This window comes from Escherichia sp. WS1152, assembly GCF_046487665.1.
GTDB lineage: Bacteria > Pseudomonadota > Gammaproteobacteria > Enterobacterales > Enterobacteriaceae > Escherichia > Escherichia coli.
The window spans coordinates 57,672-115,342 of record NZ_JBJQJA010000002.1 but is presented as its reverse complement, the minus strand read 5'-3'; the positions used below and the strand labels follow the sequence as shown (position 1 = coordinate 115,342).

Annotated in this window: 52 protein-coding genes and 1 pseudogene (2 of these 53 cut by a window edge); 16 read left to right on the top strand and 37 right to left on the bottom strand. The window is 51.5% G+C overall.

What is annotated here, in order from left to right:
- Positions 1-92: the 5' end (the start) of an AI-2E family transporter gene (locus ACJHW7_RS04465; RefSeq protein ID WP_000892044.1), read on the bottom strand. It extends 970 nt beyond the left edge of the window; the window shows 92 of its 1,062 coding nt (coding positions 1-92); it begins with the start codon at positions 90-92; its stop codon lies beyond the left edge, outside the window.
- A gap of 212 nt (positions 93-304) precedes the next feature.
- On the opposite strand from ACJHW7_RS04465, the gene bepA reads away from it, so the two are divergent.
- Both bepA and arsC read left to right on the top strand, forming a co-directional pair.
- Positions 305-1,768 (top strand): beta-barrel assembly-enhancing protease, encoded by a 1,464-nt coding sequence (gene bepA, locus ACJHW7_RS04460; protein ID WP_000489667.1) that lies wholly within the window; start codon positions 305-307, stop codon positions 1,766-1,768.
- A 20-nt stretch (positions 1,769-1,788) separates the two neighbouring features.
- Positions 1,789-2,148, top strand: coding sequence for an arsenate reductase (glutaredoxin) (arsC, locus tag ACJHW7_RS04455; protein WP_000166449.1), 360 nt, complete (start codon positions 1,789-1,791; stop codon positions 2,146-2,148).
- 137 nt (positions 2,149-2,285) lie between these two features.
- Here the strand turns inward: arsC and ACJHW7_RS04450 are convergent, their stop codons facing one another.
- The 3 genes from ACJHW7_RS04450 to upp all read right to left on the bottom strand — a co-directional run bounded on the left by ACJHW7_RS04450 (position 2,286) and on the right by upp (position 5,083).
- On the bottom strand, positions 2,286-2,987 hold the full coding sequence (locus tag ACJHW7_RS04450) for a DnaA inactivator Hda (RefSeq protein ID WP_001307333.1): 702 nt from the start codon (positions 2,985-2,987) through the stop codon (positions 2,286-2,288).
- Between the two features lie 94 nt (positions 2,988-3,081).
- Positions 3,082-4,371, bottom strand: coding sequence for a uracil permease (uraA, locus tag ACJHW7_RS04445; RefSeq protein WP_000198328.1), 1,290 nt, complete (start codon positions 4,369-4,371; stop codon positions 3,082-3,084).
- 85 nt (positions 4,372-4,456) lie between these two features.
- Entirely contained in the window at positions 4,457-5,083 is a 627-nt protein-coding gene (upp, locus tag ACJHW7_RS04440) for a uracil phosphoribosyltransferase (protein WP_001295473.1), read from the bottom strand.
- 324 nt (positions 5,084-5,407) lie between these two features.
- Here upp and purM point away from each other — a divergent pair, with 324 nt between their 5' ends.
- The 4 genes from purM (at position 5,408) to ppx (ending at position 10,867) form a co-directional block, all read left to right on the top strand.
- The gene (gene purM / locus ACJHW7_RS04435; protein ID WP_001295474.1) at positions 5,408-6,445 is read left to right on the top strand and encodes a phosphoribosylformylglycinamidine cyclo-ligase; all 1,038 of its coding nucleotides are present in this window, start codon (positions 5,408-5,410) and stop codon (positions 6,443-6,445) included.
- A complete protein-coding gene (purN, locus tag ACJHW7_RS04430; RefSeq protein WP_001028618.1) occupies positions 6,445-7,083 on the top strand; it encodes a phosphoribosylglycinamide formyltransferase in 639 nt (212 codons plus the stop codon). Before purM ends, purN begins: the two co-directional genes overlap by 1 nt.
- Positions 7,084-7,254: 171 nt before the next feature.
- Positions 7,255-9,321 (top strand): polyphosphate kinase 1, encoded by a 2,067-nt coding sequence (gene ppk1 / locus ACJHW7_RS04425; protein ID WP_000529576.1) that lies wholly within the window; start codon positions 7,255-7,257, stop codon positions 9,319-9,321.
- A 4-nt stretch (positions 9,322-9,325) separates the two neighbouring features.
- Positions 9,326-10,867 carry an exopolyphosphatase gene (gene ppx / locus ACJHW7_RS04420; RefSeq protein WP_001121363.1) on the top strand — a complete coding sequence of 514 codons (1,542 nt, stop codon included), beginning with the start codon at positions 9,326-9,328 and terminating at the stop codon, positions 10,865-10,867.
- Positions 10,868-10,905: 38 nt separating this feature from the next.
- On the opposite strand, the gene pdeF is transcribed toward ppx, so the two are convergent.
- On the bottom strand, positions 10,906-13,149 hold the full coding sequence (gene pdeF, locus ACJHW7_RS04415) for a cyclic-guanylate-specific phosphodiesterase PdeF (RefSeq protein WP_000772746.1): 2,244 nt from the start codon (positions 13,147-13,149) through the stop codon (positions 10,906-10,908).
- A 181-nt stretch (positions 13,150-13,330) separates the two neighbouring features.
- Entirely contained in the window at positions 13,331-13,483 is a 153-nt protein-coding gene (locus ACJHW7_RS04410) for a hypothetical protein (RefSeq protein ID WP_000017552.1), read from the bottom strand.
- Between the two features lie 17 nt (positions 13,484-13,500).
- On the opposite strand from ACJHW7_RS04410, the gene ACJHW7_RS04405 reads away from it, so the two are divergent.
- The 3 genes from ACJHW7_RS04405 to ACJHW7_RS04395 all read left to right on the top strand — a co-directional run bounded on the left by ACJHW7_RS04405 (position 13,501) and on the right by ACJHW7_RS04395 (position 15,076).
- Positions 13,501-13,692: a YfgG family protein gene (locus tag ACJHW7_RS04405; protein WP_000076001.1), complete on the top strand. Its 192-nt coding sequence runs from the start codon at positions 13,501-13,503 to the stop codon at positions 13,690-13,692.
- 310 nt (positions 13,693-14,002) lie between these two features.
- On the top strand, positions 14,003-14,521 hold the full coding sequence (locus ACJHW7_RS04400; RefSeq protein ID WP_001307944.1) for a glycine zipper 2TM domain-containing protein: 519 nt from the start codon (positions 14,003-14,005) through the stop codon (positions 14,519-14,521).
- A gap of 15 nt (positions 14,522-14,536) precedes the next feature.
- Positions 14,537-15,076, top strand: a complete 540-nt coding sequence (locus tag ACJHW7_RS04395) for a DUF5384 family protein (RefSeq protein WP_000755178.1) — start codon at positions 14,537-14,539, stop codon at positions 15,074-15,076.
- Positions 15,077-15,168: 92 nt separating this feature from the next.
- On the opposite strand, the gene guaA is transcribed toward ACJHW7_RS04395, so the two are convergent.
- Positions 15,169-16,746: a glutamine-hydrolyzing GMP synthase gene (guaA, locus tag ACJHW7_RS04390; protein ID WP_000138282.1), complete on the bottom strand. Its 1,578-nt coding sequence runs from the start codon at positions 16,744-16,746 to the stop codon at positions 15,169-15,171.
- A gap of 68 nt (positions 16,747-16,814) precedes the next feature.
- On the bottom strand, positions 16,815-18,281 hold the full coding sequence (gene guaB, locus ACJHW7_RS04385; protein WP_001299507.1) for an IMP dehydrogenase: 1,467 nt from the start codon (positions 18,279-18,281) through the stop codon (positions 16,815-16,817).
- 161 nt (positions 18,282-18,442) lie between these two features.
- On the opposite strand from guaB, the gene xseA reads away from it, so the two are divergent.
- On the top strand, positions 18,443-19,813 hold the full coding sequence (xseA, locus tag ACJHW7_RS04380; RefSeq protein ID WP_000937891.1) for an exodeoxyribonuclease VII large subunit: 1,371 nt from the start codon (positions 18,443-18,445) through the stop codon (positions 19,811-19,813).
- Here the strand turns inward: xseA and ACJHW7_RS04375 are convergent.
- From ACJHW7_RS04375 to yfhM, 15 genes are all read right to left on the bottom strand, one after another.
- Positions 19,810-20,025, bottom strand: coding sequence for a zinc ribbon domain-containing protein (locus tag ACJHW7_RS04375; protein ID WP_001295478.1), 216 nt, complete (start codon positions 20,023-20,025; stop codon positions 19,810-19,812). The genes xseA and ACJHW7_RS04375 overlap by 4 nt on opposite strands.
- A gap of 68 nt (positions 20,026-20,093) precedes the next feature.
- Positions 20,094-21,566 (bottom strand): ribosome biogenesis GTPase Der, encoded by a 1,473-nt coding sequence (gene der, locus ACJHW7_RS04370; RefSeq protein WP_000249410.1) that lies wholly within the window; start codon positions 21,564-21,566, stop codon positions 20,094-20,096.
- 117 nt (positions 21,567-21,683) lie between these two features.
- Entirely contained in the window at positions 21,684-22,862 is a 1,179-nt protein-coding gene (gene bamB, locus ACJHW7_RS04365; protein ID WP_001177048.1) for an outer membrane protein assembly factor BamB, read from the bottom strand.
- A 10-nt stretch (positions 22,863-22,872) separates the two neighbouring features.
- Positions 22,873-23,493, bottom strand: a complete 621-nt coding sequence (yfgM, locus tag ACJHW7_RS04360; RefSeq protein WP_000409205.1) for an ancillary SecYEG translocon subunit YfgM — start codon at positions 23,491-23,493, stop codon at positions 22,873-22,875.
- Between the two features lie 17 nt (positions 23,494-23,510).
- Entirely contained in the window at positions 23,511-24,785 is a 1,275-nt protein-coding gene (hisS, locus tag ACJHW7_RS04355) for a histidine--tRNA ligase (RefSeq protein WP_001107167.1), read from the bottom strand.
- 110 nt (positions 24,786-24,895) lie between these two features.
- Entirely contained in the window at positions 24,896-26,014 is a 1,119-nt protein-coding gene (ispG, locus tag ACJHW7_RS04350; protein ID WP_000551807.1) for a flavodoxin-dependent (E)-4-hydroxy-3-methylbut-2-enyl-diphosphate synthase, read from the bottom strand.
- Between the two features lie 26 nt (positions 26,015-26,040).
- Positions 26,041-27,054, bottom strand: a complete 1,014-nt coding sequence (gene rodZ, locus ACJHW7_RS04345) for a cytoskeleton protein RodZ (protein ID WP_001544016.1) — start codon at positions 27,052-27,054, stop codon at positions 26,041-26,043.
- A gap of 284 nt (positions 27,055-27,338) precedes the next feature.
- A complete protein-coding gene (locus ACJHW7_RS04340) occupies positions 27,339-28,493 on the bottom strand; it encodes a bifunctional tRNA (adenosine(37)-C2)-methyltransferase TrmG/ribosomal RNA large subunit methyltransferase RlmN (protein ID WP_021557078.1) in 1,155 nt (384 codons plus the stop codon).
- 149 nt (positions 28,494-28,642) lie between these two features.
- On the bottom strand, positions 28,643-29,074 hold the full coding sequence (gene ndk / locus ACJHW7_RS04335) for a nucleoside-diphosphate kinase (protein WP_000963837.1): 432 nt from the start codon (positions 29,072-29,074) through the stop codon (positions 28,643-28,645).
- A gap of 140 nt (positions 29,075-29,214) precedes the next feature.
- Positions 29,215-30,069 carry a 4Fe-4S dicluster domain-containing protein gene (locus tag ACJHW7_RS04330; protein ID WP_000948591.1) on the bottom strand — a complete coding sequence of 285 codons (855 nt, stop codon included), beginning with the start codon at positions 30,067-30,069 and terminating at the stop codon, positions 29,215-29,217.
- Positions 30,069-30,890 carry a dimethyl sulfoxide reductase anchor subunit family protein gene (locus ACJHW7_RS04325; RefSeq protein WP_000544900.1) on the bottom strand — a complete coding sequence of 274 codons (822 nt, stop codon included), beginning with the start codon at positions 30,888-30,890 and terminating at the stop codon, positions 30,069-30,071. Before ACJHW7_RS04325 ends, ACJHW7_RS04330 begins: the two co-directional genes overlap by 1 nt.
- A complete protein-coding gene (locus tag ACJHW7_RS04320; RefSeq protein ID WP_021557079.1) occupies positions 30,883-31,512 on the bottom strand; it encodes a DMSO/selenate family reductase complex B subunit in 630 nt (209 codons plus the stop codon). The genes ACJHW7_RS04325 and ACJHW7_RS04320 overlap by 8 nt, the downstream gene beginning before the upstream one ends.
- Positions 31,509-33,890 carry a DMSO/selenate family reductase complex A subunit gene (locus ACJHW7_RS04315; protein WP_021557080.1) on the bottom strand — a complete coding sequence of 794 codons (2,382 nt, stop codon included), beginning with the start codon at positions 33,888-33,890 and terminating at the stop codon, positions 31,509-31,511. The genes ACJHW7_RS04320 and ACJHW7_RS04315 overlap by 4 nt, the downstream gene beginning before the upstream one ends.
- Positions 33,891-34,053: 163 nt before the next feature.
- Positions 34,054-36,366, bottom strand: coding sequence for a peptidoglycan glycosyltransferase PbpC (gene pbpC, locus ACJHW7_RS04310; protein WP_021557081.1), 2,313 nt, complete (start codon positions 36,364-36,366; stop codon positions 34,054-34,056).
- A complete protein-coding gene (yfhM, locus tag ACJHW7_RS04305) occupies positions 36,367-41,328 on the bottom strand; it encodes an alpha2-macroglobulin (protein ID WP_021557082.1) in 4,962 nt (1,653 codons plus the stop codon).
- A gap of 206 nt (positions 41,329-41,534) precedes the next feature.
- Here yfhM and sseA point away from each other — a divergent pair, with 206 nt between their 5' ends.
- Both sseA and timP (ACJHW7_RS04295) read left to right on the top strand, forming a co-directional pair.
- The gene (gene sseA / locus ACJHW7_RS04300; RefSeq protein WP_000108625.1) at positions 41,535-42,380 is read left to right on the top strand and encodes a 3-mercaptopyruvate sulfurtransferase; all 846 of its coding nucleotides are present in this window, start codon (positions 41,535-41,537) and stop codon (positions 42,378-42,380) included.
- Positions 42,381-42,739: 359 nt separating this feature from the next.
- A complete protein-coding gene (timP, locus tag ACJHW7_RS04295) occupies positions 42,740-42,865 on the top strand; it encodes a small toxic inner membrane protein TimP (protein ID WP_001491247.1) in 126 nt (41 codons plus the stop codon).
- Between the two features lie 30 nt (positions 42,866-42,895).
- Here the strand turns inward: timP (ACJHW7_RS04295) and ACJHW7_RS04290 are convergent.
- Positions 42,896-42,982: pseudogene (locus ACJHW7_RS04290) on the bottom strand (enhanced serine sensitivity protein SseB); the annotation flags it as partial.
- A gap of 438 nt (positions 42,983-43,420) precedes the next feature.
- Here ACJHW7_RS04290 and timP (ACJHW7_RS04285) point away from each other — a divergent pair.
- The gene (gene timP, locus ACJHW7_RS04285) at positions 43,421-43,546 is read left to right on the top strand and encodes a small toxic inner membrane protein TimP (protein ID WP_001491247.1); all 126 of its coding nucleotides are present in this window, start codon (positions 43,421-43,423) and stop codon (positions 43,544-43,546) included.
- Between the two features lie 31 nt (positions 43,547-43,577).
- Here the strand turns inward: timP (ACJHW7_RS04285) and sseB are convergent, their stop codons facing one another.
- The 11 genes from sseB to trmJ all read right to left on the bottom strand — a co-directional run bounded on the left by sseB (position 43,578) and on the right by trmJ (position 52,445).
- Positions 43,578-44,354 carry an enhanced serine sensitivity protein SseB gene (sseB, locus tag ACJHW7_RS04280; RefSeq protein ID WP_021557084.1) on the bottom strand — a complete coding sequence of 259 codons (777 nt, stop codon included), beginning with the start codon at positions 44,352-44,354 and terminating at the stop codon, positions 43,578-43,580.
- Between the two features lie 142 nt (positions 44,355-44,496).
- Positions 44,497-45,780: an aminopeptidase PepB gene (gene pepB, locus ACJHW7_RS04275; RefSeq protein ID WP_000133582.1), complete on the bottom strand. Its 1,284-nt coding sequence runs from the start codon at positions 45,778-45,780 to the stop codon at positions 44,497-44,499.
- Positions 45,781-45,838: 58 nt separating this feature from the next.
- Positions 45,839-46,039, bottom strand: a complete 201-nt coding sequence (gene iscX, locus ACJHW7_RS04270; RefSeq protein ID WP_000523616.1) for a Fe-S cluster assembly protein IscX — start codon at positions 46,037-46,039, stop codon at positions 45,839-45,841.
- A gap of 11 nt (positions 46,040-46,050) precedes the next feature.
- Positions 46,051-46,386 carry an ISC system 2Fe-2S type ferredoxin gene (fdx, locus tag ACJHW7_RS04265; RefSeq protein ID WP_001124474.1) on the bottom strand — a complete coding sequence of 112 codons (336 nt, stop codon included), beginning with the start codon at positions 46,384-46,386 and terminating at the stop codon, positions 46,051-46,053.
- Between the two features lies 1 nt (position 46,387).
- Positions 46,388-48,238 carry a Fe-S protein assembly chaperone HscA gene (gene hscA, locus ACJHW7_RS04260; protein WP_001196613.1) on the bottom strand — a complete coding sequence of 617 codons (1,851 nt, stop codon included), beginning with the start codon at positions 48,236-48,238 and terminating at the stop codon, positions 46,388-46,390.
- Positions 48,239-48,254: 16 nt separating this feature from the next.
- Positions 48,255-48,770, bottom strand: coding sequence for a co-chaperone HscB (gene hscB, locus ACJHW7_RS04255; protein ID WP_000384413.1), 516 nt, complete (start codon positions 48,768-48,770; stop codon positions 48,255-48,257).
- Between the two features lie 95 nt (positions 48,771-48,865).
- Positions 48,866-49,189 (bottom strand): iron-sulfur cluster assembly protein IscA, encoded by a 324-nt coding sequence (iscA, locus tag ACJHW7_RS04250; protein WP_000028953.1) that lies wholly within the window; start codon positions 49,187-49,189, stop codon positions 48,866-48,868.
- A gap of 16 nt (positions 49,190-49,205) precedes the next feature.
- Positions 49,206-49,592 carry a Fe-S cluster assembly scaffold IscU gene (gene iscU, locus ACJHW7_RS04245; RefSeq protein ID WP_000331707.1) on the bottom strand — a complete coding sequence of 129 codons (387 nt, stop codon included), beginning with the start codon at positions 49,590-49,592 and terminating at the stop codon, positions 49,206-49,208.
- Positions 49,593-49,619: 27 nt separating this feature from the next.
- Positions 49,620-50,834 carry a cysteine desulfurase gene (gene iscS / locus ACJHW7_RS04240; RefSeq protein ID WP_001295373.1) on the bottom strand — a complete coding sequence of 405 codons (1,215 nt, stop codon included), beginning with the start codon at positions 50,832-50,834 and terminating at the stop codon, positions 49,620-49,622.
- A 111-nt stretch (positions 50,835-50,945) separates the two neighbouring features.
- Entirely contained in the window at positions 50,946-51,434 is a 489-nt protein-coding gene (gene iscR / locus ACJHW7_RS04235) for a Fe-S cluster assembly transcriptional regulator IscR (RefSeq protein ID WP_001241357.1), read from the bottom strand.
- A 270-nt stretch (positions 51,435-51,704) separates the two neighbouring features.
- Complete coding sequence (trmJ, locus tag ACJHW7_RS04230; RefSeq protein WP_000940019.1) at positions 51,705-52,445, bottom strand: tRNA (cytosine(32)/uridine(32)-2'-O)-methyltransferase TrmJ; 741 nt, start codon at positions 52,443-52,445, stop codon at positions 51,705-51,707.
- A 118-nt stretch (positions 52,446-52,563) separates the two neighbouring features.
- Between trmJ and suhB the strand changes: the two genes are divergently transcribed.
- The 3 genes from suhB to csiE all read left to right on the top strand — a co-directional run bounded on the left by suhB (position 52,564) and on the right by csiE (position 55,837).
- Positions 52,564-53,367 (top strand): inositol-1-monophosphatase, encoded by an 804-nt coding sequence (gene suhB, locus ACJHW7_RS04225; RefSeq protein ID WP_000553451.1) that lies wholly within the window; start codon positions 52,564-52,566, stop codon positions 53,365-53,367.
- A gap of 144 nt (positions 53,368-53,511) precedes the next feature.
- Entirely contained in the window at positions 53,512-54,366 is an 855-nt protein-coding gene (locus ACJHW7_RS04220) for an alpha/beta hydrolase (protein ID WP_001307945.1), read from the top strand.
- A gap of 190 nt (positions 54,367-54,556) precedes the next feature.
- A complete protein-coding gene (gene csiE / locus ACJHW7_RS04215) occupies positions 54,557-55,837 on the top strand; it encodes a stationary phase inducible protein CsiE (protein WP_000982987.1) in 1,281 nt (426 codons plus the stop codon).
- Here csiE and ACJHW7_RS04210 read toward each other — a convergent pair.
- Both ACJHW7_RS04210 and hcaR read right to left on the bottom strand, forming a co-directional pair.
- Complete coding sequence (locus ACJHW7_RS04210) at positions 55,829-56,968, bottom strand: 3-phenylpropionate MFS transporter (protein ID WP_000244203.1); 1,140 nt, start codon at positions 56,966-56,968, stop codon at positions 55,829-55,831. The two genes, csiE and ACJHW7_RS04210, sit on opposite strands and share 9 nt — an antisense overlap.
- Positions 56,969-57,127: 159 nt before the next feature.
- Positions 57,128-57,671, bottom strand: partial view of a DNA-binding transcriptional regulator HcaR gene (gene hcaR, locus ACJHW7_RS04205; protein ID WP_000423257.1) — the 3' portion only. Its footprint extends 347 nt past the window's final position; only the last 544 of its 891 coding nucleotides appear in the window; its start codon lies off the right edge, out of view; it ends in the stop codon at positions 57,128-57,130.

Sequence of the window (57,671 nt, the reverse complement as noted above, 5' to 3'; positions counted from 1 at the left end):
ATGCCAAATCCGGCAACTAAAATAACCAGCAAGGCAATCGCTTCCGGGTCGCTAAAACGGCGGCGATACCATTGCATCAACATTTCGAGCATAAAGACCTTCCCTGAACCTCAAGAGCGGGATTGCGATCCGCAATTGTATCGAAATGTCACAAAAAAGACTTCGCTTTTTATGACGGATTCAGGAAACTGAAAAGTCATTTGAGTGGGCTAATCTTCGCCGTTACACTCAAAGGCGGCGCGGTGGGAACGATATTTCACAGTATCGGTCAAATGACTATCTTCAGAAATACAGGATAGAGGTTATGTTCAGGCAGTTGAAAAAAAACCTGGTTGCAACCCTCATTGCTGCTATGACCATTGGTCAGGTAGCCCCGGCGTTTGCCGACAGCGCAGACACCTTGCCGGATATGGGAACCTCCGCAGGAAGCACGCTTTCCATTGGTCAGGAAATGCAGATGGGCGACTATTATGTCCGCCAGCTACGCGGCAGCGCGCCGTTAATTAATGACCCGCTGTTAACGCAATATATTAATTCGCTGGGGATGCGTCTGGTTTCGCATGCCAATTCGGTTAAGACACCGTTTCATTTTTTTCTGATCAACAACGACGAAATTAACGCCTTTGCTTTCTTTGGCGGCAACGTGGTGCTGCACTCTGCCCTGTTCCGTTATTCCGATAACGAAAGTCAACTGGCTTCAGTTATGGCGCACGAAATCTCCCACGTCACCCAACGTCACCTGGCGCGAGCGATGGAAGATCAGCAGCGCAGCGCGCCGCTGACCTGGGTCGGCGCGTTAGGTTCTATTTTACTGGCGATGGCCAGTCCGCAGGCGGGGATGGCGGCGCTGACCGGTACACTGGCGGGAACGCGTCAGGGGATGATCAGTTTCACCCAGCAAAATGAACAGGAAGCGGACCGCATTGGTATTCAGGTGCTGCAACGCTCAGGATTCGATCCGCAGGCGATGCCGACCTTCCTCGAAAAATTACTCGATCAGGCGCGTTACTCCTCGCGTCCGCCGGAAATTTTATTGACTCACCCGTTGCCGGAAAGTCGTCTGGCAGATGCCCGCAACCGTGCTAATCAGATGCGCCCGATGGTGGTGCAGTCGTCGGAAGATTTCTATCTGGCGAAAGCGCGCACACTGGGGATGTATAATTCCGGACGTAACCAGCTCACCAGTGATTTGCTGGATGAATGGGCGAAAGGAAACGTTCGTCAGCAACGAGCAGCACAATATGGTCGTGCTTTACAGGCGATGGAAGCCAATAAATACGACGAGGCGCGAAAAACGCTGCAACCGTTACTGGCGGCAGAACCTGGCAACGCATGGTATCTCGATCTGGCTACCGATATCGATCTTGGGCAAAACAAAGCCAATGAGGCGATCAATCGTCTGAAAAATGCCCGCGATTTGCGCACCAATCCTGTGTTGCAGCTCAACCTGGCGAACGCTTATCTACAAGGCGGTCAACCACAAGAAGCGGCCAATATTCTTAATCGCTACACCTTTAATAATAAAGATGACAGCAACGGCTGGGATTTGCTGGCACAGGCGGAAGCCGCGCTAAATAACCGCGATCAGGAGCTGGCTGCGCGAGCAGAAGGTTATGCGCTCGCCGGACGACTCGATCAGGCCATTTCGCTGTTGAGTAGCGCCAGTTCGCAGGTGAAATTAGGCAGCCTGCAACAAGCGCGTTACGATGCGCGCATCGACCAGTTGCGCCAGCTGCAGGAACGCTTTAAGCCTTATACCAAGATGTAATTCGCATTAAAGGAAGAACAATGACCAAACAGGTAAAAATCTACCATAACCCACGCTGTTCAAAGAGCCGGGAAACGCTGAACCTGCTGAAAGAAAACGGCGTGGAGCCAGAAGTGGTGCTCTACCTTGAGACACCCGCCGATGCGGCAACGCTGCGCGATTTGCTGAAAATGCTGGGGATGAATAGCGCCCGTGAATTGATGCGCCAGAAAGAGGATCTTTATAAAGAACTGAACCTGGCTGACAGTTCGCTTAGCGAAGAGGCGCTGATTCAGGCAATGGTGGATAATCCGAAGCTGATGGAGCGCCCGATTGTGGTCGCGAATGGCAAAGCGCGGATTGGTCGTCCACCGGAGCAGGTACTGGAAATCGTGGGTTAAGATGTGCTCCATCGCTAGTTGAAGCACATTGCCGGATGCGACGCTTGCCACGTCTTATCCGGCCTACGAATATTATGGATTAACTTCGCGTAGTTCGGATAAGGCGTTCGCGCCGCATCCGACAATAAACACCTTATCTACAACTTCAGAATTTCTTTCACAAACGGAATGGTCAATTTACGTTGCGCGGTAATCGACGCACGATCCAACTGATCCAACGTCATAAATAGCGTGCGCATTTCTCTGTCGAGCCGCTTCAGCAAGAAACGCCCCACATCTTCCGGCAGTTCAAAACCACGCAAACGCGCGCGTAACTGTAGCGCCTGCAACTTATCTTCATCAGAAAGTGGCTGCAATTTGTAGATCTGCCCCCAGTCGAGTCGCGACGCGAGATCCGGTAATCCCAGATTCAACTGCCGCGGTGGACGATCGCCGGTGATCAACAACCGTGTTTTGCCCGATTCCAGAATTCGATTGTAGAGATCGAAAATCGCCATCTCCCACAACTCATCGCCTGCAATACACTCAATGTTGTCGATACAGACCAGCGACAAATGCTCCATACCGTCGAGCACTTCCGGAACAAACCAGGTGCGTTTATCCAGCGGGACATAGCCCACCGCATCGCCACGCTGCGACAATTCCGCGCAAGCCGCGTGCAGCAGATGGCTGCGCCCCGCGCCTTCGCGTGCCCAGAGATAGATGTAACCGCTATGTTCCTGACGCAGCACGTTTTGCAGCGCGGCCAGTAAAGAGGAGTTATCCCCCGGCCAGAAACTTGCAAAGGTTTCGTCGTCAGGAAGATAAAGTGGCAAAGAGAGCTGTGCCGGTGTGTTCAGAGATACCTCAACCAGGATTTCACAAAATCGCGAGAAGTTTACCACAGAATCCCATGATGTTTGAACCGGGCAGCAACACTGCCCGGTCGGTACATTATTTGTCTGTTATATCCGCGTCTTCTGCGTCCAGCACCACTTCTTCAGGGCGCAGCACACTGATCAGTTTGAAAATCAAACTTAAGCCGATACCGACGATGGTCGCCAGCGCCATACCTTTCAACTCCGCCGCGCCGATGTTTACCTTCGCGCCACTGACGCCGATGATCAAAATCACGGAAGTCAGGATCAGGTTCTGTGCTTTGTTGTAATCCACTTTCGATTCGATCAAAACACGAATACCGGAAGCACCGATGACACCATAAAGCAGCAGCGAAACGCCGCCCATCACCGGCAATGGGATCATCTGGATAGCGGCAGCCAGTTTACCGACGCAGGAAAGCAGGATAGCGAAAATCGCCGCCCCGCCGATAACCCAGGTACTGTAAACACGGGTGATCGCCATCACGCCAATGTTTTCTCCGTAAGTGGTATTTGGCGTAGAGCCAAAGAAGCCGGAGATCACGGTCGACAGGCCGTTAGCAAACATCGAACGGTGCAGACCTGGATCGCGCAGCAGATCTTTTTTGACGATATTAGCCGTTACTACCAGGTGCCCTACGTGTTCGGCAATAACCACTAACGCCGCTGGCAGAATAGTCAGAATGGCAAACCACTCGAAGCGCGGCGTATAGAGGGTTGGCAGCGCAAACCAGTGAGCATTAATAATCGGCGTGGTATCGACAATTCCCATTGCGAAAGAGAGCGCGTACCCCACCAGCACGCCAATTAAAATCGGGATAATTGCCAGGAAACCACGGAACAGCACGGAACCTAAAACCGTGACCGCCAGGGTGGTAATAGAGATGATGATGGTTTTGGAGTCTGGCGTTTGCCCTTCAGCCGGGAGTAAACCCGCCATACCGGCAGCTACGCCCGCCAGCTCCAGACCGATGACGGCAACGATTGCGCCCATTGCCGCAGGTGGAAACAGCACGTCCAGCCAGCCGGTCCCCGCTTTCTTCACGATAAAAGAAACCAGGCAGAACAGCACGCCGCACATAATAAAGCCGCCCAGCGCGACTTCATACCCTAACGGCAACAGTAACAATACCGGTGAAATAAAGGCAAAGCTGGAACCAAGATAAGCCGGAATTTTCCCTTTACAGATGAAGAGATACAGCAGCGTTCCAATACCGTTAAATAACAGTACAGTCGCCGGGTTAATATGAAATAAGACGGGCACCAGGACGGTTGCACCAAACATGGCGAACAAATGTTGCAAACTAAGCGGGATTGTCTGTAAAAGTGGCGGTCTTTCACTCACCCCGATAGCACGGCGCGTCATAGTATTATCCTCTGTATTATGTGTTATAGGCGCTTTACTCAAAAAAAAGCCGACTCATAAAGTCGGCTTTAATTATTTTTATTCTTTATTTCGTACCAAAGATTTTGTCACCGGCATCGCCGAGGCCCGGAATAATGTATCCGTGTTCGTTCAGTCCCTGATCAATCGATGCGGTATACAGTTCAACGTCCGGGTGCGCTTTTTCCAGCGCAGCGATACCTTCTGGCGCAGCTACCAGCACCAGAACTTTGATGCTGCTGCAGCCTGCTTTTTTCAGCAGGTCGATGGTCGCGATAACGGAACCACCGGTTGCCAGCATTGGGTCAACGATCAGCGCCATACGCTCATCGATGTTAGAAACCAGTTTCTGGAAGTACGGTACCGGCTCCAGCGTTTCTTCATTACGGTACATACCGACAACGCTGATGCGCGCGCTCGGAACGTTTTCCAGCACACCGTCCATCATACCAAGACCCGCACGCAGAATTGGCACAACGGTAATTTTCTTACCTTTGATCTGGTCGATTTCTACCGGGCCGTTCCAGCCTTCGATAGTTACTTTTTCCGTTTCGAGGTCGGCGGTCGCTTCGTAAGTCAGCAGGCTACCCACTTCGGAAGCGAGTTCGCGAAAGCGCTTGGTGCTGATATCTTGCTCACGCATCAGTCCCAGCTTGTGTTTGACGAGTGGGTGTTTGACTTCCACGATCTTCATACTCTTTCTCCTTTGAGGGGCAGCCACAAAAAAAATCGACGGATTATACCTCCTTTCTTCAAGGCGGCAATATTATTTTCGTTGACTTTAGTCAAAATGATAACGGTTTGAGATAAAGTTATTTTATATTCAAATGGTTATGAAAGAAGATTATTCCATCCGAAAACTAACCTTTGCCCTGGCACAAGTCTTCTTTCGCCGCGCGCTTGGGGAAAAGACGTGCAAAAAGGTTGTGTAAAGCAGTCTCGCAAACGTTTGCTTTCCCTGTTAGAATTGCGCCGAATTTTATTTTTCTACCGCAAGTAACGCGTGGGGACCCAAGCAGTGACCGATAAAACCTCTCTTAGCTACAAAGATGCCGGTGTTGATATTGACGCGGGTAATGCTCTGGTTGGAAGAATCAAAGGCGTAGTGAAGAAAACGCGTCGTCCGGAAGTGATGGGCGGTCTGGGCGGCTTCGGTGCGCTGTGTGCATTGCCGCAAAAATATCGTGAACCCGTGCTGGTTTCCGGCACTGACGGCGTAGGTACCAAGCTGCGTCTGGCAATGGACTTAAAACGTCACGACACCATTGGTATTGATCTGGTCGCCATGTGCGTTAATGACCTGGTGGTGCAAGGTGCGGAACCGCTGTTTTTCCTCGACTATTACGCAACCGGAAAACTGGATGTTGATACCGCTTCAGCGGTGATCAGCGGCATTGCGGAAGGTTGTCTGCAATCGGGCTGTTCTCTGGTGGGTGGCGAAACGGCAGAAATGCCGGGGATGTATCACGGTGAGGATTACGATGTCGCGGGTTTCTGCGTGGGCGTGGTAGAAAAATCAGAAATCATCGACGGCTCTAAAGTCAGCGACGGCGATGTGCTGATTGCACTCGGTTCCAGCGGTCCGCACTCGAACGGCTATTCGCTGGTGCGCAAAATTCTTGAAGTCAGCGGTTGTGATCCGCAAACCACCGAACTTGATGGTAAGCCATTAGCCGATCATCTGCTGGCACCGACCCGCATTTACGTGAAGTCAGTGCTGGAGTTGATTGAAAAGGTCGATGTGCATGCCATTGCGCACCTGACCGGCGGCGGCTTCTGGGAAAACATTCCGCGCGTATTGCCAGATAATACCCAGGCAGTGATTGATGAATCTTCCTGGCAGTGGCCGGAAGTGTTCAACTGGCTGCAAACGGCAGGTAACGTTGAGCGCCATGAAATGTATCGCACCTTCAACTGCGGCGTCGGGATGATTATCGCCCTGCCTGCTCCGGAAGTGGACAAAGCCCTCGCCCTGCTCAATGCCAACGGTGAAAACGCGTGGAAAATCGGTATCATCAAAGCCTCTGATTCCGAACAACGCGTGGTTATCGAATAATGAATATTGTGGTGCTTATTTCCGGCAACGGAAGTAATTTACAGGCAATTATTGACGCCTGTAAAACCAACAAAATTAAAGGCACCGTACGGGCAGTTTTCAGCAATAAGGCCGACGCGTTCGGCCTTGAACGCGCCCGCCAGGCAGGTATTGCAACGCATACGCTCATCGCCAGCGCGTTTGACAGTCGTGAAGCCTATGACCGGGAGTTGATTCATGAAATCGACATGTACGCACCCGATGTGGTCGTGCTGGCTGGTTTTATGCGCATTCTCAGCCCGGCGTTTGTCTCCCACTATGCCGGGCGTTTGCTGAACATTCACCCTTCTCTGCTGCCGAAATATCCCGGATTACACACCCATCGTCAGGCGCTGGAAAATGGCGATGAAGAGCACGGTACATCGGTGCATTTCGTCACCGATGAACTGGACGGTGGCCCGGTTATTTTACAGGCGAAAGTCCCGGTATTTGCTGGTGATACGGAAGATGACGTCACCGCCCGCGTGCAAACCCAGGAACACGCCATTTATCCACTGGTGATTAGCTGGTTTGCCGATGGTCGTCTGAAAATGCACGAAAACGCCGCGTGGCTGGATGGTCAACGTCTGCCGCCGCAGGGCTACGCTGCCGACGAGTAATGCCCCCGTAGTTAAAGCGCCAGCTCTGCCGCTGGCGTTTTTCAATTCACCTGTAAATCGCAAGCTCCAGCAGTTTTTTTCCCCCTTTTCTGGCATAGTTGGACATCTGCCAATATTGCTCGCCATAATATCCAGGCAGTGTCCCGTGAATAAAACGGAGTAAAAGTGGTAATGGGTCAGGAAAAGCTATACATCGAAAAAGAGCTCAGTTGGTTATCGTTCAATGAACGCGTGCTTCAGGAAGCGGCGGACAAATCTAACCCGCTGATTGAAAGGATGCGTTTCCTGGGGATCTATTCCAATAACCTTGATGAGTTCTATAAAGTCCGCTTCGCTGAACTGAAGCGACGCATCATTATTAGCGAAGAACAAGGCTCCAACTCTCATTCCCGCCATTTACTGGGCAAAATTCAGTCCCGGGTGCTGAAAGCCGATCAGGAATTCGACGGCCTCTACAACGAGCTATTGCTGGAGATGGCGCGCAACCAGATCTTCCTGATTAATGAACGCCAGCTCTCCGTCAATCAACAAAACTGGCTTCGTCATTATTTTAAGCAGTATCTGCGTCAGCACATTACGCCGATTTTAATCAATCCTGACACTGACTTAGTGCAGTTCCTGAAAGATGATTACACCTATCTGGCGGTGGAAATTATCCGTGGCGATACCATCCGTTACGCGCTTCTGGAGATCCCATCAGATAAAGTGCCGCGCTTTGTGAATTTACCGCCAGAAGCGCCGCGTCGACGCAAGCCGATGATTCTTCTGGATAACATTCTGCGTTACTGCCTTGATGATATTTTCAAAGGCTTCTTTGATTATGACGCGCTGAATGCCTATTCAATGAAGATGACCCGCGATGCCGAATACGATTTAGTGCATGAGATGGAAGCCAGCCTGATGGAGTTGATGTCTTCCAGTCTCAAGCAGCGTTTAACTGCTGAGCCGGTGCGTTTTGTTTATCAGCGCGATATGCCCAATGCGCTGGTTGAAGTGTTACGCGAAAAACTGACTATTTCCCGCTACGACTCCATCGTCCCCGGCGGTCGTTATCATAATTTTAAAGACTTTATTAATTTCCCCAATGTCGGCAAAGCCAATCTGGTGAACAAACCACTGCCGCGTTTACGCCACATTTGGTTTGATAAAGCCCAGTTCCGCAATGGTTTTGATGCCATTCGCGAACGCGATGTGTTGCTCTATTATCCTTATCACACCTTTGAGCATGTGCTGGAACTGCTGCGTCAGGCTTCGTTCGACCCGAGCGTACTGGCGATTAAAATTAACATTTACCGCGTGGCGAAAGATTCACGCATCATCGACTCGATGATCCACGCCGCACACAACGGTAAGAAAGTCACCGTGGTGGTTGAGCTACAGGCACGTTTTGACGAAGAAGCCAACATTCACTGGGCGAAGCGCCTGACCGAAGCAGGCGTGCACGTTATCTTCTCTGCGCCGGGACTGAAAATTCACGCCAAACTGTTTCTGATTTCACGTAAAGAAAACGGTGAAGTGGTGCGTTATGCACACATCGGGACCGGGAACTTTAACGAAAAAACCGCGCGTCTTTATACTGACTATTCGTTGCTGACCGCCGATGCGCGCATCACCAACGAAGTACGGCGGGTATTTAACTTTATTGAAAACCCATACCGTCCGGTGACATTTGATTATTTAATGGTGTCGCCGCAAAACTCCCGCCGCCTGTTGTATGAAATGGTGGACCGCGAGATCGCCAACGCGCAGCAAGGGCTGCCCAGTGGTATCACCCTGAAGCTAAATAACCTTGTCGATAAAGGCCTGGTTGATCGTCTGTATGCGGCCTCCAGCTCCGGCGTACCGGTTAATCTGCTGGTTCGCGGAATGTGTTCGCTGATCCCCAATCTGGAAGGCATTAGCGACAACATTCGTGCCATCAGTATTGTTGACCGTTACCTTGAACATGACCGGGTTTATATTTTTGAAAATGGCGGCGATAAAAAGGTCTACCTTTCTTCTGCCGACTGGATGACGCGCAATATTGATTATCGTATTGAAGTGGCGACGCCGCTGCTCGATCCGCGCCTGAAGCAGCGGGTGCTGGACATCATCGACATATTGTTCAGCGATACGGTCAAAGCACGTTATATCGATAAAGAACTCAGTAATCGCTACGTTCCCCGCGGCAATCGCCGCAAAGTACGGGCGCAGTTGGCGATTTATGACTACATCAAATCACTCGAACAACCTGAATAACCCTATGCCAATACACGATAAATCCCCTCGTCCGCAGGAGTTTGCTGCGGTCGATCTTGGTTCAAACAGTTTTCACATGGTCATAGCCCGTGTGGTAGATGGTGCCATGCAGATTATTGGCCGCCTGAAACAGCGGGTGCATCTGGCGGACGGCCTGGGGCCAGATAATATGTTGAGTGAAGAGGCAATGACGCGCGGTTTAAACTGTCTGTCGCTGTTTGCCGAACGGCTACAAGGGTTTTCTCCTGCCAGCGTCTGTATAGTTGGTACCCATACGCTGCGTCAGGCGCTGAACGCCACTGACTTTCTGAAACGTGCAGAAAAGGTCATTCCCTACCCGATTGAAATTATTTCCGGTAATGAAGAAGCCCGTCTGATTTTTATGGGCGTGGAACATACCCAACCGGAAAAAGGTCGCAAACTGGTTATTGATATTGGCGGCGGTTCTACAGAACTGGTGATTGGTGAAAATTTCGAACCGATTCTCGTTGAAAGCCGCCGGATGGGGTGTGTCAGCTTTGCCCAGCTTTATTTCCCTGGCGGAGTCATCAATAAAGAGAATTTTCAGCGTGCTCGCATGGCGGCAGCACAAAAACTGGAAACTTTAACCTGGCAATTTCGTATTCAGGGCTGGAACGTGGCAATGGGCGCTTCCGGTACCATAAAAGCCGCCCATGAAGTGTTAATGGAAATGGGCGAGAAAGACGGGATAATTACCCCGGAACGTCTGGAAAAACTGGTAAAAGAAGTTTTACGGCACCGTAATTTCGCATCGCTGAGTTTACCAGGTCTTTCCGAAGAGCGGAAAACAGTCTTCGTTCCTGGACTAGCGATTTTATGCGGTGTGTTTGATGCTTTAGCCATCCGTGAACTGCGCCTTTCTGACGGGGCGTTACGCGAAGGCGTACTGTATGAAATGGAAGGACGTTTCCGTCATCAGGATGTGCGTAGTCGCACCGCCAGCAGCCTCGCCAACCAGTATCACATCGACAGCGAACAGGCCCGACGGGTGCTGGATACCACTATGCAAATGTACGAACAGTGGCGGGAACAGCAACCGAAGCTGGCGCATCCGCAACTGGAGGCGCTACTGCGATGGGCCGCCATGCTGCATGAGGTCGGGTTGAATATCAACCACAGCGGTTTGCATCGTCACTCCGCTTATATTCTACAAAACAGCGACTTGCCGGGTTTTAATCAGGAACAGCAGCTGATGATGGCGACACTGGTGCGCTATCACCGTAAAGCGATTAAACTCGACGATCTGCCGCGCTTTACCTTGTTTAAGAAGAAACAGTTCCTGCCACTGATTCAGCTATTGCGCCTTGGCGTATTACTCAACAATCAACGTCAGGCAACCACCACACCGCCAACATTGACACTGATTACTGATGACAGTCACTGGACACTGCGTTTCCCGCATGACTGGTTTAGTCAGAATGCGTTGGTACTGCTTGATCTGGAAAAGGAGCAAGAATACTGGGAAGGCGTGGCTGGCTGGCGGTTGAAAATTGAAGAAGAAAGTACACCTGAAATCGCCGCTTAATGCTTTGCGGGCCGACGAGAAATGTCGGCCCGCATTATTCAGGCACTTTCGCGAATGGGTTCGATTTCATTCAACGTATCAATTAACGGCTGCGGCTTACCAATAAGATAACCCTGCATATAATCGATCCCCAAAGAGAGCACCGCCTCGCGGATCTCTTCGTTTTCAACGTACTCTGCCACTACCCGCATTTTCTTCATTCGCGCCAGGTGGCAAATCGATGCCACTATCTGATAATCCAGACTATTTGACACAATATTGCGGATAAAACTGCCGTCAATTTTAAGCAGATCGGCATTCACATTTTTAAGCCGCGCATAGCTGGCGTAGCCGGTGCCGAAATCATCAATCGCAATCTGGCAGCCTAATTCCTGAAGATGCTGCAAGGTGATTTGCGCCTGCTTAACATTGGTCAGAGCATTACTTTCGGTGACTTCAAAAATAAGTTGCCACGCTTCAATCTGATATTTATCCAGCAACTGACTGACTTCAACAGGAAAACGAGCCTGACATACCGAGGTTGGAGACAGATTAATAGCAAAACGGTGAGCGGGCATCTTCGCTCTGTTTTCAGCCATAAATTGCAGCGTATGCTCAATGACCCACATGTCGATACTCGACGATAAACCAAATTCGTGCGCGACCGGCAAGAAGCTATCGGGGCCGATCAGTTCATCATTCTCACCTTTCATGCGCAGAAGAATTTCATGGTAAACATCACCACGCATACCGGTAATCGGCTGGGCCATCAGGAAAAAATGGTTGTGTTCCAGCGCCTGCTGTAGTCGATTCATCATCGCGACTTTATCTTTCAATTCGCGTTGCAAATACATTGCCCCGCGACGCTGCATATTTTCCGGGGCGTTGGTCACGATGGAAAGTTCGGCGACCGTATTTAGCTCTCCCAGCAGCAGGTAGATATGATTCACTGGCGAGCGCACATAGCAGTAACTGACGCCAATCTGCGGTTGCATCGGCATGCCATCCCAAAAGAAACGAAATTGCTTGAGATGGCTATCCAGTGCGGTAATGCGCTCCTGGTGCGATTCTGTATTCAGTCGCAGCGCGAGATCGTTACCCGAAAGCTGATAAACATCTTCACCCGGTTCCAGCAAGGGTGACAACCAGTGAGAAAGTTTTTGCTTGTATTGAATCCGCAGCATGATGCCATAGTTTTTAACCAGCATTTCCATGCCAGGGATGCGTAAATAACAAAGCGCAGACCAGGGGGCATCACGCAACGCGCGATTCAGGGCGCGAACATTTGGCAGATGAACCACCGGGTCCACATACGCAAGCCGCTGAATGCGTCTGACTACCGTTCTCTGACGGGTTGCCAGTACAGCCATATAATTGACAATAAAAGAGAATACCAGATAACTGGAGGAGGTTATGGTCAGCTGCGTGGTATAGCCAGGATAAATGGGAATGTAATTTTGATAGCTGTGGATGCTGATCATCAACACGACCGCCCAGAGCAGCGAAATCAGCTTATAACCATAGCGCATCGCTCCCCACATCATCAGGGGCAGCAATAATGACAAGGTATAATTGGTGCTAAAAATTGTGCTTTTTTCATTTAACGGCATGCATAACAGCAACAGTAAAGCACCTAATGCCAGTAGCCAGAGTGCGAACTCTTTTTTGGTGACTTTGACATCAACCTGCTGTTTTAATTGCGAATAATAGCTACGTAAATAAAATGGATTTCGCACTACCCGAATGATGAAGTAGCACAGCGGGACACCGATCAGATTACCCACCAGTAAGGCCTGATAATTGATTAAGGTCCCGAGGTTAAAAGGCATGACGCCGACCAGATTTTCTCTGCTCGCCAGTAATCCTACAAACGCAGCAAACTGGAAAAGTATCAGAAACAGCGTTGCAGGAAACACAATCTGCCAGAATATACGCTGGGAAATTAAACGGGTATCACCATGTGAAACGTTGTTACGGCGGGGAGTAAAGACCCTGTAACCGCCCCAACAGAGAATGATAATGATAATAAAATTAGCCGTTAATGAGAGCGTTTCGTAAAAACCAAGCTCTGCATATTTGCGGACAAAAATCCCTAAGGCGATCCCTGGCAATGCCGCCCAGCTGAAAAACATCATCATGCTGATCATCAGTGCCAAAGGCAGATAAAAGAGAAAAACCTCACCGGAAGAAATATGCGCGAAAGTATTAATGTGGGCGAAAATGGGCAAGATTAAAGAAGGCAGGAACAGCGGAAGCCCCCACCATTTATCACGTATTTTTATATAAGTTGCATTCAGTTTCATAGATGCTCAGCAGAATCCCCCACATCCTGAAGGAGGTGTATTCAGACAGGCATCCCACCTGACTTCGAATGATGATTATTCATCACTATAGAGAGCATTGATTCTAAGTGTCATATGAAAGTTCCAATTGATATATATCAAACAAAATAACCCTGATTAATGAATTATTACGTTTATCATGTTAATTCATCATTATTACATCATCATTGTAAATAATTAAATTAACTTCCATAACATTAAAATATGTATCCACTGACGCTTTTTTACATAACGAAGAATTGACCATTTTGTCCTGTTGTGCCTTAATGTAAGTACCGTCCACAGCGTGGGACATACTTCAAGGAACCTTTTGTGAGTCAGGCAACCAGTATGCGAAAACGACACCGATTTAACAGTCGCATGACCCGTATCGTACTGCTCATCAGCTTTATCTTCTTCTTTGGCCGTTTTATCTACTCGTCCGTCGGTGCCTGGCAGCACCATCAGAGCAAAAAAGAAGCTCAGCAATCCACACTCTCCGTCGAATCACCGGTACAACGTTAGCGGTTACCTTCTCCACTTTCACAGAACATAACGGCACTTCGCTGTCGGATGCTTTTGCTCTTTGGGATTATCAAAGCGGCAGATATTCTTTCATCTTAAATTTTACGTCTTTGTCCTGACTGATGTTTATCCTGTTTGGCTGCGAAATAAATATAAAATTAATATATATGTTGTAATGATATATTTTTATAAATTATTCCCTGCGTGAATTTTAATAAATTTAATCTATCCCTTTATACGCAATACATTTACTTTCCTCTTTTGATGATCTTAAATGTCTTATTTTTCGTAATGTGTATAACAAGGAATAGTGATGAAATTTAAAAAATGTCTTCTGCCTGTGACAATGTTAGCGTCATTCACTCTGGCAGGATGCCAGTCAAATGCTGACGATCATGCCGCCGATGTTTATCAAACCGATCAACTGAATACCAAACAAGAAACTAAAACCGTTAATATTATTTCCATTCTTCCCGCAAAAGTTGCCGTAGACAACTCCCAAAATAAACGGAACGCACAAGCCTTCGGCGCGCTTATTGGCGCAGTCGCTGGCGGTGTTATCGGCCACAACGTCGGGTCTGGCAGCAATTCCGGAACGACGGCAGGTGCAGTTGGCGGCGGAGCTGTAGGCGCGGCAGCGGGTTCTATGGTGAATGATAAAACCTTAGTGGAAGGTGTTTCTTTAACGTATAAGGAAGGCACCAAAGTGTATACCTCTACTCAGGTGGGTAAAGAGTGCCAGTTTACGACAGGTTTAGCCGTTGTTATTACCACGACGTATAACGAAACGCGTATTCAGCCAAATACCAAATGTCCTGAAAAGAGCTAATAATCAGGAGGAGTCATGAAGAAAGTTTTTCTTTGCGCCATCTTAGCCTCCTTAAGCTATCCGGCTATCGCCTCATCATTGCAGGATCAACTCTCTGCTGTCGCAGAAGCGGAACAGCAAGGTAAAAATGAAGAGCAAAGGCAGCATGACGAATGGGTCGCGGAGCGCAACAGGGAAATCCAGCAAGAGAAGCAACGTCGCGCAAATGCCCAGGCCGCCGCTAACAAAAGAGCGGCAACGGCAGCGGCAAATAAGAAAGCTCGTCAGGATAAACTGGACGCCGAAGCCACTGCGGACAAAAAACGCGATCAAAGTTATGAAGATGAGCTACGCAGCTTAGAGATTCAGAAACAAAAACTGGCGCTGGCGAAAGAAGAAGCCCGCGTTAAGCGCGAAAACGAATTTATCGATCAGGAACTGAAGCACAAAGCTGCGCAAACCGATGTGGTGCAATCTGAAGCTGACGCCAACAGAAATATGACTGAAGGCGGTCGCGATCTGATGAAAAGCGTGGGCAAAGCAGAAGAGAACAAATCGGACAGCTGGTTTAATTAATCGATGTTACTAACTTCAAGCCTATGATTCTTGAAGATAAAAAACCCTCTGTAGTAACAGAGGGTTTTGTTCATTCATAGTGCAGGGTCAAATCATTCCCACTCAATGGTAGCTGGCGGCTTGCCGCTGATGTCATACACCACGCGGGAAATACCGTTCACTTCATTGATAATGCGGTTGGAAACGCGACCGAGGAAATCGTACGGCAGATGCGCCCAGTGTGCGGTCATAAAGTCGATGGTTTCGACAGCACGCAGAGAGACAACCCAGTCATACTTACGACCATCGCCCATTACGCCAACGGAACGTACTGGCAGGAAGACGGTGAACGCCTGGCTGACTTTGTCGTACAGATCCGCTTTACGCAGTTCTTCAATGAAGATGGCGTCAGCACGGCGCAGCAGGTCACAGTACTCTTTCTTCACTTCACCCAGAACACGAACGCCAAGGCCTGGTCCCGGGAACGGGTGACGGTACAGCATGTCGTACGGTAGACCCAGCTCCAGACCAATCTTACGCACTTCGTCTTTGAACAGCTCTTTCAGCGGTTCAACCAGGCCCATCTTCATCTCTTTCGGCAGGCCGCCCACGTTGTGGTGAGATTTGATGACGTGTGCTTTACCGGTTGCAGACGCCGCAGATTCGATAACGTCAGGGTAGATGGTGCCCTGTGCCAGCCACTTCACGTCTTCCAGTTTCAGCGCTTCTTCATCGAATACTTCAACGAAAACGCGACCGATGATTTTACGTTTTGCTTCCGGATCGTTTTCGCCAGCCAGCGCTGACAGGAAGCGATCTTCTGCCGGTACGTGAACAATGTTAAGACCAAAGTGATCGCCAAACATATCCAGAACCTGCTCTGCTTCGTTGAGACGCAGCAGGCCGTTGTCGACGAATACGCAAGTCAGGTTTTTACCGATAGCGCGGTGCAGCAGCATTGCGGTTACGGAGGAATCCACACCACCAGAGAGGCCGAGGATGACTTTATCGTCGCCTACCTGCTCGCGGATGCGAGCTACAGCATCGTCGATAATTTTCGCTGGCGTCCACAGGGCTTCACACTGGCAGATATCACGCACAAAACGCTCCAGCATGCGCATACCCTGGCGGGTGTGAGTCACTTCCGGGTGGAACTGTACGCCATAGAAGCGTTTTTCTTCGTTAGCCATAATGGCAAACGGGCAGCTTTCGGTGCTGGCTACGGTGACGAAGTCGGACGGGATAGCGGTAACTTTATCGCCGTGGCTCATCCAGACATCGAGCAGCGGTTTACCGTCTGCGGTCAGCGCATCTTCGATACCGCGAACCAGTGCGCTGTCGTTTACGACTTCAACCTGCGCGTAGCCAAATTCACGTTCGTTAGAGGCTTCAACGTGACCGCCCAACTGCATTGCCATGGTCTGCATGCCATAGCAAACGCCGAATACCGGTACGCCTGCTTCAAAGACATACTGCGGCGCACGCGGACTGTTTTCTTCAGTAGTACTTTCCGGGCCGCCGGAAAGAATAATGCCGCTTGGATTGAAGTCACGAATTTGTGCTTCTGTCACATCCCACGCCCACAGTTCGCAGTAAACACCCAGCTCACGCACGCGGCGCGCAACCAGTTGAGTGTACTGAGAACCGAAGTCCAGAATGAGGATGCGATGCTTATGAATGTTTTCCGTCATTGACGCTTATTCCGAGGCAAGTGAAACAGATAATATAAATCGCCCGACATGAAGTCGGGCGAAGAGAATCAGGAGCCCAGACGGTAGTTCGGGGACTCTTTAGTAATGGTCACGTCGTGAACGTGGCTTTCCTGAATGCCCGCACCGCTGATACGTACAAACTCCGCTTTAGTACGCAGTTCGTCGATAGTACCACAGCCGGTCAGACCCATACAGGAGCGCAGGCCGCCCATCTGCTGGTGAATGATCTCTTTCAGGCGACCTTTATAAGCTACGCGACCTTCGATACCTTCCGGCACCAGTTTGTCGGCAGCGTTATCGCTCTGGAAATAACGGTCAGAGGAACCTTTGGACATCGCGCCCAGGGAACCCATACCACGGTAAGATTTGTAAGAACGGCCCTGGTAGAGTTCGATTTCACCCGGAGATTCTTCAGTACCCGCCAGCATGGAACCTACCATCACCGCGCTTGCGCCAGCGGCGATAGCTTTGGCGATGTCGCCGGAGAAGCGAATACCACCATCTGCGATAACCGGAATACCGGTGCCTTCCAGGGCTTCAACTGCGTCAGCAACGGCAGTGATCTGCGGAACACCTACGCCAGTCACGATACGAGTCGTACAGATAGAGCCAGGGCCGATACCGACTTTAACCGCGCTGCAACCAGCTTCTGCCAGAGCGCGTGCACCTGCAGCTGTTGCCACGTTGCCGCCGATGATTTGCAGATCCGGATATTTAGCACGGGTTTCACGGATACGCTGCAAAACGCCTTCTGAGTGACCGTGGGAGGAGTCGATCAGCAGAACGTCAACGCCAGCGGCAACCAGCGCGTCAACACGCTCTTCGTTACCCGCACCTGCGCCAACTGCAGCACCAACACGCAGACGGCCTTGCTCGTCTTTACAGGCGTTCGGTTTACGTTCCGCTTTCTGGAAATCTTTCACGGTGATCATGCCGATCAGGTGGAATTCGTCATCAACCACCAGCGCTTTTTCAACGCGTTTTTCGTGCATTTTTGCCAGCACCACTTCACGGGCTTCACCTTCACGCACGGTGACCAGACGCTCTTTCGGCGTCATGTAAACGCTAACCGGCTGGTTCAGGTCGGTAACAAAACGCACGTCACGACCGGTGATAATACCCACCAGTTCGTTTTCTTCGGTAACGACCGGATAGCCCGCAAAACCGTTACGCTCGGTCAGTTCTTTCACTTCGCGCAGCGTCGTGGTTGGCAGAACAGTCTGCGGATCAGTCACCACACCAGATTCGTGTTTTTTCACACGGCGAACTTCTTCTGCCTGGCGTTCAATGGACATGTTTTTGTGGATAAAGCCGATACCGCCTTCCTGAGCCAGAGCAATAGCCAGGCGCGCTTCCGTTACGGTATCCATTGCTGCGGAAAGCATAGGGATATTCAGACGAATAGTTTTCGTCAGCTGGGTGCTGAGGTCAGCAGTATTCGGCAGAACGGTAGAATGAGCAGGAACGAGGAGAACGTCGTCAAACGTCAGAGCTTCTTTAGCGATACGTAGCATGGGCAATATCTCGACCAGAGTGGTTAATAAATATTGCCGCGGCATTATACAGAGCGTAACCGATTGCATCTACCCCTTTTTGCAAAAAATGCTTGCTATCCCCGAAGGGCGGGTTACTATCGACTGAATAACCTGCTGATTTAGAATTTGATCTCGCTCACATGTTACCTTCTCAATCCCCTGCAATTTTTACCGTTAGTCGCCTGAATCAAACGGTTCGTCTGCTGCTTGAGCATGAGATGGGACAGGTTTGGATCAGCGGCGAAATCTCTAATTTCACACAACCGGCTTCCGGTCACTGGTACTTTACACTCAAAGACGACACCGCCCAGGTACGCTGCGCGATGTTCCGCAACAGCAACCGCCGGGTGACCTTCCGCCCACAGCATGGGCAACAAGTTTTAGTTCGCGCCAATATTACGCTCTACGAGCCGCGCGGCGACTACCAGATAATCGTTGAGAGTATGCAGCCGGCCGGTGAAGGGCTGCTGCAACAGAAGTACGAACAGCTCAAAGCGAAGTTGCAGGCTGAAGGATTGTTCGATCTGCAATACAAAAAACCACTTCCCTCCCCTGCGCATTGCGTTGGTGTGATCACCTCAAAAACCGGTGCTGCGCTACATGATATTTTGCATGTGTTAAAACGTCGCGATCCTTCTCTGCCGGTGATCATCTACCCCACCGCCGTTCAGGGCGATGACGCGCCGGGGCAAATTGTTCGCGCCATTGAACTGGCGAATCAGCGCAATGAGTGCGACGTGTTGATCGTTGGGCGCGGCGGCGGTTCGCTGGAAGATTTATGGAGTTTTAACGACGAACGCGTAGCGCGGGCGATTTTTGCCAGCCGCATTCCGGTCGTCAGCGCCGTCGGGCATGAGACGGATGTGACCATTGCCGATTTTGTTGCCGATCTGCGTGCACCAACACCGTCGGCTGCCGCCGAAGTGGTGAGCCGTAATCAGCAAGAGTTACTGCGCCAGGTGCAATCGACCCGTCAACGGCTGGAGATGGCGATGGATTATTATCTCGCCAACCGCACACGTCGCTTTACGCAAATTCATCACCGATTACAGCAACAGCATCCGCAGCTCCGGCTGGCACGCCAGCAAACCATGCTTGAACGCCTGCAAAAACGGATGAGCTTTGCGCTGGAAAATCAACTTAAGCGTGCCGGGCAACAGCAGCAGCGATTAACACAGCGGCTGAATCAGCAAAATCCACAGCCGAAGATTCATCGCGCGCAAACGCGCATTCAGCAACTGGAATATCGTTTAGCAGAAACCCTGCGCGCACAGCTTAGCGCCACGCGTGAACGTTTCGGTAATGCAGTAACGCACCTCGAAGCCGTAAGCCCACTGTCAACGCTGGCGCGTGGATACAGCGTTACTACTGCTACTGACGGCAATGTACTGAAAAAAGTGAAGCAAGTTAAAGCGGGTGAAATGCTAACCACACGTCTGGAAGACGGCTGGATAGAAAGTGAAGTAAAAAACATCCAGCCGGTAAAAAAATCGCGTAAAAAGGTTCATTAAGCCAGCACGAATTCAACGCGTTTTTTCGATATCAAGCCATGCCCGTGCTGACAGAAGTAATCTACTGCACCGCAGGCTTTTAACACCTGCAACGGTTGATGGCAGTCCGGGCAAAGAGCTTTCATTTCAATAAATTCCCCGCAGGATGGGCAACGCGCATGGCCGTTATCCTGATCAAGCACATGCTGACATTGTGGACAATGCAGTTCCATATGAATTCCTCCGGTAGCCACCCCTCTACATTCATAGAGGGAATGGCAGATAAAATACTTACGGATAATTATTTATTTTTCTTGATGTGCTTCATCAGACGCTTACGTTTACGCATCTGGGTTGGCGTCAGGGTGTTACGCTTGTTCGCATACGGGTTTTCCCCTTCTTTGAACTGAATACGAATCGGCGATCCCATTACGTCCAGCGATTTGCGGAAGTAGTTCATCAAGTAACGCTTGTAGGAATCAGGCAGGTCTTTCACCTGATTACCGTGAATCACCACAATCGGCGGGTTATAACCACCGGCGTGGGCATATTTCAGCTTCACACGACGACCGCGTACAAGCGGCGGTTGGTGATCTTCAACAGCCATCGTCATGATGCGCGTCAGCATAGAGGTCCCCACACGACGGGTGGAGCTGTCATACGCTTCACGTACTGATTCAAACAAGTTACCAACACCACTGCCGTGCAAGGCAGAGATAAAGTGCACACGAGCAAAATCGATAAAGCCCAGACGGAAGTCCAGCGTTTCTTTCACCTGCTCTTTCACTTCCTGACTCAGGCCATCCCACTTATTCACCACAATGACAAGTGAGCGCCCACTATTGAGAATAAAGCCCAGCAGCGAGAGATCCTGATCGGAAATACCTTCGCGCGCATCAATCACTAACATCACCACGTTGGCGTCTTCAATGGCCTGCAACGTTTTGATTACGGAGAATTTCTCTACAGCATCGGTGATTTTGCCGCGTTTACGTACGCCAGCGGTGTCAATGAGCACATACTCACGTCCATCGCGTTCCATTGGAATGTAGATACTGTCACGCGTCGTACCAGGCATGTCATAAACAACAACGCGCTCTTCACCAAGAATACGGTTAGTGAGTGTAGACTTACCTACGTTCGGACGACCCACAATCGCCAGTTTGATCGGCAGACTTTGCGGGTCGAAGTCGTCTTCCTCTTCTTCTTCGCCGTTCTCTTCCGCTTCAAATTGCGCCCAGTATTCAGCGTCTTCGTCGACTTCCTCTTGCGGTGCGAGATCTTCCATCCACGGCAGTAGCACATGCTCCAGCAGACTTAATACGCCACGACCGTGAGACGCGGCGATCGGGTAGATTTCACCTAAACCAAGCGAGTAGAAATCAACCACTGCCTGATCGGGATCCAGACCGTCAGTTTTGTTTGCCACCAGGAAGGTCGGTTTTTCACGGGAGCGCAGATGTTTGGCAATCGCTTCATCTGCCGGCATCAGGCCCGCGCGCGCATCCACCATAAACAGTACGACGTCCGCTTCTTCAATCGCCAGCAGCGACTGTTCCGCCATGCGGGTTTCTACACCGTCTTCTGTGCCATCAATCCCGCCGGTATCAATACAGATAAACTCACGGCCTTCAATTTCCGCACGACCGTACTTACGGTCACGAGTCAGACCCGGGAAATCCGCAACCAGCGCATCTCGGGTGCGAGTTAGACGGTTAAATAACGTGGATTTTCCTACGTTAGGGCGCCCGACAAGCGCGACCACAGGTACCATGTTTAAAGCCTCATTTTTATAAATCATCAGACAACGCACGCTATATTCGCGTCGTTGTTAAAAACAGGAAAACGGCCCCTGTCCAGGAGCCGTTTTCAAAGTGAACGACAGAGACGATTAACGTGTAATAGAGTACACGGTTCCGTCTTTTGCCTGGATCAGCAGTTTGCCGTCAGCGGCAACCGGTTCAGTCTGGAAACCGGAACTATCAACTTTTTGCTGGGCAACGAAACGACCATCTTCGACGTTAATCCAGTGCAAATAACCTTCACTGTCACCGACCACCAGGTTGCCATTATACAGCACCGGAGAAGTCAGCAGGCGATGCAGCAGATCGCTTTGTGTCCACAGCGTAACGCCGCCATCAATGGTCAACGCCATCACCCGGTCATTTTGATCGACCAGATAGATGCGATTGCCGTCGACGATGAAATCATTCACCGAACCCAGTTCGCGTTTCCACATAATCTGACCACTGCGCAGATCAAGCGCCGTCAGGTTACCATTATAGGCCAGCGCGAAAACAACGCCGTTAACAACGACGGGAGTCGTGTCAACATCGCTCAGACGGTCAATTTCGGTAGAACCGGTCGCCTGGGAAATACGCTGCTGCCAAATCATCTGGCCCTGTTCCATCAGCACTGCGCTGACGCGACCATTATCGCCCCCCACGACGGCCGCACCAAAAGCCGTTGCCGGCGCAGACTCGCCACGCAAAGAGAGCGAAGGCATATCGAGGTTAACTGTCCATTTGACAGCGCCGTCAGCTTCGTTCAGCGCTTGTAACTGACCGTTACTGGTGTGGATTAACACCAGACCGTCGCTGACCACCGGGCGCGAAAGTGCTTCACCCGCGACTTTAGTTTGCCATGCCACAGTACCATCGCTGGTATTCAGCGCGTAAACCTGCGCCTTTTCGCTGCCAATGTAGACATGTCCACCAGACACGGTCACACCGCCAGAAAGTAATGCAGGCTCTTTAGAGAACCAGCCATCTTTCTCGGCCAGGCTGACAGACCAGATTTCTTTGCCATCATCCGCATTCAGCGCTTTTACTAAACCAGCGCGGTCCGCTGCATAGACAACGTTGTCCGCCAGTGCCGGATGAAGATTGGAATAGAAGTTGCCAATGCCGCTACCAACGGAAGTGCTCCACGCCGTGGTCGGCGTAAACTGGTTTTCAACGGTTGGCAATGGGGACATCTTTACCACATCTTCTTCGCTGTTAAACAGCGAACAGCCGCTTAAAAGGGTAACGGAAAGCAGTCCTGGCAGCAGTAATTTACGCAATTGCATCGGGTCCCTCTCAGATGGACAAATTATTAATTTTCATCTGCATCATTTCGCTCAGTGCCGGAGTAACATCGCTTTTCACGCCTGCTTCCCATGCACTACGCGCACCTTGCTTATCACCTTTGCTCAGCAATGCTTCACCACGCAGGTCGGCAACAATGGCAGCCCACCCTTCACCTTTGATGGTATCAAGGGTTTTCAGCGCGGCATCAGCCTGCTTGAGCTGTACCTGAACGCGAGCAAGACGCAGATTTATCACGGCTTTGAGATTTTCATCGCTCGTGTCTGCCAGCCCCTGTTGTAACTGGGCGGCAGCTTTCTCTAGTTCATTTTTGTCAACAAATTGCTGCGCAAGTTCCAAAGAAGCCAGCGCACCATAAGTATTTTTATTTTCAGCAGCAAATTTTTCCGCCGCCGGGATGCTATCCGGTTTGCCTTCGCTCACTGCGGTAACCGCATTTTGATAGGCAAGAGAAGCGGAGCGTGCAGAATCAACCTGATGGCTGTTCCAGTAGCGCCAGCCAATCAGTGCGCCAACGCCCAAAATCACCCCAACAGCCAGTGCTTTGCCATTTTCAGCAAAAAAGCGTTTAACCGCTTCTACCTGGTCGTTTTCGTTCTCGTAAATTTCCACGCTGTCCTTCTCCTTCCTTAACCCAGTAACGTGCGCAAATGCGCGGCTACGCTATCCTGCGCAACTGCCGTTTGCTCACCAGAGCGCAAATCCTTCACTACTGCTGTGCCGTTAGCCACTTCAGACTCACCCAGCACCACAGCAACGCGGGCACCCCATTTATCAGCACGGGCAAACTGTTTCTTAAAGTTGCCGCCGCCGTGGTTGGTCATCAATTTCACGCCCGGTAATTCATCACGCAGACGCTCAGCTAATGCCATAGCCGCAGATTGTGTATCAGCACCTGAAGCCACCAGGTATATATCGACAACAGGATCGGCTTTAAATTCCGGATTAACGGCCTGTACTAACAATACAAGACGTTCGAGGCCCATCGCAAAACCGACAGCCGGTGTTGCACGACCGCCCAGTTGTTCCACAAGACCGTCATAACGACCGCCTGCACACACGGTGCCCTGGGAGCCGAGACTGTTAGTCACCCACTCGAAAACGGTACGGTTATAGTAATCCAGACCACGCACCAGACGCTGGTTTACGGTGTAAGCGATCCCCGCGCTCTCCAGCAGTTTGCACAGACCGGCAAAATGCTCACGAGATTCCTCGTCCAGATAATCACCTAATGCCGGAGCGTCGTTGAGAAGCGCCTGCACTTCCGGATTTTTTGAATCCAGCACGCGCAGCGGGTTAGTGTACATGCGGCGTTTGCAGTCTTCGTCCAGCTTTTCTTTATGCTGCTCAAGGAATGCCACCAGCGCATCGCGGTAATTGGCGCGTGCTTCCAGCGAACCGATAGAATTCAGCTCAAGAGTTACGTGTTCGGAAATACCCAGCGCGCGCCACCAGCGGGCGGTGAGCATAATCAGTTCAGCGTCGATATCCGGACCTTGCAGACCGAAAACTTCGCAGCCCAACTGATGGAACTGACGATAACGCCCTTTCTGCGGACGCTCGTGACGGAACATCGGCCCGATATACCACAGACGCTGTTCCTGATTGTACAGAAGACCATGCTCGATGCCGGCGCGTACACAGCCCGCCGTCCCTTCAGGGCGCAGAGTCAGGCTGTCGCCATTGCGATCCTCAAAGGTGTACATCTCTTTTTCAACCACGTCGGTGACTTCACCAATCGCACGTTTGAATAGCGGGGTCTGCTCTACAATCGGCAAGCGGATTTCACTGTAACCGTAGCTGCCGAGCACGTTTTTCAGTGTGCCTTCAATGCGCTGCCAGATGGCCGTTTCGCCAGGCAGGTAATCGTTCATGCCGCGAATGGCTTGAATGTTTTTTGCCACGTTTATTCTCTTTCTGAATATAAAAATGAACCCTCAACGCTTCCCTCAATGTTTGGGGAGCCATGCGGGTTCAATCATACACGGGAAGCGAGGCGCTTCCCATCACGTTATTATTTTTCGACCTGCTGAACGTCAATTCGACGCGCTTCGTCCAGCTGACTGGCTTTCGCACGAATGCGTGCTTCCAGCTGGTCGATCATATCGTTGTTGTCCAGACGGTCTTTGCGCACGCCATCTTCATAGAGGCCGCTTTTCTTGTTGCCGCCGGTGACGCCGAGTGTAGAAACCAGCGCCTCACCTGGGCCATTCACCACGCAGCCGATAATCGAAACGTCCATCGGAGTGATGATATCTTCCAGGCGTTGCTCCAGCGCGTTAACCGTACCGATAACATCAAACTCCTGACGCGAACAGGTCGGACAGGCGATGAAGTTGATACCTCGCGAACGGATACGCAGCGATTTCAAAATATCGAAACCGACTTTGATCTCTTCGACCGGATCGGCCGCCAGTGATACGCGCAGCGTGTCGCCGATGCCTTCAGACAGCAGCAGACCTAAGCCAATGGCGGATTTTACTGCCCCGCTGCGCGCGCCACCCGCTTCGGTGATCCCCAGATGCAGCGGCTGATCGATTTGTTTTGCCAGCAAACGATAAGACTCAACAGCGAGGAAGACGTCAGACGCTTTCACGCTGACTTTGAACTGATCGAAGTTCAGGCGATCGAGATGATCAACATGGCGCATGGCGGATTCCAGCAACGCCTGCGGCGTCGGTTCGCCATACTTTTCTTGCAGATCTTTTTCCAGCGATCCGGCGTTAACGCCAATACGGATCGGAATGTTTTTATCGCGCGCACAGTCAACCACCATGCGAATACGCTCTTCATTACCGATATTGCCAGGGTTAATACGCAGACAATCGACGCCGTATTCCGCTACTTTCAGCGCAATGCGATAGTCGAAGTGGATGTCAGCCACCAGCGGCACGTTAACCTGCTGTTTGATGAGTTTGAACGCTTCTGCCGCGTCCATCGTCGGTACGGAGACACGGACGATATCAGCGCCAACGCGTTCCAGCGCCTTGATTTGATTGACCGTTGCTTCGACATCTGTCGTACGCGTATTGGTCATGGACTGTACGGCGATGGGAGCACCATCGCCAATCGGCACATTCCCAACGTAAATACGTGTTGATTTTCTACGTTGAATTGGAGCCTGGTTATGCATGAAAAATCTCCCGCGTTACCCGTCTGTTACTGCGCCGGTGATTGTTCGGCATTGAGGGTCAGACGCGCAACCTGGTTAGTTCTGATAAAACGACTCAGATCGACAGGTTTCCCTTGATACTGGATCTGTACTGCGGCTGGCGCACCAATTTTCAGTTTGTATGGTGCCTGGCCGGTTAAGTTCAAATTACCGTCTTTACGCTGCATACCGCTAAACAATTTTTTACCGGTAGCATCAGTGACCTCCAGCCAGCAATCGGCAGTAAAGTTCATCACCAGCGCATTCGGATCAGCCACCGGCGTGGTCACGCCAGCCTGATCGGTTGGCAACGGCGCAGCACCATCTGGCGTTGTTGCTGCCGTTGATGCCGGGGTCGCGGCGGTATCAACATTTGCCTGCGAAGGCGAAACAACCGCATTCTGTTGCGGATCAACAGCTGGTGCTGGCGCAGTTACGGCAGGTGTTTGCGTGTTGGTTGCGGTAGTATCCACAGACGCTGGCGGCGTGGACGTTGTAGCCGGGTCTGTAGTTGTCGACGTATTTAACGGAACACTCTGCCCCTGCTCGCTATTACTGCTCAGTTCCGCCGAAGATTGATCGGCCATAGTGGTGATCTCTTCCTGCTGAGCTTTGTGGTCTTGCCACCACCAGGCACCGCTCAGGCCGATAACCACAAACAACACCAGCCAGGTGAAGGTCATCAGCCAGCCGTCGCGTTTTTTGCGGCGTTTACCGAGGGAAAAACTCTGCATCGGCGCAACTTTTGCAGCCCGTAGTGGAGCCTGCTTTTCCAGCCCTGGCAGCAGTTCTTCTTCTGGAATATGTACCAGACGCGCATAAGAGCGGATATATCCGCGCAGGAATGTTGAAGCAAGATCGGCGGGTGCCTTATCTTCTTCAATGTCGCGTACCGTGGAAACCTTCAGGCAAAGTCGCTCGGCAACGGCCTGCTGACTAAGTCCTAGTTGTTCGCGAGCATTACGCAGGCGAGCGCCGGTAGTAAGTGCTTCATTTTGGTCGTGCGTGGCTTCAGTATTCATTCGCTGCAGGTACGTTTAAATGAGAATTGAGATGCCGGTGAACCATCATGCTCACCCACACCGCGAAACATCCGTTAAGTTAACCGTTATCATACAGTATAAGACCGTCTGTGTGCTCGTGACAAAGTCCACATTCACTAAGGCTAACTTACTGTTGCATCGTTACATACTGCCTTAAAGTCAGCAAAAACGCACCGTTAATATTGACCAGACAATTGCAACTTAATACTTCATTCATAAAACATTACGCCACGGTACATAAAGTAACCGTGGCGTAATGGCTATCAGACCGCTTTAATGTCGATGGCTTCACCCTGCATCCGTTTACGCAGGGTACGTTTCGTACGGTCGATAACATCGCCCGCCAACTGACCACAGGCAGCATCGATATCATCACCACGCGTTTTACGCACAATAGTGGTGAAACCGTAGCTCATCAGCACTTTTGAGAAACGGTCGATACGGCTGTTCGAGCTGCGTCCATACGGTGCGCCCGGGAACGGGTTCCACGGGATCAGGTTGATCTTACACGGCGTATCTTTCAGCAGTTCCGCCAGTTGGTGCGCGTGTTCAGTGCCGTCGTTAACGTGGTCAAGCATCACGTATTCAATAGTGACTCGGCCTTGATTGGCGTTGGATTTCTCCAGATAACGGCGCACCGCAGCAAGGAACGTTTCGATATTGTACTTTTTGTTGATCGGCACAATTTCGTCACGAATTTCGTCGTTCGGCGCGTGCAGGGAAATTGCCAGCGCAACGTCGATCATATCGCCCAGTTTATCCAGCGCTGGAACTACACCGGAAGTGGAAAGCGTCACGCGACGTTTAGACAGGCCAAAACCGAAATCATCAAGCATGATTTCCATCGCCGGAACGACGTTGTTCAGGTTGAGCAGCGGCTCGCCCATGCCCATCATCACTACGTTAGTGATTGGGCGCTGACCGGTGACTTTTGCTGCGCCGACGATTTTCGCCGCACGCCAAACCTGGCCGATAATTTCCGATACCCGCAGGTTGCGGTTAAAGCCCTGCTGGGCGGTGGAACAGAATTTACACTCCAGCGCACACCCCACCTGCGAAGAGACGCAGAGCGTGGCACGGTCGTCTTCCGGGATATACACCGTTTCGATGCGCTGATCGCCTACGGCGATCGCCCATTTAATGGTGCCGTCAGATGAACGCTGTTCTTCAACCACTTCCGGTGCGCGGATCTCCGCCACCTCTTTCAGTTTGCCGCGCAACACTTTGTTGATGTCGGTCATCTCATCAAAGTTGTCGCAGCAATAGTGATACATCCACTTCATCACCTGATCGGCGCGGAAGGGTTTTTCACCTAAATCTTTAAAAAACTCCCGCATCTGCTGACGGTTGAGATCCAGCAGGTTGATTTTTCCATCTTTCGTGGTGACGTTTTCAGGTGTGACTAATTGTTCAGACATATGCTATTCCGGCCTCGTTATTACACGTTATGGCCCCTGGAGGGTTGAAAAAAGAAACGCCCCGGTGAGCGGCTGCTCGTCCGGGGGCGCTGCATTGTACAAATTCTGGCGCACGGATGCCACGTTTGCACGCGGCATTTACGAAATTATTAACGGGTGCGCGGGCACACTTCGCCTTCGCCGAAGAAATAAGCGATTTCGCGAGCGGCAGATTCGACGGAGTCAGAACCGTGGGTACCATTTTCGGTCAGGCTGTCAGCGTAATCAGCGCGCAGAGTACCGGCCAGTGCGTTTGCCGGATTGGTCGCGCCCAGCAGATCGCGGTGACGCTGAACGGCGTTTTCACCTTCCAGCACGGAAACCACGATCGGGCCAGAGGTCATGAATTCAACCAGACCATCAAAGAACGGTTTTCCATCGTGTTCAGCATAAAAGCCACGAGCCTGTTCAACGGTCAGGTGCAGCATTTTGGTGCCGACAATTTTGAACCCTGCAGCTTCAAAGCGCGCAAAGATATTACCAATGACGTTTTTTGCTACCGCGTTCGGTTTGATAATGGAAAAAGTACGTTCAATAGCCATTTTTACCTCTGTAAATTGTTCTGTTGTTGTCTGTACCAGCGTACGAGATGGCGCGGATTATAATGAGCAACAGAGCCGTTGACTATTGATGAAGGTAACATTTTTTTAAAATAAAATGAGTTTTAGCAACAACTCGACTTTTATGGTGTTCTCATCCCATAACGATGACGTTGGCAATAAAGACAATTTTGCGCATTTTGCTGAAAAGTAAGAAAGGATTTTTGACAGGTTTTACAGACTTTGCGATTAGCATGAAGATTCACAATTTTTGCCGGTAGAATCGTCAATTCAACGGTCATTGCCTGATGAAAACAAACAGCAATACAATTTTGGCATCCGTTACACAAGGCATCATTGATTTGTAAATGGCCTTCGTTAAGCGAAAAGACCTGTTGCTCGCAGGCCCGCCAGCATGCACCGCAAAGCTGACACTTTTGAGGATCCATCATCGGGCGAGCATCACTAATCTGGGGCCATAAATAATGTAACCGACGTAATCCTGGTTGTATTTGTGTCATCTGAACATCCGCACGCTGCACATGGAACAAACGACGCCGGGAAACATTCACCTCACTGGTATGTGGAGATACCACAGACCAGCCTTCCTCGCCATATTGCCGTAAGCGTTCGTTTAACAGCAATAATGCGCGCTCCCATGCCTTCGCCTGACTCAGATCAATCGCGATCGCTGTGATCCCCTGCTCTTTATGCCATAGCAAAAGTTCTTCCAGCGTCGGCGCAATAGTGGTGAAAGGTGCGACCAGGGTGTGATTGCGAAAATAACGTAAAGGGGAATTAACGCCACGAATAGCCTCTTGCGGACAAATAAACTGGCAAACCGCACACTCAATACATTGTTCCGCGTCGACCGCTATGCCCTCTTCTGTCAGCGTTAGCGCCTGTGCCGGGCAAGCCTCGACACAGGCATGACATGTTGCAAAACGAAAGCGTTGGCGCGCGCATTCCGCGCCAATCGTTATGTTATGACTTAACATTAGCCGATACTAAAAAAGACAAAACGCAGCATAACTTCACTCCCCACTAGCATTACGCTACCGAATAACGCCGCCGGGATATTCTTTTTACAACCACCGACAGCAAAGAACATCATCCCAATGACGGAAATTCCCCAGCTTAGTGTCAGTATGGGTTTTAACTGTCCCAGCATCGCTAATGGCGCATGTGGCAATGTGGCTATCTGCATCGCATTTGCCGTTAAATCCCCTATCCACAACGGCTGAACCAACAAACGCAGCAGAACCAGGAGAGCGATCACCAACACGCATCCATTACGCAGGGCATCAATCTGCGGCAAAATTCCGCTAATACGAAACACTGCTACCAGCGCTGAACCGAGAATTCCCACTGTACCTAAGAACATAATCAGCGTGTTGTAATGCTGCCAGGTGATAATCGACGTATGGATGTAAACTTGCGCCATGCAGAAAACATCAACAATCCCGACCACTGCCGCTAGAATAAGCAGGAGTTGCCAGCCGCCTTTGCGTAACATGACCAGTAATGTGGATAAACCCAATAGCGCCAGATACAGCGCACCAAAGATAATTTCCCGACTCAGCCATGAACTGGAAAAGTGGCTTAGCGCATGCATCGCATTAAGTGGATAACCCAGATGTAAGGTAGAAATCAGTAACCCTACGGCACCTGCCAAAAAAGCCAACAGTAATGGCGGCCGCATAACCGGGCGGGCGCTGGAGGTGATTAAAATATGACGATGAAGAAACGCCAGCCACAACGTCATACCGACCGATGCCTGTAACAACAGCGTAAAAGCCATTAACGGTAATTCATGCATGATGTGACGCCTCCTTTTCTGCGCCCTGATGCGGTTTAATCACCAGATTTGGCTGCGTAATCAACGAATCAGGTAAACCTTTCACATCACTGACATCGCCATACTTTTCACGCAACTCATCAATAGGGCCGAACTTAATCGCCCCCAACGGGCACGTTGCCACGCAAATGGGTTGTTCTCCTTTAGCTTGCAGATCAATACAGAAATCGCATTTCGACATCTGCCCGGTCTGCTCATTCATTTGTGGTGCGCCGTAAGGACAGGACCAGGCGCAGTAACCGCAACCGACGCACTTATCAGTATTCACGCGCACAATACCGTCTCCGGGACGCTTATGCATCGCCATCGTCGGGCAATTTTTGGTACAGATCGGATCCGCGCAATGGTTACAGGAAACAGAAAGGGTATAAGCAAAGACATTATGACTCACACCGCCCTCTCCAGTGGCGATGAAGCCACCTCCGTTCACTTCATACACGCGGCGAAAACGTCGCCCAACCTCAAGGTTGTTTTTGTCTTTACAGGCCACCTGACACGCTTTACAGCCCGAACAACGCGAAGAGTCAATAAAGAACCCTAATTGTTTGTCGCTGACAGATGCAAATTCTTTAAATTGGCTCATGCTTTCTCAACCTCCACCAGCATTGTTTGATGCGAATTCCCTTTCGCCAGCGCCGTAATGCGGGTCGAACTCAGTACATTGGCACAGCCTCCGCGATCGATACCTTGTGCATCCGGTTGCCACCATGCCCCCGCCTGCATAGCAACTACGCCAGGGATGATACGGGGGGTTATTTCCACCGGGATAATGCTCACACCACGATCGTTATAAATTTTTACGCTATCTCCTTCGACAATCCCGCGCTGTTTTGCATCTTGCGGATTCAGCCAGAGTTTTTGCGTCTGAACTTCTTGCAGCCACGGGTTAGCATACTGGGTGGAATTAGCACGGTTTTTCCCTTTCCAGGTGATGAGCTGCAGCGGGTATTTCGCCGTCAGTTTATCTTCTGGCCCTTCAAAGGCAGGGACATAGTGCGAAAGCGCGGGAATTTCTGGATCTTGCATATCAAAAAGACGCTTAGAGAAGATCTCAATTTTGCCGGAAGGCGTCGGGAAAGGATTATTCTGCGGATCGCGAATATTTGCTTCGAAAGCGATGTGCGGCGCACTTTTAAAAAGATGTCGACGTGTTTTTTGCAGGGTCGCGAAGTCCGGCAAATTTTCATCCGGCATCGCCAGACGAGTTTGCTCCCAGATATGCTCGATCCATTGCTTCTCATCACGTCCTTGACTGAACTCGGCTTCGACACCCAGTTTTTTCGCCACGTCACGCAACCAGTCATAATCGGTGCGACGTTCAAAATCCGGCTCAATCAGTTTTTCTGACAGAATAAGATAGCTCGCCGTTCCCCATGTTTCGCCGATATTCCAGCGTTCCATAAAGCTGGTTTCCGGCAGCAACACATCGGCATATTTCGCGCTCGGAGTCATGAACAGATCGCTGAGTACGATGAATTCTATTTTAGATTCGTCTTCAAGGAGCTTCGCGGCCTGGTGGACGTCCGGGTTCTGGTTCGCCAGATAATTACCTGCCAGTGAGAACAGCAGGCGGATATTACTGTCGAGTTTATCGACACCTTTAAGCCCATCTTGCGGCGTAACTTTAGAAGCATCATCCGCCGCCTGCATCCAGTTCATAATCGAGATTTTCGCTTGTACCGGATTTTCTGGCATATCTGGTCCAACGCAGAATTTACGATTAGAACTACCGCCGTAACCTGCCGCCCAGCCACCTTTGATGCCGACGTTACCGGTAATCGAGGCCAGTAAAGTTGAACCTCGGGCGGTGCGTTCGCCGCAAATATGTCGCTGTGGCCCCCATCCCTGAATCAACGCTGCGGGTTTTATAGTGGCGTAATCGCGTGCCAGTTGACGAATGGATTGTGCTGGAACGTGGGTAATTTTTTCTGCCCATTCCGGCGTTTTGTGTATCCCATCTTTTGCGCCAAAAAGGTAGGCAACCAACGATTCGTTGGCTGGTACGCCTTCTGGCATAGAGTTTTCATCAAAACCGAGAGTATATGTGTCGATAAATGTCTTATCGTGGAGATTCTCGCTGATAATGACGTACATCATCGCGTCCATCAACGCATTGTCCGTGGTCGGCAGCAGCGGGATCCACTGATCGGCAAGCGAAGATACAGTGTCGGAATAACGCGGATCTACCACGATAAAACGCGTACCGTTTTGCTTCATTTTTTGAAAAAAGTAATTGGTGTGACCGAAGATGGTTTCCGTTGGGTTATGCCCCCAGAGGATCACCAGTTTGGTATCCAGAAGAGTATCCATCGAGTTACCGCTGGCCGCCACGCCATACGTGTAAGGCGTTGCCGCCGCAGTATTACCCAGACTAACTGAGTGATAATATTCAAGATAACCACCGGTTAAATTTAACAGCCGACGCGCCATCGCATCGCCAGAAAATGTTCCACCAGAAACAGCCGTCCCGACATGGACATAACGTGAAGCCGGGCCATATTGTTGCGTGATCCTTTTCAGGTTATCGGCAATTAAGGTCGTCGCCTCATCCCATGAAATACGCTCAAATTTACCCTCGCCTCGTTTACCTACCCGCTTCATCGGATATTTCAAACGGTCTGGATGATAAACAAATTTACGATAGCCGCGACCACGAACACAGGCGCGCATAATCGGCATTTGTGGATCCAGTTCGTTATCGGGAAGCGTGGTAATTTGCGTCACCACACCGTCGCGCATATGCGCCCGAATATCGCACTTACCACCGCATTCAAATGTGCTACAGGTGGGCACGACTTTATCAGCCACCGGAGCTGTAACTTCTGGCGACGCATCTGGGGATTGCGCCTTTGCGGTAGAAGAAATAAAAGGCAAAGTGATAAGCGCGGAAGTCGCTTGTAAAAAACTACGTCGTGATACTTGCGGAAATGTAATGCGTTCCTTTTCGTCTGGCGTATCCATCTTGCGTTCCCGAAAATGAAAAAATAAATATTCACGTATTTATTCGAGAACAATGCTGATAACAATCAAATAATTAGTCGTTTAAAAAAACGTGAGATTATTAAATTATTAATGCATTCCAAATATAAATACCATAATTAGATTAATAAATATTTTGTATATTTCACTGAAATGAAAAATGTACTGACGCGATTTGCCCTACGTCATCCATCACCAGCAATTGATAATCACCTTTATCCGTCAAATGCAGGGTCACGTTGCGCCCGCGTTCAGTTAACGGTTCGCCATTCAGAAACCACCAGCGTTCACCTGCCCCTCCACTTGATTGCAACGGCAAAGTCGCTTCCGCTGCGCCCGGTAAACGTTTAATAATCTCGCCATCGCGAACGCCTGTCAGCTGCAGCGGGAGCTGGGCATCGTGACCGTATGGCGGGCAAATTGTCGAGGCCGGTGGTAAGCGCACAGCGCGACGTTCTGATGCGGGCAACCAGGGTTCCAGCGGTAGCGGCCAGACATTTATCATTTCTTGTTGCGCCTGAGGGCAATCAGCGGCAACACGTTTGCCATTTTCATCCAGCCAGATGGGGAAACGAATGCCATTAATGCCTTCCTGCTCCGGCAGTAATAGAGTTGGCGGCTGACTCCCGTCCAGCAGCCAGGTTGCCAGGCGGCGGCGACAGTTACCGTCACCTTCCGGCAAAGACTGTCCGCCCGGCCAGCAAATAACGCCACGAGTGACTGAGTTCGGGCGCGGGTCTTCCGGCAGATTAGCACTGCGCGACAGTAAGATATTATTGACCTGATTCAACAATGGTACGGCACTGGCAAAGCCAAACTGACCAACAACGGGCGTGCCGTCCGGTCTGCCAGTCCAGATCCCAATGACATAGCGAGCGTTAACCCCAATCGCCCAGGCGTCACGATAGCCATAGCTGGTGCCCGTTTTCCATGCCAGTGGGGCGACGCGCGGCAAGGCACCATCCGGCAAGGGTTGCGCTTCATCAGCCATAATCCGGCGAATGATCCACGCAGCCCCCGACGACATTAAAGGCCGTTCAAGCAGCGGATCGTCAGGCTGTAAGCGCAATTTGCCTGCCTTGCCCTGGCGAGCAAACGCGGTATACGCTGCCGCCATATCTTCCAGTTTTGCACCAGCGCCGCCGAGAATGAGCGAAAGATTCGGCGCCGCACCGTTGGGCAAATATAACGGCAATCCAACATTGCGTAACTTTGCCGCAAACCGTTTCGGTCCATAGGCTTCCAGTACCTGCACAGCAGGTAAATTCAGCGAGCGCACCAGCGCCTCGCTCATGCTGATCGGGCCATGAAAACCGCTATCAAAGTTACCTGGTCGATAATCACCGGTGCGCCGGGGGACGTCTTGCAACAGCGATGCCGGATGGATCAAGCCTTCATCCAGCGCCAGACCGTAAACAAACGGTTTGAGCACCGACCCTGGCGATCGGATCGCATTGACCATATCAACATGACCAAAGCGTGAATCATCGTTGAGATCAACCGAACCCACCCAGCCGCGAACACGCATATCGGTATGATCAACCACGATCATCGCCAGTGAGCTGCGCGGTGGTAATCGTCCTTTCCAGTTTTGCGCCAGTTCTTCCAGACGTCGTTGAAGACCGGCATCCAGCGTAGTAACGATTTTGTCGCTTTTGCTTTTACCGAGCATCATGCGCGAAAACAGCGGTGCCAGTTGCGGCATTTGTCGGGGTGCCAGCCAGATGGGTTCTTCCCTTGACTCTTTTACCTGCTCACGGGACCACACACCTTGCACGGCCATCCGTTCGAGCACTTTATTACGCGCGACTTCGGCACGCTCCGGCCAACGATCCGGGCGAAGACGGCTGGGCGCTTGCGGCAAAACCGCCAGCATTGCCGCCTCGGAATAGCTTAAATTCGCAGGCGACTTTCCGAGATAAGCCCAACTTGCCGCACCGATCCCCTGCAACGTACCGCCAAACGGAGCGCGGTTAAGATACAAGGTCAGAATTTCACGCTTAGACAGATGCCATTCCAGTTGCAACGCGCGCCAGAGCTGGCGAATTTTGCCGCCAAATGTTTTGGGGTGAGGATCAAGCAGACGAGCAACCTGCATAGTGAGCGTGCTGCCACCGGAAATAACCCGTCCCGAAGTGAGATCTTGCCATGCTGCGCGCGCCACCGAGAATGGATTCACCCCCGGATGCTTCCAGAACCAGCGATCTTCATAATTGATCAGCGCTTCAAGGTAACGTGGAGAAACATCTTCGATTGTTACCGGATAACGCCAGATGCCGTCAGCATCGGCGAAGCGCCAGAGCGGCGTACCATCCTGCGCCACGACCACTCGTGCGGGATTGACTTCATGCAGCGGTAGAGGCCAGAGTTTATCTGCTCCCCACGCTGCAAGAAAAAGGAGAAAGGGCGCAGCTGCCAGCGTTATCCAGCAGCCGCGTTTGGTTAACAAGCGAGGCATTTACGGTCTGACAATCAGCAAATCTTCAGCCGCGCCGGTCGCCCGCCATTGGGGAACATACATTGATTCCACCATCGGTTGCGGTACCTGATACGTTCCCGGCGTCACCGCCCGCGCCAGATACACCAGCGTTACCGGTTGGTATTCATCAACGGCAACCGCCGCCACAAAGCGATCGTCACGGAACTCAATGTGCTTAATACTCGCCTGCTGCATCTGGTTCAGTAAGTTCTGCACTTCGCCACCACTTTGCTCCAGGCTGGCGCTACCGTTCGCCAGATTCTGGTTTTCCAGTTCCAGACCCGCAGGCAGCAGATCCACGACTAACGCATCCGGCACGCTGTTACTGGCTTTTACCTGCAACCAGACCAGCACCAGATCGCCGCTACGTAACGAGTCCAGCGATTTGCTCTTACCATCAGTACCAAGAATATGACGCTCGATTTGCAGCACATTGTTCGCCGGTAAAGGTGCGGATTGCGGATAACCGCTGGCATCCACACGCAGCCATAACGGCTGATCGCCACTGTTGGTCACCTGCAAGGTAGCAAGTTGATCGCTATTCAGATTGCTGTTTTGCGCTTTCTCGCCTGTCAGCGGCTCAGCTGAGAAAGAGGTTTGCGCCTGCCATTTACCCGGTAAATCCTGAATCGTACGGGCAGCCAGGAACAACGCGTTACTTTCCTGCGTCGATAGCCAGCGTTCACCAAACGCCTGCTGCGAAAGTGTGTTCAGCAAAGTGTACTGCTCATCGGGTAGCAGTTTATTTTCTTCCAGCAAGGAGAGCATCAACGCGTTGTCGCGCAGTGGACTACCGTAATCACCCAGCCATATCCGCTCATCACTATTTCTCGGCGTTTTCAGCGCCAGCGCAATCGCTTCTTCACCACGCGTCGCATCACCCATGGTTTTCAGCGCAACGCCAAGTTGCAGCAGCGGTAATCCATACGCAGCATCTGCACGATGCTCCCAGATTTCACGCAGCGCACCCAGTGGTGCTTTTTGCTGACGGGCCAGCACCAGCGCAGCGTAAGACTGTACGGCGAATTTACTGGCTTTGAGATTATCCGCGTACGGGATCGACATCATGCCTGGATCTTGTAAATAGCGCAGCAGACGCTCATTACCCCGGTTAATGACGTCTGTCGGCACGCTGTAACCCTGTTCGCCTGCGCGGACCAGGAAATCCATCACGTAAGCCGTCAGCCAGTACTCTTCGTCACCGTTTTTATCCCACAGCGCAAAGCCGCCGTTATCACGTTGCATTTGCAGCAAACGGGAAATGCCGATATCGACCGATGCACGGCGTTTCTCATCACTGTCGCCTTTGATGCCCAACGCCTGCAGTTGGGCTGCGTTGGTATAAAGTGACGGGAACAGGCCGCTGGCGGTTTGCTCAAGACAGCCGTACGGATACGCTTTTAACTCTTTGATATAACGTGCGATGTTCAGCGGTGGTTTGCCGCTCAACAACAATTGCCCTTCCAGCGTAACAGGCGAGAAGTTTTGCAATCCATCCGCCGGAATCGCCCATGTCTCACCAGGCTGCAACGCCGTACCGTAATTAACCGTTTGTGCCGGGAACGCCGGACGGACGCCGATTTTCCACTGCTTATGCTGATCGGCAACGGTTTCACCCGGTAACGCTAACCCGCTAATGGTGGCCTGAATTTCTCCATCGCCATAACCCGGCAATGCTCGCACCGGGATAAACAGCGTAGTACGCACACCTGGCGCTAATTCAACGGCTGCGGGTGAATCGCTGACCAGTTCAAGCAAACCACTGGCGGTCAGGGCAACGTTCAGTTTTTGCGGTTTATCGGTAAGATTAGTGATATCCAGCGTCAGACGCGAGGTATCACCACTCGCCATAAAGCGCGGCATGTTCAGTTCAGCAATCACCGGTGCGGCAACTATCACTTTGCTTTCGTTGCTACCGAAGTCATCTGCCGTCCAGGCTTGCGCCATGACGCGCAATTCACCGTTAAAATCGCCAATCGGCAGTGTAACCGAGCCTTCGCCCTGTTCGTTGAGCGTTACCGGCAGCGCCTGCTGCGCGACAATATTGACGTGATTGACCGGCGGTTTACCACCACGTTTCAGCTCATCACCATCGCCACCGAAACGCAGAGCTGCCAGACGCCCCTGACCTTCAATAACCTGACCGTAAATATCGTAAATGTCTGCGCCATAGCGTTTCTGACCAAAGAACGCCTGCCACGGATCTGGCGTGACGTAGTCAGTAAGATTCAGCACACCACTATCAACGGCAGACACCAGCACATTCACCTGTTTAGGCTTCTCGCCATTTTTAGTGCTGGCTTTAATTTTCACGGTTAATGGTTGATTGGGACGCATTTTTGCTGGTGTTTCCAGCGCCAGATCGAGGCGACGGTTTTCATCACCAAGCGGCAGATGCAACACACCAACCGCGCGTTTTGGCGTCGCGGAGCGAGATTTATCGCCAGGACGCACCACCAGCGTACTCAAATAAAGATCATGACGATTCCAGGTTTTATCGACCGGAATCGTCAGATCCAGCCCTTGAGCCGGAACATCAATCTCTTGCCACCACAGCGGCCCTTCACTGGACTCGACCATCGCATAACCTTTACCCGCCGTTGGCGCGGCAATATGCAACTTAATGGTATCGCCAGGGCGATAACTGGCTTTATCCAGTTTCAGCGTGACACGGTCGGGTCGCACGGCACCGCTCCCGTCGCTGTTGTCCTGCCAGCTATAGCCAGCCCAGAAACGCACACTACTGACCGCTTCATTCGGCGCTTTGACTTCCAGACGATAAGCGCCCCACTCTACCGGGAAACTGACCTTGCCGGTTTCGTCCGCTTTCAGATCCAGAGTTTGTTCATTTTCAATCAGATCTTTTTGATCAAACTGTGATTGCCAGCCTTCATCTTCTGACCAGTTCCAGTAGTAATCGCGGCGTTCGCGAATCAGGCGCACCTGCAAGCCCGACACGGCTTTTTTCACGCCTTGCGCATCGCTATAAACGATGTCAAAAGCGGCGTTACTGCCTTCATCAACAATGGGCTGTTTCACCGTGCTGTCAGTGCGATAATCGTAAACCGATTTCGAGGCGAACTGCGGACGGAGCCCCGGCAATGCATCGGCAGGCCAGATAGCCTGCTCAGCGCGGCGCGTCACTGGGCGACCGCCCGATTCCAGCAAACTACCCTGGAAAATAACCTGTAATGGGGAATGCGTTTCCTTCCACTGGCTTTCTGTAGAAACTTCGCCGCGCCCTTTATCATCCAGCGTCAACTGAACTTCATCCAGCGTGCGGGAAAGGTTTTCGGCAGCTATATCGCCGAATTCAAAACCAGGTAAGGCTGACACAGCCTCACGCAGTGGGCGCAGGAAAAGTTGCCCTTGCAAAGTATTACCATTAGCAGGTGCACCGTACAGGTAGTATCCCACCACGGAGAATTTCACTTCATCATTCGGCGTAAGCGGGGTTTTCTCACCGGTCAGATTCAGCGCCATACGCTCTGGCATAAAATCTTCGACGTGGAAATCCCACATCCGATACTGGTTATCGCCCGTGTTAGCGCGAATATGCCACATACCGGTTGCCGCATTGCTATCGAGTGACCAGGTAAAGTGGTAGAGGCCATTTTCCGGCTGACTAACGACGCTCCTGAGTACCTGCCCATCGGGTTTAATCACTTCTAACTTGATGGGTTGATTGGGCAACGCTTTACCGTCTGCATCACGCAGCAAACCATTGAGGATGACCGTTTCACCCGGGCGATAAAGATCGCGCGGGCCAAACATGAAAAACTGTTTGCTATAGCCTGGCGCGCCAGCAATGTTAAATTCTGCTAAGTCCAGCGCCGGAAGTTTTAAATCGAGTAGCGTTGTCTGACCGTCTTTACGTGCCAGCAATAATGCGGCGTTTTTATCATTTTCCAGCTGCACATGCCCCTGAGCGTCACTGGTTGCCTGAGTCAGAGTCTGCCCTTTCTCATTTAATAAAGAGACTTCAATTCCTTGCTGGGCCGCGCCGTTTTCCAGACTTTGGGTAAAGATATCCAGACGATTGTGATAACGGTGAGCTGAAACGCCGATATCACTTAACGTAAACAGCGTCGCGGGATTACTGTAATCGTAACGTCCAGCCTGATTCATCACAGCCAGATACACGCCCGCCTGCTGAAGCGGTTTGATATCGCCCAGCGGCAGCAATAATTTTTCACGGGTGTTACGCGCAGGATTGAGATCAAACCGTCCGGTGTAGACCAGATCCGCCATCTGCAGCAGTTTGTCTGACTGCCAGTTCGCCAGCGAATTGCGGTATTCCCATTGGCTAATGAATGCTGGCAGAGATTCTGGCTTAACGCGGAAGAAGTTAACATCGACATTATTAACGTTGAGCGCCATTACCGGCAGCCCTTCAACGACTTTACCAGGCAGCAGCGAACCACGGCTGGCAAAACCGACGCTGGGTTGGATGTCGCGGGTAGTTATAGTTTTTTCGTAATCTTTACTGAAGGTTGCGTTGTTGAGTGCTTTGACCTCCTTGCCAATAGTAACGATCAAATCACGTTTCGGTTCGAGGTGGCGTAAACGCAGCTCTTTAAGATTATCTGACAGCTCCCAGGCACCATCCACTTTGCCGCTTTTTTTATCGACGACATGAATAACGCGTGAGAAATCCTGATCCGGGTCGAGAGGGATGGAGAACGTCAGCACCAGCGTGGCTGCACCATCAAGTTGGACTTCAGAGAGATCCAGCAATGTCAGCGCCTTACCGGCACTCTGTTGTGCCAGTTTTTGTCGCTCCGGCACGGAGAGTTTTGCTGAACTCGCGTTTTCTGAAGAGGCCGCTTTAGTAACTTCAGAAGGCGCATCTTTTTTCACCGCTGTTGGCGCGTTATCGTTGTTGTCGCACCCTGCCAGCGCCAGCATTAGCATGCAGGCGGCTACGCGTAACTTTTTCATTTTTCATCCCTGCCACAATGGCCCGTTAGCAACGTCGAATAATTATTATGCGTGAGAATTTACGTTATGTAATTCAGTATCACGCCCATACAATCCGAATTTTAGTGAGAATTGTGGCTCAGACAGCCAAATCAGCCTCTTTTGCTTGTCGCTTTTCACTAAACATCCGACAATTTAGCCTAACCCCGGCAAAAATGGAGATGCCTATGTCCACGACATGGTTTGTAGGAGCCGACTGGCTCGCCGAACATATTGATGACCCGGAAATTCAGATTATCGATGCCCGCATGGCGTCGCCTGGACAGGAAGATCGTAACGTTGCTCAGGAGTATCTGAATGGACATATTCCCGGCGCAGTGTTTTTTGATATCGAAGCGCTTTCTGATCACACTTCCCCGCTTCCGCACATGCTGCCGCGCCCGGAAACGTTCGCCGTGGCGATGCGTGAATTAGGCGTTAACCAGGATAAGCACCTGATTGTCTATGACGAAGGTAATCTTTTCTCAGCCCCACGAGCATGGTGGATGCTGCGCACCTTTGGTGTAGAGAAAGTGTCGATTCTGGGGGGTGGACTTGCAGGCTGGCAGCGCGATGATCTGTTGTTAGAAGAAGGTGCAGTAGAGCTGCCGGAAGGAGAGTTTAACGCCGCGTTTAATCCTGAAGCAGTGGTGAAAGTAACCGATGTGTTATTGGCAAGCCATGAAAATACGGCGCAAATTATTGATGCCCGCCCGGCTGCACGTTTTAACGCAGAAGTTGATGAACCTCGCCCAGGTTTACGTCGCGGACATATTCCCGGTGCATTGAACGTTCCGTGGACGGAACTGGTGCGCGAAGGCGAACTAAAAACGACCGATGAACTGGATGCGATATTTTTTGGTCGCGGCGTCAGCTATGACAAACCGATTATCGTCAGCTGCGGCTCTGGTGTAACAGCAGCCGTGGTTTTGTTGGCACTCGCGACGCTGGATGTGCCAAACGTAAAATTATACGACGGTGCGTGGAGTGAATGGGGCGCACGGGCAGATTTACCGGTTGAGCCATTGAAATAAGCTTTATACAGGCAATAAAAAACCGCCGAAAATAAAAAACCGCCGAATTTGGCGGTTTTTTATTGCTGGTCTGGTTCGCGGCCTTTCCAGCAGGTTGACTTGTGTTGCCGGAGCAACACAGGCACCCCACAGTGTTGAAATACTCTCTTTTATGCCTGGCTGTGTCAAGATAATAAACAGAGTAATTATTCAAACATAAGAGTATTATTCTTAATGGCCCTTTTCGCCGTCTCGCAAACGGGCGCTGGCTTTAGGAAAGGATGTTCCATGACCGTAAATACAGGCACCCCACAGTGCTTGCTATCGCGGCAATATCGCCAGTGGTGCTGTCGTGATGCGGTCTTCGCATGGACCGCACAATGAAGATACGGTGCTTCTGTATCGTACTTATTGTTTCTGGTGCGCTGTTAACCGAGGTAAATAATAACCTGAGTCTCTCCGGCAACAATTTACTGGTGGTTAACAACCTTCAGAACAGCAGGTAAGCCCGAATGCCGCCCTTTGGGGCGGCATATTTAGATTATCCGATTCTGTTTAAAGTCACGCAAAAAACCACCCCAGCGACGTTCATAGAATGGCGCAATATGTTCGATATTAAAATGACCTGGCTTATTAGTCCGAATTCAGACAAATATAAACAAATCCCGCTCAATATTAAAAATACTAACCGGTAAAAGATATTACTTAAACATGTAAATTCACTTTCTTTAAGCAACAAAAAACCGCCAAAATCAGGCGGTTATTTGTTGCCGGTTTGGTTCGCGGCCTCTCCAGCAGATTGACTTGTGTTGCATGAGCAACGCAGGTGCTTCACAGCAGAGCAATATTCGCCAGCAACTCTCTTTTTGTCAAGCAAAAGAGAGTAATTATTGTTTATTTAGCGTATTATCGACACCGGCCCTTTCCGCCGTCTCGCAAACGGGCGCTGGCTTTAGGAAAGGATGTTCCGTGGCCGTAAATGCAGGTGTTTCACAGCGCTTGCTATCGCGGCAATATCGCCAGTGGTGCTGTCGTGATGCGGTCTTCGCATGGACCGCACAATGAAGATACGGTGCTTTTGTATCGTACTTATTGTTTCTGGTGCGCTGTTAACCGAGGTAAATAATAACCTGAGTCTCTCCGGCAACAATTTACTGGTGGTTAACAACCTTCAGAACAGCAGGTAAGCCCGAATGCCGCCCTTTGGGGCGGCATATTTTAGATTATCCGGTTCTGTTTAAAGTCACGCAAAAAACCACCCCAACGACGTTCATAGAATGGCGCAATATGTTCGGTAATAAAGTGGCTAATTCCTTTTTCCCCTTTTTTCACCTGACAAATATCGATTGGTTCATCGGCAGGTAATGTATCGGTCGCTACACTTCCCGCCGCCTGAATAATTTCTTCGACATCACCATCGGCTTCAATGCCAATAAGTAAATTAGGCTGTGCCTCTTTGTTCTCTTTAATTGAACATATAAAAGCACGCTTCACCGGCTTAATAGTTTTAAATAAGGTGGTGAGTGAATCAATCATTTGTGCTGGCGGCTCTGCGACTTCCGATAATATCAGCGATTCACCGCCTTCCAGGATTTCCTGGCTGCTCAGCGGATTTCCCTCTTCACCAATCAACAAACTGATTTCACGCGGCATAAATTCTTTACCGGTCGGCAGTTTGGCATTAAGGAAGAGCGTTTCGCCAAGGGTCATCTCAAACAATGTGCGAACGGGCATTACGACAAATGCCTGTTCGTCTTCAACCGCCTGTTGAAGTGCTTCTAACGAGGTGAAAAAAGGAATAACGCTGGTGCCGTCTTCTTTTTCCCAGTGCTGTAAATCAAGCGCGCTATCTTCAACCACAGCCTCGCCCTGCGCCGCCGTACCTGGCACCCAGACGGTGGATTCCAGTAGAGTGCGGAAAAAGGCCGGGCGGTGCGCCGGTTCGGTTGCTGCTTTTTCCAGCAGGTCTTCAAGTTCATTTTTTGTTTCGGACATAAGAACCACAATTCATTCAACGTTCGGGGCACAAGTGCCTGATGCGCCATACTTATCAGGCCTACAAGGGATTCACAATTTGTTGAATTTGCAATACTTTGTAGGCCGGATAAGGCGTTTACGCCGCATCCGGCATATTAGTTTACGCCGTTAACAGATTAGCAATCGTGCGCACACCAAGTCCCGTAGCACCCGCAGACCACTGTTCAACCGGCGCTTTACGGTAAGTCGCCGAGCAGTCGATATGCAGCCAGCCTTGCTGATAGTTCTCAACAAAGTGCGACAGGAAGCCCGCTGCCGTGCTCGCGCCTGCCGGATACGCCGCGCTTCCGGTATTGTTCAGTTCGGCAAAGTTAGACGGCAGCTGGCTGCGGTGGAATTCCGCCAGCGGCAGACGCCAGAATGGTTCGTTCTCTTGTGAGGCACTCGCCAGCAAACGACCGGCAAGCGCATCGTCAAAACTGAACAGCGCGTGATAATCATTACCCAGCGCAGTTTTCGCCGCCCCGGTGAGGGTCGCCGCATCAATGATCATTTCCGGTTTCTGCGCACTGGCATCAATCAGACCATCGGCAAGCACCAGGCGCCCTTCGGCATCAGTGTTCATCACTTCAACTTTTTTACCGTTGCGATAGGTGATGATATCGCCCAGCTTAAACGCATTGCCGCTGATCAGGTTATCCGCACAGCAGAGGAACAGCTTCACGCGCTTGTTCAGTCCGCGCGTAATGGCAAATGCCAGCGCCCCGGTAACCGTTGCCGCGCCGCCCATGTCCGACTTCATCGAGTCCATAAACGCAGTCTGTTTGATGCTGTAGCCGCCGGAGTCAAAAGTGATACCTTTACCTACCAGGCACGCGTACACTGGCGCTTCTTTATCGCCAGTTGGGTTGTAATCCAGCGCCAGCAATACCGGAGAACGTTCTGAACCGCGTCCGACGGTGTGCAGCCCCATATAACCTTGCTCACGCAGATCTTCACCTTTGGTGATCCGATAAGTCACACGATCGCCTGCGACGTTGCTGATCAGATCAACAGCACGCTGTGCCAGTTGCGATGGCCCCAGCTCTTCCGCCGGTGCGTTGATGGTGTCACGCACCCAGTCGATGATCATCAGGCGGTTATCCAGTTCCTGGCGCTGGGCATCGTCCAGATCCGGCCACTCCACTTTACGCGTGCCTTTCGGGGCTTTGTAACCTTGCCAGAATGCCCAGCAGCGATCCGCATCCCAGCCTTCACCGCTTAGCTGAACATGCTTGATGCCCAGACCGTCAATCTTGCGCGCCGCACGCTGGATCAGCCCCAGATCGTCTGCCCCGTTCAAATGCAGAGTAATGCCATCATTATTAATGCTGTAAGTTGCTTTTTCTCCCCAGCGCGCGTCGGCAGGTTGGGTAGAGAGGGTAATTTTCATCGCTTCTGTCATTTTAGTTATCCTTATTCGTTTAACAGCAAAACGGGCTACCCCCAGGCAGCCCGTTCATTCACTCGGCTTCGTCCAGCCAGACTAACAAAATCGCTTCGAGGATTTTCTCGTTGGATGCCTGCGGGTCGTCGTCGAAATCTTCCAGATCGCAAATCCACTGATGCATATCGGTGAATCGAACCGTTTTCGGATCAAGATCGGGATACGCATCGTACAGTGCTTCGCCAATTTCGCGGCTATCGGTCCACTTAAGTCCCATACTAACCTCTGTTAATGCTCACGCGCATGGTTGATAGTGTAACGCGGGATTTCGACCACTAAATCTTCGTCGGTGACGCGCGCCTGGCAGCTTAAACGGCTTTCCGGCTCCAGTCCCCAGGCTTTGTCCAGCATGTCGTCTTCCTGCTCTGAGCTTTCCGGCAGTGAGTCAAAACCTTCACGAACGATGCAGTGGCAGGTGGTGCAAGCACAGGATTTTTCACAGGCGTGTTCAATCTCGATACCGTTACGCAGAGCTGCGTCGAGAATGGTTTCACCGCTATTAGCTTCCAGAACAGCGCCATCAGGGCAGAGCTCCTGATGAGGCAAAATAACAATCTTTGGCATATTAAACCTCGTCCACGGAATGGCCTTTCAGCGCACGACGAACCGACTGGTCCATGCGGCGAGCGGCGAAATCCTGGGTTTGTTTGTCTACGTTTTTAATCGCTTGTTCGATGGCGTCAACATCATCGCCCTGCGCCACTTCACTCAGGTGAGCGGCAGCATCGTCAATGACCTGACGTTCTGCGGCGCTTAACAGCGCGGCATCAGCAGCCAGCGCGCCGTGCAGACTTTCCAGCACACGCGCCGCTTCTACTTTTTGTTCTGCCAGCATTCGGGCTTTTACGTCCTGCTCGGCATAGCTCATTGAGTCTTTGATCATCGAAGCGATTTCGCTATCGGTCAGACCGTAAGACGGTTTGACCTGAATAGACGCCTCAACGCCGGTGGATTTCTCCATCGCCGTCACGCTCAAAAGACCGTCGGCATCGACCTGGAACGTCACGCGAATATGCGCACCGCCAGCCGGTAGCGCCGGAATACCACGCAGCGCAAAACGCGCCAGTGAGCGGCAGTCCTGCACCAGTTCGCGCTCACCCTGCATTACATGGATAGACATCGCCGTCTGACCATCTTTAAAGGTGGTGAAATCCTGAGCGCGGGCCACCGGAATAGTGGTATTACGCGGAATCACTTTCTCCACCAGGCCGCCCATCGTTTCGAGGCCCAGCGACAGTGGGATCACATCAAGCAACAGCATTTCGCTGTCTGGCTTGTTACCCACCAGAATATCCGCCTGAATCGCCGCGCCAATAGCGACGACTTTATCCGGGTCGATGGAAGTCAGCGGTGGACGACCGAAAAATTCGCCTACCCGTTCACGCACCAGCGGCACGCGAGTAGAACCGCCCACCATCACCACTTCCAGTACTTCGTCAGCCTCAACACCCGCATCTTTCAGCGCGCGACGACAGGCCAGTAAGGTTCGTTTTACCAGTGGCGCGATCAGTTCATTGAATTGTTCACGGCTGATTTCGCCCTGCCAGCCCGCAACGTTAACGGTCACGGAGTCCGCATCGCTCAGCGCGATTTTGGCTGCAATGGCGGCATCCAGCAGTTCACGCTGAACGCGGTTATCGCTACGATCAGGAATGCCCGCCTGCTCGCGAATGTAATCCGCCAGCAGATGGTCGAAATCATCGCCGCCGAGCGCGGAATCACCGCCGGTTGCCAGCACTTCAAACACGCCGCGACTTAAGCGCAGAATGGAAATATCAAACGTCCCGCCACCGAGGTCATAAACGGCGATCACGCCTTCCTGACCGGAATCCAGCCCGTAGGCGATAGCCGCAGCGGTCGGTTCGTTAAGTAAGCGCAGGACGTGAAGGCCCGCCAGACGCGCCGCGTCTTTGGTGCCCTGACGCTGGGCATCGTCAAAGTACGCCGGAACGGTGATAACTACACCATCCAGCTCGCCTGCCAGGGCTTCAGTTGCCCGCGCCGCCAGTGCTTTGAGGATGTCCGCAGAAACGCGCACCGGGTTCAGCAGCCCCGCCGCCGTTTCAATCATCGGCAGGCCGTTTTCGCTGGCCTGGAATTGATAAGGCAGATGCGGATAGCGTTGCTGGATATCAGCCAGCGAGCGTCCCATCAGGCGTTTAACAGAACTAATTGTGTTGGCGGTATCGAGCGCTGCATTAGTACGCGCGTCATAACCCACCGAATGCCCTTGCTGTTGATAGTGAACAACAGATGGCAGCAGGTGACGGCCTTCATGGTCGGCTAACGTTTCGGCCTGACCGCTGCGCACTGTCGCCACCAGCGAGTTGGTTGTGCCCAGGTCAATACCGGCCGCCAGACGACGCTGATGCGGCGCAGCACTCAAACCAGGTTCACTAATTTGTAATAAGGCCATGTTTAGCTTCCAGAAATTAAAAATCGAGCAGTTTTTCTTCGAGTTGTTCGGCACTGCTTCGCAGTTTATCGAGAAAACGCAGCTTACGCACGGTATCCGCCGCCGCGTCCCAGGTCTCGTTGTCTAACTGTTCAACCATCAACTGATGGCGGGTATCAAACATCTTTTTCACACGTTTGATAAAGCTTTCCAGCCGCGCTTCATCTTTCGCCTGTTCGATCTCGTCCAGCTCTTCGCGCAGCTCCAACTGTTCCATCAGGAACGCGGTGTCGCGCACAGTATGCTGCTCGCTGGCGAGATCAAAGCCGTGCAAAGAAAGCAAATATTCCGCGCGCATTAACGGATGACGCAGCGTTTGCCAGGCCTGGTTAATGGTTGCAGATTGCTGTACGGCGGCGAGTTGTTCCGCCTGGCTTCCGCTGGCGAATTTATCAGGATGATACTGACGTTGTAGATCCTGAAAACGCAGGCTCAGCGCCTGGGTATCGAGTTGATAACGGGCAGGCAAGCCAAAGAGGGTGAAGTAATCCATAACATTCTCAGGGCTGCGATCCGCCGCGATAACGGCGAATCAGGTAAAACAAACCCCACGCGCAGGCGACCACGGTGGGGTTATCGGTATGCGCATCAAACGTGGAAGCTTTCGCCGCAACCACACTCATCTTTAACGTTCGGGTTGGTGAATTTAAACCCTTCGTTCAGGCCTTCTTTTACGAAGTCCAGCTGCGTACCGTCCAGAAATTGCAGGCTTTTGCCATCGACCACGACTTTCACGCCTTTGTCTTCAAACACGATGTCTTCCGGCGTCGGTTCGTCAACAAATTCCAGTACATAAGCCATACCTGAACATCCGGAGGTTCTCACGCCCAGACGCAGGCCAAACCCTTTGCCGCGGTTAGCCAGAAAGGTATTTACTCGCGCTGCTGCACTGTCGCTCAGTGTAATCGACATAACCAAACCTCAACTCTTATTTTGCTTCACGTTTGCTTTTATAGTCCGCAATGGCGGCTTTGATCGCGTCTTCTGCCAGAATAGAACAGTGAATTTTCACCGGCGGCAGTTCAAGTTCTTCAGCAATATCGGTGTTTTTGATCGCCTGCGCTTCGTCGAGAGACTTCCCTTTCACCCATTCGGTGACCAGGGAGCTGGAAGCGATAGCGGAACCGCAGCCGTAAGTTTTAAAACGCGCGTCTTCAATGATACCTTCATCGTTGACTTTAATCTGCAACTTCATCACGTCGCCACAGGCCGGTGCACCCACCATGCCGCTGCCGACGTTCTCGTCGTTGTTGTCAAAGGAACCCACGTTACGCGGATTCTCGTAATGGTCGATAACTTTTTCGCTGTAAGCCATTATAAATTCTCCTGATTCCGATACCGATTAATGATGAGCCCATTCGATGCTGTTCAGATCCACGCCCTGCTTGTACATTTCCCACAGCGGAGAAAGGTCACGCAGACGACCGATGGATTTACGAACTAACTCGATGGTGTAGTCGATCTCTTCTTCAGTAGTAAAACGACCTAAAGAGAAACGGATAGAGCTATGTGCCAGCTCGTCGTTCAGCCCCAGCGCGCGCAGCACGTAGGACGGTTCGAGGCTTGCTGACGTACAGGCGGAGCCGGAAGAAACCGCGAGGTCTTTCAGCGCCATAATCAGCGACTCACCTTCAACGTAGTTGAAGCTGACGTTGAGAATGTTCGGCGCACCGTGTTCCAGGTCACCGTTCAGGTAAACTTCTTCGATATCTTTGATGCCGTTCCACAGACGGTTACGCAGTCCGCGCAGACGTTCCATCTCGGTCGCCATCTCTTCTTTTGCGATGCGATAGGCTTCGCCCATTCCGACGATCTGGTGAACAGGCAGAGTGCCGGAACGCATACCGCGTTCGTGACCGCCGCCGTGCATTTGCGCTTCGATGCGTACGCGCGGTTTACGACGCACATACAGCGCACCAATACCTTTCGGGCCATAGATTTTGTGACCGGAGAAAGACATCAGGTCAACTTTCAACTGGCTCAGATCGATAGGCAGTTTGCCCACGCTCTGGGTTGCATCAACGTGATAGATAATGCCACGAGCACGGCACATTTCGCCGATAGCCGCGATATCCTGCACCACGCCGATTTCGTTATTCACGTGCATGATAGAAACGAGGATGGTGTCGTCACGCATCGCCGCTTCGAGTTCTTTCAGGTCGATAATACCGTTACGCTGCGGTGCCAGGTAGGTGACTTCGAAACCTTCGCGCTCCAGCTGACGGCAGGTATCCAGTACCGCTTTGTGTTCGGTTTTGCTGGTGATGATGTGCTTGCCTTTTTTCTGATAAAAGTTGGCTGCACCTTTGATCGCCAGGTTGTCAGATTCGGTTGCACCAGAGGTAAAGACGATTTCACGCGGATCAGCGCCGACCAGATCGGCAATCTGATTACGGGCGATATCTACCGCTTCTTCAGCCTGCCAGCCGAAACGGTGAGAACGGGAGGCCGGGTTACCAAAGGTTCCGTCCATCGTCATAAACTGCATCATTTTCTCGGCAACACGCGGGTCCACCGGCGTGGTTGCGGAGTAGTCGAGATAAATCGGTAATTTCATTGCTCTATAAACTCCGTACATCACTCAATGCAAGGAATCAGGCTACCGGCTGGATGTACGACCGTGTTTACGGAGTATTTAGCACTCCGGCCTGATTCTGAATTCTTTTTATTAAGCGCGTAACTTAACGTCGATCGCGTCTTGTGTGCGGGTGCGTGGCGCGTCGTGAGTATGCTGACGACCAGACACATCCAGCACTTCCTGGTTATTAACCAGTTCGCCTAAAGTAATGTTGTTGAGAAAACCGGTGAGACGGTCGCTCAAATCACGCCACAGCGCGTGGGTCAGGCATTTATCCCCGCCCTGGCAGCCGCCTTTACCCTGACAACGGGTAGCATCTACAGATTCGTCAACGGCGCTAATCACTTCGCCAACGGCGATGCTGCTGGCATCTTTGCCTAACAGATAACCACCGCCTGGTCCACGTACGCTGGAAACCAGACCATTTTTACGCAGACGGGAAAACAGTTGTTCCAGATAAGAAAGGGAAATTCCCTGACGTTCGGAAATATCAGCCAACGGTACCGGGCCCGCTTCAGAGTTGAGCGCAACGTCAAGCATTGCGGTCACGGCATAGCGCCCTTTAGATGTCAGTCTCATGTCTTACTTCACCTCAAACTCGCCCCTGCCCGGGGTTTTTTATTGTAAAAGTGGGGGTATTGCATAGCAGGGTCAAGTCTGACATTCCCGAGTAAATTGGTCAACTATTTACTTGACTGATTTAGTCGGGTATTTAACCTTCAGTGCCATTTTTTTATCGTGGCGTTTGTACCTGTTGTCGGATGCGGTGTGAACACCTTGTCCGACCTGGGATTCCGTGCACTTACAGGCCTGATAAGACGCGTTAAGCATCGCATCAGGCAACCACTGTTATTCGGCCTTATTACCTTTATTCTGCTGCTCTATAGAAGCCAGAATCCCGCGCAGGATATTCAATTCCTGGCTTTCCGGGCGCGCACGGGTAAACAGACGGCGCAATTTATTCATCACCTGCCCCGGATGGTTTTCACGGATAAAACCGGTTGCCAGCAGCGTTTGTTCCAGATGACCATAAAAACGCTCCAGATCATCGACCAGCGGATACGGCGTCTCTTCATGCTCGACCTGCTCGCCATTTTCCTGAGTTGCCAGCCAGGCCATACGCACTTCATAGGCAATAACCTGAACCGCCATTGCCAGGTTCAGCGAACTGTATTCCGGGTTTGCCGCAATCGCGACATGATAATGGCATTTCTGCAACTCTTCATTGGTCAAGCCGACGCGCTCACGACCAAACACCAGCGCCACCGGGGTATTTGCCGCTTCAGCGACGCTTTTCAGACCGCATTCGCGCGGGTCGAGCATCGGCCACGGCAGCGTGCGGGAGCGTGCGCTGGTGCCTACCACCAGGCTACAACCGGCTAACGCTTCGTCGAGCGTATCGACGATGTGAGCATTACCAATCACATCGCTGGCCCCCGCCGCCAGGGCAATAGCCTGGGAGTCAGGTTTCACCAGTGGATTAACCAGCCACAGATTGGTTAATCCCATTGTTTTCATGGCACGGGCAACAGAACCCATATTGCCGGTGTGTGACGTCTCCACCAGCACAATTCGAATATTTTGCAGCATTGTCTTTCTTCGTCTAAAGATTATTCGCGCATCTTATCATAAAACGAAGACAGATGCCGATCTCGCTGCTATACTCTGCGCCGTTTTCCCGTTCTTTAACATCCAGTGAGAGAGACCGATGCATCCGATGCTGAACATCGCCGTGCGCGCAGCGCGCAAGGCGGGTAATTTAATTGCCAAAAACTATGAAACCCCGGACGCTGTAGAAGCGAGCCAGAAAGGCAGTAACGATTTCGTGACCAACGTAGATAAAGCTGCCGAAGCGGTGATTATCGACACGATTCGTAAATCTTACCCACAGCACACCATCATCACCGAAGAAAGCGGTGAACTTGAAGGTACTGATCAGGATGTTCAATGGGTTATCGATCCACTGGATGGCACTACCAACTTTATCAAACGTCTGCCGCACTTCGCGGTATCTATCGCCGTTCGTATCAAAGGCCGCACCGAAGTTGCTGTGGTATACGATCCTATGCGTAACGAACTGTTCACCGCCACTCGCGGTCAGGGCGCACAGCTGAACGGCTACCGTCTGCGCGGCAGCACCGCTCGCGATCTCGACGGTACTATTCTGGCGACCGGCTTCCCGTTCAAAGCAAAACAGTACGCCACTACCTACATCAACATCGTCGGCAAACTGTTCAACGAATGTGCAGACTTCCGTCGTACCGGTTCTGCGGCGCTGGATCTGGCTTACGTCGCTGCGGGTCGTGTTGACGGTTTCTTTGAAATCGGTCTGCGCCCGTGGGACTTCGCTGCAGGCGAGCTGCTGGTTCGTGAAGCGGGCGGCATCGTCAGCGACTTCACCGGTGGTCATAACTATATGCTGACCGGTAACATCGTTGCTGGTAACCCGCGTGTTGTTAAAGCCATGCTGGCGAACATGCGTGACGAGTTAAGCGACGCTCTGAAGCGTTAATGACTCAGGCGGGTGATATCACTCACCCGCCCTCGCCTTTCAGGCGCTATTCCGAAATACTTCCTCACCGCTTTACTTTCTTTCGTCACTCTCCCACCATCTTTCCCCGATTAATGGATGATAAAGAAGTCGCAAGGAAAGGTTATGGCACTGCCAGTGAACAAACGCGTTCTCAAAATTCTGTTTATTCTCTTTGTTGTTGCCTTCTGCGTTTATTTAGTGCCGCGCGTTGCCATCAACTTCTTCTATTATCCTGACGATAAAATTTACGGTCCCGACCCCTGGTCGGCGGAATCCGTCGAATTTACGGCTAAGGACGGTACTCGTCTGCAAGGCTGGTTTATCCCTTCTTCGACGGGCCCTGCTGACAACGCCATCGCAACCATCATTCATGCTCACGGCAATGCCGGAAATATGTCCGCCCACTGGCCGCTGGTCAGTTGGTTACCCGAGCGTAATTTCAACGTTTTTATGTTTGATTATCGCGGGTTTGGTAAATCAAAAGGCACGCCGTCCCAGGCCGGATTGCTGGACGATACGCAAAGCGCCATCAATGTGGTGCGCCATCGCAGTGATGTAAACCCACAACGGCTGGTGCTGTTCGGGCAGAGTATTGGCGGGGCGAATATTCTTGCTGTTATTGGTCAGGGTGATCGTGAAGGCATACGTGCGGTGATCCTCGACTCCACATTTGCCTCTTATGCAACCATCGCCAACCAGATGATCCCCGGCAGTGGCTACTTACTTGATGAGAGTTACAGCGGCGAAAATTACATCGCCAGCGTCAGCCCGATCCCGCTTTTACTCATTCACGGTAAAGCTGATCACGTTATCCCATGGCAGCACAGCGAAAAGTTGTATAGCCTGGCAAAAGAGCCAAAACGGTTGATCCTAATCCCGGATGGCGAACACATTGATGCTTTTTCCGATCGTCACGGCGATGTTTATCGCGAACAGATGGTGGACTTTATCCTTAGCGCGTTGAATCCGCAGAACTAACCCATGATCGCTAGCACGATAATCATTCACAAAACCACCTTAAGACATGCTAATCCACTGGTCAGAACAGTTTAAGATGAGAAAAATTCTGTGACGCTTACCAACATTTCTGATGATTAGCATTCCCTTCGCCATTTCCCTGAGCAAACTTTAGCTATTCTTATCAATTATGCTTATGGGAGATCTACAGATGATGCCTACGCTTGCTCCACCATCTGTCCTTTCGGCTCCCCAGCGCCGCTGCCAGATCTTGCTGACGCTCTTTCAGCCGGGGTTGACCGCCACCATGGCAACCTTCAGCGAGCTTAATGGTGTGGATGATGATATTGCCAGTCTTGATATCAGCGAAACAGGACGGGAGATCCTGCGCTATCATCAACTCACACTGACGACTGGTTATGACGGTAGCTACCGGGTTGAAGGTACAGTGCTTAACCAACGTTTGTGTTTATTTCACTGGCTACGACGTGGTTTCCGTCTGTGTCCGTCATTTATTACCAGCCAATTCACCCCCGCCCTGAAGAGTGAACTGAAGCGGCGCGGAATTGCGCGTAACTTTTACGACGATACCAATCTACAAGCGTTAGTGAATCTCTGCTCCCGACGGCTGCAAAAACGCTTTGAATCGCGCGATATTCATTTCCTGTGTCTGTATCTGCAATATTGTTTGCTGCAGCACCACGCTGGAATTACGCCTCAGTTTAATCCGCTCCAACGTCGCTGGGCGGAATCCTGCCTTGAATTTCAGGTAGCGCAGGAAATTGGACGCCACTGGCAGCGTCGGGCGCTCCAGCCTGTACCACCTGATGAGCCACTGTTTATGGCACTACTTTTTTCCATGTTGCGGGTTCCCGATCCATTGCGGGATGCGCATCAGCGGGACAGACAATTGCGTCAGTCTATCAAACGTCTGGTAAACCATTTTCGTGAGCTGGGAAATGTTTGTTTTTATGATGAACAGGGGTTATGTGATCAGCTTTATACCCACCTCGCCCAGGCGTTAAATCGCAGTTTGTTTGCCATCGGTATTGATAATACCCTGCCGGAAGAGTTCGCCAGACTGTATCCACGCCTGGTACGCACCACCCGCGCGGCGCTGGCCGGATTTGAAAGTGAATACGGCGTCCATCTTTCTGATGAGGAAAGTGGTCTGGTCGCGGTGATTTTCGGTGCCTGGCTAATGCAGGAAAACGATCTGCATGAAAAACAGATTATTCTACTGACCGGGAATGATAGCGAGCGAGAAGCGCAGATTGAGCAGCAGTTACGCGAACTAACGTTACTGCCGCTCAACATTAAACATATGTCGGTAAAGGCATTTTTGCAGACAGGCGCTCCGCGTGGCGCGGCACTGATTATTGCTCCTTATACCATGCCGTTACCGCTCTTTTCACCACCGCTGATCTATACGGACCTGACACTGACAACACATCAACAGGAGCAGATCCGCAAAATGCTCGAATCAGCATGAGGGAACAACTTTCGGGCGCAAAAACATTGCCGGAAGCGCCACCAGCGCCATCACCCAGAACACGCCGTGGCCCAGATATTGATACAGGAAACCGGCGAAAACGGTCATGATAGCGATACTGCCGCCCATCGCGACGGCAGAGTAAACCGCCTGTAAACGGATGACTTCGCTACCCTGGCGAGCGGCAATATAGCGCATGGCGGCCAGGTGGCAGACCGTGAAGGTGCCGCAATGCAGAATTTGCACCACTATCAACCACGGCAACGCCGTAGTTGCTCCCATAATGCCCCAGCGCACTACGCCGCAAATCGCCGAGATCAACAGCATATCGCGTGCACTACAACGGCGGAAAAGTTTATTACTCAGTGCAAAGATAATGACTTCCGCCACCACGCCCAGCGACCACAAATACCCCACCGCCGAGGCCGAGTAGCCAGCTGCCTGCCAGTAAATGGCGCTAAAACCGTAATAGGCCGCATGCGCCCCCTGCAATAAACAAACGCAGGCCAGAAAGCGCCAGTTCTGGCGAACCAGCGCCAACCACGCTGACCAACCGGTGCTCTCCTGTTGGCGGCTTGCCCCTTGTGGCTGAATCGTCGGACGGATGAGAAAGCCGAGCAGCATGGATGCCACGCCCAACGTCAACAGCACGAGGATCACCCGATAATCAAACATAGTGACCAGTTTGCCCGTCAGCGCCGAGCCAATGACAAACGCCACCGAGCCCCACAGTCGCACTTTGCCGTAATCAAGCGGGAACTGCTTTTGCCACGTATTCGCCAGTGCATCGGTCAACGGTACCAGCGGTGAGAAAAAGAGGTTAAAGCCAATCATCACCAGCATCAGCCACGCTACGTGCGCCCCCGCCCAGAAGGCGACAGCAAAGAGAAGTGTCAGCAGTGCCAGCACGCGCAAGGCGGAAATCAGGCGAGAAGGATCGCTGACGCGGGGCGCGATGAGCAAACTCCCGAGAAAACGGGCAACCAGACCTGCCCCCAATAACAGGCCGATGGTTTCTGGCGTTAAACCAATCCCTTTAAGCCAGACGCTCCAGAAAGGTAGAAAAATGCCGTAACTAAAAAAGTATGTGAAATAGCCGAGCGCCAACCAGCGCGTGGATTGCAAAACCATGAGTCCCTCCCGTCAGGAGGCGTTAGTCTGGAGTTAATCGAATGTTGGTGCAAGTTGAAAAATAAGAATATTCGAGCCTGCTTCCCGATGTCCGTAACGCCAGTTCACAAGCACTCAAAAACTGCGATCCGTGACGCATGTTGCAAAGATAATGCGTAATTATGCCGTTACGCTTGCCAAACGTTCCTGCACAATGGCGATGAAATCGCGTAATGCCGGCTTCATCTCCCCTTTCTTCCACGCCATCAGTAAAGCAATGGAAGGCACATTTCCGGCAATGGGACGAAAAACAACCTGCCCGGTATTAAAATTATTCATATAACCGGGTATCAAAGTGACGCCCAGCCCCATGCCCACCAGATTCATGGTCACCAGAATATTCGTTGCCACCTGGACGATATTTGGCTGGCTGTTTTCTTGTGCAAACCACGCTTTAACGATCGGCGCAAGCGAACCGGAATACGCCGGATCGGTACTGACGAAATTCACGCCATCCAGTTGCGCGGCGGTGATCTCTTTTTCATGTGCTAAAGGGTGATCAACCGGTAACACCACCACTAATGGTTCGTCAAAAAGCTCCAGATAATCAATCTCCGGGCTATAAACAGGATGGCGCATTAAGCCGACGTCGAGTTCACCACGGCGAATTTTTTCCTCCTGTTGCGTGGTGATTAAACTCACCAGCTCAATCAAGGTGTCTGGC

Coding starts and splice junctions, on each gene's coding strand:
- der (WP_000249410.1), bottom strand. CDS start 21,566: ATGGTACCTGTGGTCGCGCTTGTCGGGCGCCCTAACGTAGGAAAATCC.
- iscU (WP_000331707.1), bottom strand. CDS start 49,592: ATGGCTTACAGCGAAAAAGTTATCGACCATTACGAGAATCCGCGTAAC.
- timP (WP_001491247.1), top strand. CDS start 43,421: ATGAAGATACGGTGCTTTTGTATCGTACTTATTGTTTCTGGTGCGCTG.
- fdx (WP_001124474.1), bottom strand. CDS start 46,386: ATGCCAAAGATTGTTATTTTGCCTCATCAGGAGCTCTGCCCTGATGGC.
- ispG (WP_000551807.1), bottom strand. CDS start 26,014: ATGCATAACCAGGCTCCAATTCAACGTAGAAAATCAACACGTATTTAC.
- ndk (WP_000963837.1), bottom strand. CDS start 29,074: ATGGCTATTGAACGTACTTTTTCCATTATCAAACCGAACGCGGTAGCA.
- iscA (WP_000028953.1), bottom strand. CDS start 49,189: ATGTCGATTACACTGAGCGACAGTGCAGCAGCGCGAGTAAATACCTTT.
- purN (WP_001028618.1), top strand. CDS start 6,445: ATGAATATTGTGGTGCTTATTTCCGGCAACGGAAGTAATTTACAGGCA.
- yfhM (WP_021557082.1), bottom strand. CDS start 41,328: ATGAAAAAGTTACGCGTAGCCGCCTGCATGCTAATGCTGGCGCTGGCA.
- ppk1 (WP_000529576.1), top strand. CDS start 7,255: ATGGGTCAGGAAAAGCTATACATCGAAAAAGAGCTCAGTTGGTTATCG.
- iscS (WP_001295373.1), bottom strand. CDS start 50,834: ATGAAATTACCGATTTATCTCGACTACTCCGCAACCACGCCGGTGGAC.
- rodZ (WP_001544016.1), bottom strand. CDS start 27,054: ATGAATACTGAAGCCACGCACGACCAAAATGAAGCACTTACTACCGGC.
- ACJHW7_RS04325 (WP_000544900.1), bottom strand. CDS start 30,890: ATGCATGAATTACCGTTAATGGCTTTTACGCTGTTGTTACAGGCATCG.
- bamB (WP_001177048.1), bottom strand. CDS start 22,862: ATGCAATTGCGTAAATTACTGCTGCCAGGACTGCTTTCCGTTACCCTT.
- pdeF (WP_000772746.1), bottom strand. CDS start 13,149: ATGAAACTGAATGCAACTTATATAAAAATACGTGATAAATGGTGGGGG.
- bepA (WP_000489667.1), top strand. CDS start 305: ATGTTCAGGCAGTTGAAAAAAAACCTGGTTGCAACCCTCATTGCTGCT.
- ACJHW7_RS04410 (WP_000017552.1), bottom strand. CDS start 13,483: ATGTCCCACGCTGTGGACGGTACTTACATTAAGGCACAACAGGACAAA.
- uraA (WP_000198328.1), bottom strand. CDS start 4,371: ATGACGCGCCGTGCTATCGGGGTGAGTGAAAGACCGCCACTTTTACAG.
- sseB (WP_021557084.1), bottom strand. CDS start 44,354: ATGTCCGAAACAAAAAATGAACTTGAAGACCTGCTGGAAAAAGCAGCA.
- ACJHW7_RS04315 (WP_021557080.1), bottom strand. CDS start 33,890: ATGGATACGCCAGACGAAAAGGAACGCATTACATTTCCGCAAGTATCA.
- ACJHW7_RS04340 (WP_021557078.1), bottom strand. CDS start 28,493: ATGTCTGAACAATTAGTCACACCTGAAAACGTCACCACGAAAGATGGA.
- upp (WP_001295473.1), bottom strand. CDS start 5,083: ATGAAGATCGTGGAAGTCAAACACCCACTCGTCAAACACAAGCTGGGA.
- guaA (WP_000138282.1), bottom strand. CDS start 16,746: ATGACGGAAAACATTCATAAGCATCGCATCCTCATTCTGGACTTCGGT.
- ACJHW7_RS04395 (WP_000755178.1), top strand. CDS start 14,537: ATGAAGAAAGTTTTTCTTTGCGCCATCTTAGCCTCCTTAAGCTATCCG.
- iscX (WP_000523616.1), bottom strand. CDS start 46,039: ATGGGACTTAAGTGGACCGATAGCCGCGAAATTGGCGAAGCACTGTAC.
- csiE (WP_000982987.1), top strand. CDS start 54,557: ATGATGCCTACGCTTGCTCCACCATCTGTCCTTTCGGCTCCCCAGCGC.
- ppx (WP_001121363.1), top strand. CDS start 9,326: ATGCCAATACACGATAAATCCCCTCGTCCGCAGGAGTTTGCTGCGGTC.
- hscB (WP_000384413.1), bottom strand. CDS start 48,770: ATGGATTACTTCACCCTCTTTGGCTTGCCTGCCCGTTATCAACTCGAT.
- pbpC (WP_021557081.1), bottom strand. CDS start 36,366: ATGCCTCGCTTGTTAACCAAACGCGGCTGCTGGATAACGCTGGCAGCT.
- arsC (WP_000166449.1), top strand. CDS start 1,789: ATGACCAAACAGGTAAAAATCTACCATAACCCACGCTGTTCAAAGAGC.
- suhB (WP_000553451.1), top strand. CDS start 52,564: ATGCATCCGATGCTGAACATCGCCGTGCGCGCAGCGCGCAAGGCGGGT.
- ACJHW7_RS04330 (WP_000948591.1), bottom strand. CDS start 30,069: ATGTTAAGTCATAACATAACGATTGGCGCGGAATGCGCGCGCCAACGC.
- guaB (WP_001299507.1), bottom strand. CDS start 18,281: ATGCTACGTATCGCTAAAGAAGCTCTGACGTTTGACGACGTTCTCCTC.
- sseA (WP_000108625.1), top strand. CDS start 41,535: ATGTCCACGACATGGTTTGTAGGAGCCGACTGGCTCGCCGAACATATT.
- ACJHW7_RS04220 (WP_001307945.1), top strand. CDS start 53,512: ATGGCACTGCCAGTGAACAAACGCGTTCTCAAAATTCTGTTTATTCTC.
- xseA (WP_000937891.1), top strand. CDS start 18,443: ATGTTACCTTCTCAATCCCCTGCAATTTTTACCGTTAGTCGCCTGAAT.
- ACJHW7_RS04375 (WP_001295478.1), bottom strand. CDS start 20,025: ATGGAACTGCATTGTCCACAATGTCAGCATGTGCTTGATCAGGATAAC.
- trmJ (WP_000940019.1), bottom strand. CDS start 52,445: ATGCTGCAAAATATTCGAATTGTGCTGGTGGAGACGTCACACACCGGC.
- pepB (WP_000133582.1), bottom strand. CDS start 45,780: ATGACAGAAGCGATGAAAATTACCCTCTCTACCCAACCTGCCGACGCG.
- hscA (WP_001196613.1), bottom strand. CDS start 48,238: ATGGCCTTATTACAAATTAGTGAACCTGGTTTGAGTGCTGCGCCGCAT.
- ACJHW7_RS04210 (WP_000244203.1), bottom strand. CDS start 56,968: ATGGTTTTGCAATCCACGCGCTGGTTGGCGCTCGGCTATTTCACATAC.
- timP (WP_001491247.1), top strand. CDS start 42,740: ATGAAGATACGGTGCTTCTGTATCGTACTTATTGTTTCTGGTGCGCTG.
- iscR (WP_001241357.1), bottom strand. CDS start 51,434: ATGAGACTGACATCTAAAGGGCGCTATGCCGTGACCGCAATGCTTGAC.
- ACJHW7_RS04320 (WP_021557079.1), bottom strand. CDS start 31,512: ATGAGCCAATTTAAAGAATTTGCATCTGTCAGCGACAAACAATTAGGG.